Source organism: Vibrio sp. M260112, from assembly GCF_036533775.1.
Lineage (GTDB): Bacteria > Pseudomonadota > Gammaproteobacteria > Enterobacterales > Vibrionaceae > Vibrio.
The window spans coordinates 230,686-283,030 of sequence record NZ_JATABH010000001.1 but is presented as its reverse complement, the minus strand read 5'-3'; the positions used below and the strand labels follow the sequence as shown (position 1 = coordinate 283,030).

The 52,345-nt window shown below is 44.9% G+C and carries 48 protein-coding genes, 2 pseudogenes and 1 riboswitch (1 of these 51 cut by a window edge); of the genes and pseudogenes, 22 read left to right on the top strand and 28 right to left on the bottom strand.

Going from position 1 to position 52,345, the window contains the following annotated elements:
- Positions 1-182: 182 nt before the first annotated feature.
- The 4 genes from QTN95_RS01160 to QTN95_RS01145 all read right to left on the bottom strand — a co-directional run bounded on the left by QTN95_RS01160 (position 183) and on the right by QTN95_RS01145 (position 3,262).
- Positions 183-683 carry a YchJ family protein gene (locus tag QTN95_RS01160; protein WP_331416033.1) on the bottom strand — a complete coding sequence of 167 codons (501 nt, stop codon included), beginning with the start codon at positions 681-683 and terminating at the stop codon, positions 183-185.
- Positions 684-694: 11 nt separating this feature from the next.
- Entirely contained in the window at positions 695-1,912 is a 1,218-nt protein-coding gene (locus QTN95_RS01155) for an EAL and HDOD domain-containing protein (RefSeq protein WP_331416032.1), read from the bottom strand.
- Positions 1,913-1,995: 83 nt separating this feature from the next.
- Entirely contained in the window at positions 1,996-2,724 is a 729-nt protein-coding gene (gene lpxH, locus QTN95_RS01150) for a UDP-2,3-diacylglucosamine diphosphatase (protein WP_331416031.1), read from the bottom strand.
- A gap of 43 nt (positions 2,725-2,767) precedes the next feature.
- Positions 2,768-3,262, bottom strand: coding sequence for a peptidylprolyl isomerase (locus QTN95_RS01145; RefSeq protein WP_331416030.1), 495 nt, complete (start codon positions 3,260-3,262; stop codon positions 2,768-2,770).
- Between the two features lie 203 nt (positions 3,263-3,465).
- On the opposite strand from QTN95_RS01145, the gene cysS reads away from it, so the two are divergent.
- Together cysS and QTN95_RS01135 are read left to right on the top strand one after the other, a co-directional pair.
- Positions 3,466-4,848 carry a cysteine--tRNA ligase gene (gene cysS / locus QTN95_RS01140; RefSeq protein ID WP_331416029.1) on the top strand — a complete coding sequence of 461 codons (1,383 nt, stop codon included), beginning with the start codon at positions 3,466-3,468 and terminating at the stop codon, positions 4,846-4,848.
- 143 nt (positions 4,849-4,991) lie between these two features.
- Positions 4,992-5,570, top strand: a complete 579-nt coding sequence (locus tag QTN95_RS01135) for a thymidine kinase (protein WP_138972400.1) — start codon at positions 4,992-4,994, stop codon at positions 5,568-5,570.
- A 62-nt stretch (positions 5,571-5,632) separates the two neighbouring features.
- Here QTN95_RS01135 and infA read toward each other — a convergent pair whose 3' ends face one another.
- From infA to aat, 3 genes are all read right to left on the bottom strand, one after another.
- Positions 5,633-5,851 (bottom strand): translation initiation factor IF-1, encoded by a 219-nt coding sequence (infA, locus tag QTN95_RS01130; protein WP_001040192.1) that lies wholly within the window; start codon positions 5,849-5,851, stop codon positions 5,633-5,635.
- An 80-nt stretch (positions 5,852-5,931) separates the two neighbouring features.
- Positions 5,932-6,630 carry an arginyltransferase gene (locus tag QTN95_RS01125; protein ID WP_331416028.1) on the bottom strand — a complete coding sequence of 233 codons (699 nt, stop codon included), beginning with the start codon at positions 6,628-6,630 and terminating at the stop codon, positions 5,932-5,934.
- An 8-nt stretch (positions 6,631-6,638) separates the two neighbouring features.
- Positions 6,639-7,349 carry a leucyl/phenylalanyl-tRNA--protein transferase gene (gene aat / locus QTN95_RS01120; RefSeq protein ID WP_138972402.1) on the bottom strand — a complete coding sequence of 237 codons (711 nt, stop codon included), beginning with the start codon at positions 7,347-7,349 and terminating at the stop codon, positions 6,639-6,641.
- Between the two features lie 21 nt (positions 7,350-7,370).
- Between aat and QTN95_RS01115 the strand changes: the two are divergent.
- A pseudogene (locus QTN95_RS01115) lies at positions 7,371-7,698 on the top strand (glycine zipper 2TM domain-containing protein).
- Between the two features lie 157 nt (positions 7,699-7,855).
- Complete coding sequence (aroA, locus tag QTN95_RS01110; protein WP_331416027.1) at positions 7,856-9,136, top strand: 3-phosphoshikimate 1-carboxyvinyltransferase; 1,281 nt, start codon at positions 7,856-7,858, stop codon at positions 9,134-9,136.
- A gap of 239 nt (positions 9,137-9,375) precedes the next feature.
- Here the strand turns inward: aroA and QTN95_RS01105 are convergent, their stop codons facing one another.
- The gene (locus QTN95_RS01105; protein ID WP_138972405.1) at positions 9,376-9,624 is read right to left on the bottom strand and encodes a YciN family protein; all 249 of its coding nucleotides are present in this window, start codon (positions 9,622-9,624) and stop codon (positions 9,376-9,378) included.
- A 413-nt stretch (positions 9,625-10,037) separates the two neighbouring features.
- On the opposite strand from QTN95_RS01105, the gene topA reads away from it, so the two are divergent.
- The 5 genes from topA (at position 10,038) to QTN95_RS01080 (ending at position 18,540) form a co-directional block, all read left to right on the top strand.
- Positions 10,038-12,671: a type I DNA topoisomerase gene (gene topA, locus QTN95_RS01100; RefSeq protein WP_331416026.1), complete on the top strand. Its 2,634-nt coding sequence runs from the start codon at positions 10,038-10,040 to the stop codon at positions 12,669-12,671.
- Positions 12,672-12,863: 192 nt separating this feature from the next.
- Complete coding sequence (locus QTN95_RS01095; protein ID WP_331416025.1) at positions 12,864-14,552, top strand: GGDEF domain-containing protein; 1,689 nt, start codon at positions 12,864-12,866, stop codon at positions 14,550-14,552.
- A gap of 362 nt (positions 14,553-14,914) precedes the next feature.
- Positions 14,915-16,132 (top strand): glucose-1-phosphate adenylyltransferase, encoded by a 1,218-nt coding sequence (gene glgC / locus QTN95_RS01090; RefSeq protein WP_138972408.1) that lies wholly within the window; start codon positions 14,915-14,917, stop codon positions 16,130-16,132.
- On the top strand, positions 16,122-17,582 hold the full coding sequence (glgA, locus tag QTN95_RS01085; protein ID WP_331416024.1) for a glycogen synthase GlgA: 1,461 nt from the start codon (positions 16,122-16,124) through the stop codon (positions 17,580-17,582). Before glgC ends, glgA begins: the two co-directional genes overlap by 11 nt.
- Before the next feature lie 154 nt (positions 17,583-17,736).
- Positions 17,737-18,540 (top strand): alpha/beta fold hydrolase, encoded by an 804-nt coding sequence (locus tag QTN95_RS01080; RefSeq protein ID WP_331416023.1) that lies wholly within the window; start codon positions 17,737-17,739, stop codon positions 18,538-18,540.
- A gap of 2 nt (positions 18,541-18,542) precedes the next feature.
- Here the strand turns inward: QTN95_RS01080 and QTN95_RS01075 are convergent, their stop codons facing one another.
- The 5 genes from QTN95_RS01075 to torD form a co-directional block, all read right to left on the bottom strand.
- Positions 18,543-18,848 carry a putative signal transducing protein gene (locus QTN95_RS01075; RefSeq protein WP_331416022.1) on the bottom strand — a complete coding sequence of 102 codons (306 nt, stop codon included), beginning with the start codon at positions 18,846-18,848 and terminating at the stop codon, positions 18,543-18,545.
- Positions 18,848-19,540 (bottom strand): TVP38/TMEM64 family protein, encoded by a 693-nt coding sequence (locus tag QTN95_RS01070; RefSeq protein ID WP_331416021.1) that lies wholly within the window; start codon positions 19,538-19,540, stop codon positions 18,848-18,850. The genes QTN95_RS01075 and QTN95_RS01070 overlap by 1 nt, the downstream gene beginning before the upstream one ends.
- Before the next feature lie 138 nt (positions 19,541-19,678).
- Positions 19,679-20,275 carry a TfoX/Sxy family DNA transformation protein gene (locus QTN95_RS01065; RefSeq protein WP_331416020.1) on the bottom strand — a complete coding sequence of 199 codons (597 nt, stop codon included), beginning with the start codon at positions 20,273-20,275 and terminating at the stop codon, positions 19,679-19,681.
- 132 nt (positions 20,276-20,407) lie between these two features.
- A riboswitch (cyclic di-GMP riboswitch) is annotated at positions 20,408-20,493 on the bottom strand.
- Between the two features lie 142 nt (positions 20,494-20,635).
- Positions 20,636-21,643, bottom strand: a complete 1,008-nt coding sequence (gene purR / locus QTN95_RS01060) for an HTH-type transcriptional repressor PurR (protein WP_138972414.1) — start codon at positions 21,641-21,643, stop codon at positions 20,636-20,638.
- Between the two features lie 220 nt (positions 21,644-21,863).
- Entirely contained in the window at positions 21,864-22,511 is a 648-nt protein-coding gene (gene torD, locus QTN95_RS01055; RefSeq protein ID WP_331416019.1) for a molecular chaperone TorD, read from the bottom strand.
- 238 nt (positions 22,512-22,749) lie between these two features.
- On the opposite strand from torD, the gene torR reads away from it, so the two are divergent.
- Positions 22,750-23,463 carry a two-component system response regulator TorR gene (gene torR / locus QTN95_RS01050; RefSeq protein WP_138972416.1) on the top strand — a complete coding sequence of 238 codons (714 nt, stop codon included), beginning with the start codon at positions 22,750-22,752 and terminating at the stop codon, positions 23,461-23,463.
- Positions 23,464-23,534: 71 nt separating this feature from the next.
- Here torR and elyC read toward each other — a convergent pair whose 3' ends face one another.
- A complete protein-coding gene (gene elyC, locus QTN95_RS01045; protein WP_331416018.1) occupies positions 23,535-24,338 on the bottom strand; it encodes an envelope biogenesis factor ElyC in 804 nt (267 codons plus the stop codon).
- A gap of 95 nt (positions 24,339-24,433) precedes the next feature.
- Between elyC and cmoM the strand changes: the two genes are divergently transcribed.
- Genes cmoM through mukB form a run of 4 tightly spaced genes read left to right on the top strand, consistent with a single transcriptional unit; the run spans position 24,434 to position 31,749 of the window.
- Positions 24,434-25,243, top strand: a complete 810-nt coding sequence (gene cmoM / locus QTN95_RS01040) for a tRNA uridine 5-oxyacetic acid(34) methyltransferase CmoM (protein ID WP_331416017.1) — start codon at positions 24,434-24,436, stop codon at positions 25,241-25,243.
- A gap of 2 nt (positions 25,244-25,245) precedes the next feature.
- A complete protein-coding gene (mukF, locus tag QTN95_RS01035; RefSeq protein WP_331416016.1) occupies positions 25,246-26,583 on the top strand; it encodes a chromosome partition protein MukF in 1,338 nt (445 codons plus the stop codon).
- Positions 26,564-27,295, top strand: a complete 732-nt coding sequence (gene mukE, locus QTN95_RS01030) for a chromosome partition protein MukE (RefSeq protein ID WP_171052214.1) — start codon at positions 26,564-26,566, stop codon at positions 27,293-27,295. Before mukF ends, mukE begins: the two co-directional genes overlap by 20 nt.
- Positions 27,292-31,749 (top strand): chromosome partition protein MukB, encoded by a 4,458-nt coding sequence (gene mukB, locus QTN95_RS01025; protein WP_331416015.1) that lies wholly within the window; start codon positions 27,292-27,294, stop codon positions 31,747-31,749. The genes mukE and mukB overlap by 4 nt, the downstream gene beginning before the upstream one ends.
- A gap of 48 nt (positions 31,750-31,797) precedes the next feature.
- Here mukB and QTN95_RS01020 read toward each other — a convergent pair whose 3' ends face one another.
- From QTN95_RS01020 to QTN95_RS00995, 6 genes are all read right to left on the bottom strand, one after another.
- Positions 31,798-32,775, bottom strand: coding sequence for an alpha-L-glutamate ligase-like protein (locus tag QTN95_RS01020; RefSeq protein WP_138972421.1), 978 nt, complete (start codon positions 32,773-32,775; stop codon positions 31,798-31,800).
- A 3-nt stretch (positions 32,776-32,778) separates the two neighbouring features.
- Entirely contained in the window at positions 32,779-34,284 is a 1,506-nt protein-coding gene (locus tag QTN95_RS01015) for an inactive transglutaminase family protein (RefSeq protein ID WP_331416014.1), read from the bottom strand.
- 17 nt (positions 34,285-34,301) lie between these two features.
- On the bottom strand, positions 34,302-35,045 hold the full coding sequence (locus QTN95_RS01010) for an ATP-dependent zinc protease family protein (RefSeq protein ID WP_331416013.1): 744 nt from the start codon (positions 35,043-35,045) through the stop codon (positions 34,302-34,304).
- A gap of 219 nt (positions 35,046-35,264) precedes the next feature.
- A complete protein-coding gene (cmoB, locus tag QTN95_RS01005) occupies positions 35,265-36,236 on the bottom strand; it encodes a tRNA 5-methoxyuridine(34)/uridine 5-oxyacetic acid(34) synthase CmoB (protein ID WP_269377182.1) in 972 nt (323 codons plus the stop codon).
- A gap of 63 nt (positions 36,237-36,299) precedes the next feature.
- Positions 36,300-37,037, bottom strand: a complete 738-nt coding sequence (cmoA, locus tag QTN95_RS01000) for a carboxy-S-adenosyl-L-methionine synthase CmoA (protein WP_138972425.1) — start codon at positions 37,035-37,037, stop codon at positions 36,300-36,302.
- A gap of 111 nt (positions 37,038-37,148) precedes the next feature.
- Positions 37,149-38,030, bottom strand: a complete 882-nt coding sequence (locus tag QTN95_RS00995) for a DUF72 domain-containing protein (RefSeq protein WP_138972426.1) — start codon at positions 38,028-38,030, stop codon at positions 37,149-37,151.
- A gap of 274 nt (positions 38,031-38,304) precedes the next feature.
- Here QTN95_RS00995 and aspS point away from each other — a divergent pair, with 274 nt between their 5' ends.
- Together aspS and QTN95_RS00985 are read left to right on the top strand one after the other, a co-directional pair.
- Positions 38,305-40,083, top strand: coding sequence for an aspartate--tRNA ligase (aspS, locus tag QTN95_RS00990; RefSeq protein WP_138972427.1), 1,779 nt, complete (start codon positions 38,305-38,307; stop codon positions 40,081-40,083).
- Positions 40,084-40,207: 124 nt separating this feature from the next.
- Entirely contained in the window at positions 40,208-41,242 is a 1,035-nt protein-coding gene (locus QTN95_RS00985; protein WP_331416012.1) for a GGDEF domain-containing protein, read from the top strand.
- 19 nt (positions 41,243-41,261) lie between these two features.
- Here QTN95_RS00985 and QTN95_RS00980 read toward each other — a convergent pair whose 3' ends face one another.
- Positions 41,262-41,954, bottom strand: coding sequence for a pseudouridine synthase (locus tag QTN95_RS00980; RefSeq protein ID WP_331416011.1), 693 nt, complete (start codon positions 41,952-41,954; stop codon positions 41,262-41,264).
- A 291-nt stretch (positions 41,955-42,245) separates the two neighbouring features.
- Here QTN95_RS00980 and QTN95_RS00975 point away from each other — a divergent pair, with 291 nt between their 5' ends.
- A complete protein-coding gene (locus tag QTN95_RS00975; RefSeq protein ID WP_331416010.1) occupies positions 42,246-44,471 on the top strand; it encodes an NADP-dependent isocitrate dehydrogenase in 2,226 nt (741 codons plus the stop codon).
- A 74-nt stretch (positions 44,472-44,545) separates the two neighbouring features.
- Here the strand turns inward: QTN95_RS00975 and cspD are convergent, their stop codons facing one another.
- Positions 44,546-44,767 (bottom strand): cold shock domain-containing protein CspD, encoded by a 222-nt coding sequence (cspD, locus tag QTN95_RS00970; protein WP_331416009.1) that lies wholly within the window; start codon positions 44,765-44,767, stop codon positions 44,546-44,548.
- A 463-nt stretch (positions 44,768-45,230) separates the two neighbouring features.
- On the opposite strand from cspD, the gene clpS reads away from it, so the two are divergent.
- Both clpS and clpA read left to right on the top strand, forming a co-directional pair.
- Entirely contained in the window at positions 45,231-45,551 is a 321-nt protein-coding gene (clpS, locus tag QTN95_RS00965) for an ATP-dependent Clp protease adapter ClpS (RefSeq protein WP_331416008.1), read from the top strand.
- Positions 45,552-45,593: 42 nt separating this feature from the next.
- Positions 45,594-47,864: an ATP-dependent Clp protease ATP-binding subunit ClpA gene (gene clpA / locus QTN95_RS00960; protein WP_331416007.1), complete on the top strand. Its 2,271-nt coding sequence runs from the start codon at positions 45,594-45,596 to the stop codon at positions 47,862-47,864.
- Between the two features lie 67 nt (positions 47,865-47,931).
- Here clpA and QTN95_RS00955 read toward each other — a convergent pair whose 3' ends face one another.
- Genes QTN95_RS00955 through QTN95_RS00945 form a run of 3 tightly spaced genes read right to left on the bottom strand, consistent with a single transcriptional unit; the run spans position 47,932 to position 49,829 of the window.
- Positions 47,932-48,567: a YdcF family protein gene (locus QTN95_RS00955; protein ID WP_331416006.1), complete on the bottom strand. Its 636-nt coding sequence runs from the start codon at positions 48,565-48,567 to the stop codon at positions 47,932-47,934.
- Between the two features lie 15 nt (positions 48,568-48,582).
- Positions 48,583-49,404, bottom strand: coding sequence for an NAD(P)H-binding protein (locus tag QTN95_RS00950; RefSeq protein WP_331416005.1), 822 nt, complete (start codon positions 49,402-49,404; stop codon positions 48,583-48,585).
- Positions 49,404-49,829, bottom strand: a complete 426-nt coding sequence (locus QTN95_RS00945; RefSeq protein WP_443088841.1) for a LysR substrate-binding domain-containing protein — start codon at positions 49,827-49,829, stop codon at positions 49,404-49,406. Before QTN95_RS00945 ends, QTN95_RS00950 begins: the two co-directional genes overlap by 1 nt.
- Between QTN95_RS00945 and QTN95_RS00940 the strand changes: the two are divergent.
- Positions 49,796-50,014: pseudogene (locus tag QTN95_RS00940) on the top strand (chlorhexidine efflux transporter); the annotation flags it as partial. The gene QTN95_RS00945 and the pseudogene QTN95_RS00940 sit on opposite strands and share 34 nt — an antisense overlap.
- Positions 50,015-50,099: 85 nt before the next feature.
- A complete protein-coding gene (locus tag QTN95_RS00935; RefSeq protein ID WP_331416003.1) occupies positions 50,100-50,285 on the top strand; it encodes a hypothetical protein in 186 nt (61 codons plus the stop codon).
- Here the strand turns inward: QTN95_RS00935 and QTN95_RS00930 are convergent.
- Positions 50,278-50,511, bottom strand: coding sequence for a TIGR02647 family protein (locus QTN95_RS00930; RefSeq protein ID WP_331416002.1), 234 nt, complete (start codon positions 50,509-50,511; stop codon positions 50,278-50,280). The genes QTN95_RS00935 and QTN95_RS00930 overlap by 8 nt on opposite strands.
- A 545-nt stretch (positions 50,512-51,056) precedes the next feature.
- Between QTN95_RS00930 and focA the strand changes: the two genes are divergently transcribed.
- The gene (focA, locus tag QTN95_RS00925) at positions 51,057-51,899 is read left to right on the top strand and encodes a formate transporter FocA (protein WP_269377350.1); all 843 of its coding nucleotides are present in this window, start codon (positions 51,057-51,059) and stop codon (positions 51,897-51,899) included.
- 58 nt (positions 51,900-51,957) lie between these two features.
- On the opposite strand, the gene QTN95_RS00920 is transcribed toward focA, so the two are convergent.
- The gene (locus QTN95_RS00920) at positions 51,958-52,083 is read right to left on the bottom strand and encodes a hypothetical protein (protein ID WP_331416001.1); all 126 of its coding nucleotides are present in this window, start codon (positions 52,081-52,083) and stop codon (positions 51,958-51,960) included.
- Positions 52,084-52,303: 220 nt separating this feature from the next.
- A protein-coding gene (locus QTN95_RS00915; protein ID WP_331416000.1) for an ABC transporter permease crosses the window boundary here: on the bottom strand, positions 52,304-52,345 show its 3' end. 753 nt of this gene lie beyond the right edge of the window; 42 of the gene's 795 nt are visible here — the last part of the coding sequence; the start codon falls outside the window, past its right edge; its stop codon occupies positions 52,304-52,306.

The window sequence follows — 52,345 nt, the reverse complement described above, 5'->3', positions numbered from 1 at the left end:
CAGTATTGGGGGCATAACGATTGGCGAGTGTTAGGGCTGTAGTTAATTGCAAAATAAAAGGCTCAAAGTTATAGAAACTTAGAGCCTTTATAAGCTATCTGCAGGATCGTTCAACCGATCATTTATCTCTTAACTGATCGGCATTAGGCACGATGCCTGCTTTTTTATCGGTGGTTAAACCGTTAACCGCAGCACTTTTTGAATTTTTTGCCGCTACCACAAATACAGGGGTCGTTACGACCGATTTTCAACTGGCTAATGGTTTGGCTCAATCGAACATCGACAGGCTTTTGTTCTTCGGGGAACGTGCCGTCGATATAGAACCAAAGGCCGCCTTCTCGAACGAATCTTGAGCGTTCTTCTAAACAGTACTGCTGGCCATCATGATTGAAAAAGGCTTTGAATGTGACAAAACCTTCGTTGTCATCCTTGCCTGACTCCGTGCCGACAACGTCTAAGCCACACCAATCACTGTTAATTGACTCAGCTATCTCGTCACGCTGCTGCGAAGCGTTGCAACTCGGGTGATATGTGTTTACCACATAGTCTACTAAGCCTTTTACGTGTGCTGAGTAGCGCGAACGCATCAATTGTTCGGGGGTTTTGGCTAGTGCATGGTTGTTATGGATAGGTTCACAACAGACGGTGTAATCTTGTGAACTGCCACAAGGACACGAACTCATAAAGACTCCAATTAATTCGTTTTAACCGATAGAAGATCAGCCGTCCATTTCACCGATGAGTCGTAACACTCGCTTAGAATGTCATGATCTAAGCCAATGTTCTCACATCGCTGATGGACTTCGTCCCACTCAGCGTGTTCGTACGCTTTGGTCAGGGTGAGAATGTCGCCAAGTATGCCTTCGTTGGCAATAATTGCGAGTTTTATCGTTTGGTCGATTGAGATTTCTTCAAGAATTTGTGCCAGTGGGCGATCTAGTAAACTGTCCAATAGCGAAAACATGCCGGTTAAGAATGCATGTCCTGGTTCGAGTTTTGCGTCAAGATTAGAGGCCAGCAGCTCACAGTATCGCGCTCTTTGAATGGACAAGCCATACAAGTAATCTGGTTTGCTATTTTGCGTAGAGGCAAGCGCGACGAGAGAAATAAACTTACGCAGTTTCTCTTCCCCTAGATACACCAGCGCTTGCTTGAAAGATTGGATTTTTGAGCAAACGATAGAAGAGGAATTAACAAAGGCCAGTAACTTATAGGACAGCGTCAGATCTTTGGTGATGAGTGCTTCAATTGCCGTGTAATCCATATCCGGTTTAGACACTTCGGTCAGTAACTGAACCACTGTCATGAAGGACGGTTCAAGCGATTTACGGCTGATCATTTCGGGTTTGCTGAAAAAGTAACCCTGAAAATAGTCAAATCCAGCGGATTTAGCTTGTTCGAACTCTTCATAGGTTTCCACTTTTTCTGCGAGAAACTCAATATTGGAACCTGCAAGTCTGAGTATAAAAATACGAGCTTTTTCGATAGAAACTTGGCGGATATCGAATTTGATCAGGGAAATGTAAGGTAAAAATGGTTTCCATTCTCTGGTTGGCACAAAATCATCGAGTGCCATCTTATAGCCAAGGGCTGACATCTCTTTAACAGCCTGCAATAACTCTTTAGTGGGGGCACAGTTTTCTAAGATTTCAACGACGAGACTGTCTGATGGGAAAAGGGTCGGTACCTTATTAATCAGGCTTTGGTAGGGGAAATTGACAAAGCCTAACTTGTCTCCCAACGTTTCATAGTGGGTAGAAAGGAAGTGATCTGACAGCAGGCGGCTTGTCGCTTGCTCAGGATCAATATCTGGAAACGTGTTTTTGGGGCCATCCCTAAACAGGAGCTCATATCCAACCGTGTGTTTATCTTTATTGAGAATGGGTTGTCTTGCTATATACGAGTGTTTCAAGGTAGTTACCGCGCTTCTTGTCTAAATTTATTGGCTCAAAATCACCGGAAAGGGTGCGGCATATTGTGCACAGGTTCAGTCACTTAACCAGAAAAAGGTCTTTGTTGTAGGTCGAAATTATTTTTGTTGTAGACCAATACTGAACCGTGAGTGTACCAGTCGCCCAACACTATTCTAGTATAGACGCGATCACCTTGTTCAAAAGTGTGAACATTCGGCCGGTGTGTATGACCATGGATCATAAGTTCTACATTGTATTCGGTCATCACTTTCTCTACTTCGCCTTGTGTCACATCCATGATGTCTAGAGATTTGGTTTTCTTGTCATCTTTGATGTCAGACTGAACTTTAGACACAATCTTCTTTTTTATGAACATTGGAATGCGATTGAAAATCCATTGCAGCCAAGGTTGGTGTACTTTGGCACGAAATTCGAGGTATTTAACGTCATCGGTACACAGGGTATCACCGTGGAGTACGACGGCCTTGGTACCATAAAGGTCTATAACGGTTTCATCGCCAAGGAGCGTAACTCCCGTCTGCTTAGCAAATCGGCGACCAACGAGAAAATCGCGATTACCCTGAGTAAAAAAGCAAGCAACGCCGTGGTCAGTGAGTCTCTTAAATTCGTCCCGTATGCTTGAGGCAAACTCGGAGTGGTCATCATCACCAATCCAGAATTCAAATAAGTCACCCAGAACATAAAGTGCATCGGCGTGGATTGCTTCCTCGCGCATAAAACGGATAAAGCATGACGTCGTTTCAGGTGTCGTCGGGGATAGGTGTAGATCAGAAATAAGTAGTGTGGTCATAGTAGATTAAAGAAGAGAGCGCAGGGCGCTCTCTTGAATCAGATTATTCTTCGATTGTTGTGCTAGTGATGAACACTTCTTCAAGCGGCACGTCTTGGTGCATGCCCATAGAACCGGTACTTACACCTTTAATTTTGTCAACGATGTCCATGCCTTCAACCACTTCTCCGAATACACAGTAACCCCAGCCATCTAGGCTTTCGCTACGGAAATCTAGGAAAGTGTTGTTGTTAACGTTGATGAAGAACTGAGAGCTGGCTGAATGCGGTTCCATAGTACGTGCCATCGCAATGGTACCTACTTTGTTGCTCAGACCGTTATTTGCTTCGTTTTTGATTGGATCACGAGTCGGTTTTTCACGAAGACCAGACTCCATACCGCCACCTTGAATCATGAAACCATCGATAACACGGTGGAACAGTGTGTTGTCGTAAAAACCATCACGGCAGTACTGTAGGAAGTTTGCGCTAGTTTCTGGTGCTTTTTCTTCATTTAGTTGAATTTTGATGTCACCAAAATTTGTGTGAAGGGTGATCATGATTTTGTCCTTTACATATGTTTTTGACTTGAAGCAAAGATTCTAGCGTAACTTTTGCGACATTAATACGTGAAAAGCGCAGGTTGAGAGCTGAGTAGCATTGCTAATGATGGCTTTTTAACCGTTTGAGGGATTACCTATTAGTGCATGACTTGATATACTGGCTCACTATTTTGATTCACTGGAAATATTAGAAAGAGATCATGTTAAAGATATACAACACACTCACAAGACAGAAAGAGGAATTCAAACCAATCAATGCCGGTAAAATCGGCATGTATGTCTGTGGAGTAACCATCTATGATCTCTGTCATATTGGCCACGGTCGTACCTTTGTTTCTTTTGATGTTGTCTCTCGTTACCTGCGTTACCTAGGTTATGACCTAACGTTTGTTCGCAATATTACCGACATTGATGACAAAATTATCAAACGTGCCAACGAAAACGGTGAAAGCTGTGATTCATTAACGGAACGTCTGATTGGTGAAATGCACGCTGATTTTGATGCATTGAACATGAAGCGTCCTGATGTTGAGCCGCGTGCGACAGAATTTATTGCAGAAATCATTGAACTGGTTGAAAAACTTATCGAGCGTGGTTTTGCTTATGTAGCCAGCAACGGCGACGTTATGTTCGAAGTTAAGAAGTTCGATGAATACGGTAAGCTATCAAAGCAAGATCTTGACCAACTTCAAGCGGGCGCACGTGTTGATGTAGAAAGCGCAAAACGCAGTCCGCTTGACTTTGTGTTGTGGAAAATGTCGAAACCGGGTGAACCAACTTGGGAATCACCTTGGGGCCCTGGTCGTCCAGGTTGGCATATTGAATGTTCGGCGATGAACTCATCAATTTTGGGCAACCATTTTGATATTCACGGCGGCGGTTCTGATTTGCAGTTCCCTCACCACGAAAATGAAATTGCTCAATCATGCTGTGCTCATGGCACTCAGTACGTAAATACTTGGATGCATAGTGGTATGGTGATGGTAGACAAAGAGAAAATGTCTAAGTCGCTAGGAAACTTCTTCACCATCCGTGATGTCCTTGAACATTACGACGCTGAGACTGTTCGTTATTTCCTAATGTCAGGTCACTACCGTAGTCAACTGAACTACAGCGAAGAGAACCTCAATCAGGCTCGTGCATCTCTTGAGCGTTTATACACGGCTCTGCGTGGATTGGATCTGGCAACGCCAGCCGCTGGTGGAGAGGAGTATGTTACTCGCTTTGCAGAAGCAATGAATGACGACTTCAATACACCAGAAGCTTACTCAGTGCTGTTTGATATGGCGCGTGAGATCAACCGTCTTAAAACTGAAGACTTATCGGCGGCAAGTGCTTTAGGCTCATTGATGCGCGAACTCGCGGATGTGATTGGTATCTTACACCAAGATCCTGAAGCGTTCCTTAAGGGTGACGCTGGCAACGATGGTGAAGTGGCAGAGATTGAAGCGCTGATTAAGCTACGTAACGATAGCCGTGCTTCAAAAGATTGGGCGAATGCAGATATGGCTCGAGACAAGCTAAACGAGATGGGTATCGTGCTAGAAGATGGTCCAGAGGGCACCACTTGGCGTCGTAAGTGATAGATCTCGATGCGATTGATGCCTTGTTCAGTTTTAAACCTGTGGGTGAGCGTTAAGTTGATCGCATTGGTATAGCAATTTTCTAAGGGCTGTTTATTCAGCCCTTTTGTTTATTTTTTTGATTATTTTGATGGGTAAAAACAGTGGCTCAGATGTACTTCTACTACTCTGCAATGAATGCGGGTAAATCAACCACTCTTCTTCAATCTTCGTTTAACTACCAAGAGCGAGGAATGACACCAGTTATTTTTACCGCTGCGTTAGACAATCGTTACGGTGTCGGTAAAGTCAGTTCACGTATTGGTTTACAGTCGGATGCGCATCTGTACAACTCTGCGACCAATCTCTATCAGGAAATTTCTAGCCTTAATGAAGTCGAGAAGCGTCACTGCATCTTGGTCGATGAGTGTCAGTTCCTGAGCAAAGAGCAAGTTTACCAATTGACCGAAGTGGTTGATAAACTTCATATTCCAGTGTTGTGCTACGGATTGAGAACCGATTTCTTAGGTGAGCTGTTTGAGGGGAGCAAATACTTGCTGTCTTGGGCAGACAAGCTTGTAGAACTAAAAACGATTTGTCACTGTGGCCGCAAAGCTAACATGGTCATCCGTACGGATGAAAATGGTGTTGCGATTGCGGAAGGCGATCAGGTTGCGATTGGTGGCAATGATAAATATGTTTCTGTCTGTCGTCAGCACTATAAAGAAGCGCTAGGTAAGTAGCGTAGCAGATACAAAAAACGGAGCGCTAGCTCCGTTTTTTGTGTGTATTCGATAATCTGAGATTAACGAGCACGGAAGACGATGCGACCTTTAGATAGATCGTATGGAGTCATCTCTACAGTTACTTTGTCACCAGTAAGAATACGGATGTAGTTCTTACGCATTTTACCAGAGATGTGAGCAGTAACTACGTGGCCGTTTTCTAGCTCAACACGGAACATTGTGTTTGGAAGAGTATCAAGGACAGTGCCTTGCATCTCAATTACGTCTTCTTTAGCCATTTAATCCTCTTTTCAAAATGGACAATTCCAACCGGCGCACAATGCCGATCAAAATGAATTATGTAAAGTTGGGGCGTATTCTACCCTTGCCAACGCTGATTTACTAGCCTTTGATGACGCTGAAAACGGACTTTATAGTTCATCGCCGGACATTCATCAATTTGATAGCCCAAATAGAGCCACTGCTTACCTTGCTCAATACAGTATTCAGCTTGGAATAATACCGCTAAGGTACCTAAGGATAATGAGTGTTCAGGTTCAAAAAAGGTGTAAAACGCACTGGCGCTATTCGACAAGATATCTGTCACAGCGATAGCGACAAGTTGTTGCTCTTGGTAAATATGGAGAAACTGAGTGTTTAACCAATTGCATTTCGAAAACTGAGCAAACTCCTCTTTTTTAGGAGGGTACATTGAGCCACTTTTATGGCGAGACTCAATATAACGGGCATATAAATCAAACCAGTTATCGTCCATCCTCTCTTTCAATTGCCATTGATATTGAGCCGCTTTTTTTAATAGGCGCTTTTGATTGCGTGATGGTTCAAAATCTGGAATAGACAGGCGTAGCGCTTGGCAGGATTGGCACTGATCACAATGGGGTTTATAGATCGTATCACCACTACGTCTAAAGCCGTTAGCTAACAGTACCTCATAGCTAGAGCCGCAATGCATGGCAGGATCAAGTGCGACAGCAACGCGTTCCTGACGATCGGCTAAATAGCTGCAAGGATGACTGTCAGTCAATCCAATGCGGATTTGTTGCAGATCAGAACTCATTTATCTCCTCATATTTCACAAGTGAGCCACTGGTTGTTAAAACAACCTTCAATAACAGGTTGGTTCTTAAATGATAGCAGTCTTTGCATGAAATCTTCACGCTGCAACTCAATAGCGCCAAGTGATTTTAGGTGGGCATTCATGACTTGGCAGTCAATCAGTTCCCCTGCATGTTTTTGAAAGTGGTCGCATAAATACCATAAGGCAATCTTAGATGCGTTGGTTTTTAAACTAAACATCGACTCACCACAAAATAGTTTACCGATTGAAAGACCATAAAGTCCACCTATCAACTCTTCCTGATGCCAAACCTCGACGGAATGACAGTGACCCGATTTCGCCAGTTGTTTATAGGCATCCCGCATATCTTCATTAAGCCAAGTTTCATCCTCATGACGAGTCGAGGCACACAAGTCGATGACACGTTCTGTTGCTTGATTAATACTGACTTTATACTGATGCTTTCGCTGAAATTTTTTGAGACTTTTTGCTGGTTCAAATGTCTTAGGATTAAAGACTGCTCTTGGCGAAGGGCTCCACCAGAGAATCGGTTCTCCAGGGCCGTACCATGGGAAAATGCCATTTTGGTAGGCCAAAAGTAATCTGTCTGGTTGTAGATCGCCGCCAAAAGCGAGCAGGCCATTTGGATCGGCCAGTGCTTCCAAAGGCGAGGGGAACCAGAGTTCATCACAGTTAAGTTCAGTCAGATATATCGCCATGAATAAATAGAGGAAACAAGAATGAAGAAGTTGTTATGGATCATATTGGTTTTTCCCTTGATTGCCAATGCAGCTTACCAAAGAAATACCGCTCGGCCAGTCAACGAAGTGGTGTTTGGTCAAGTTGATACGGTGCGATATATCACCCAGCAAGAGATCGTCAAATCACAAGGTTCAGGATGGGAAACACTGCTTGGTGCCGTGGTTGGTGGAGTTGTTGATTGAAACCGAGCAGGGGAAGTTAATCGATGTAATTCAGGACATAGACAGCCGTATGCTGTTTGAAAAGGGCGATAAAGTTCGCATTCTATATTTTGATGATGGCGTTAGGGTCGATAAAGAGTATTGATGTTCATAATAGGCACCAAAGTCCCGACGACATATTTATTCAGTTTAATTGTGACTTTGCTCTGGTTTTACTAAGGCTTTTTAGATAGGCTGCAAGTACGAAGAATTTTTCATCATCTCGTTTAGGAAGACGGGCTGAGCAAGGAACATCAATTTAAATGGAAAGCCTTACGTTACAACCTATCAATAAAGTCAATGGTGAGGTCAACTTACCGGGTTCAAAAAGTGTTTCAAATCGTGCGTTACTTCTCGCAGCCTTAGCAAGTGGTACAACACGATTAACGAATTTGCTCGATAGCGACGATATTCGTCATATGCTGAATGCACTGAGCAAGTTAGGCGTGTCTTACCGTCTATCTGATGACAAAACTGTGTGTGAAGTCGAAGGTTTAGGTAAGCCTTTTCAAGCGACACAAGCACTAGAACTGTTTTTAGGCAACGCAGGTACAGCGATGCGTCCCCTTGCTGCCGCATTGTGTTTAGGTGAGGGAGAGTTCATCTTGACGGGTGAACCTCGTATGAAGGAGCGTCCTATTGGTCACTTGGTTGATGCATTGCGTCAAGCGGGGGCTAAAATTGAGTACCTAGAAAACGAAAACTACCCACCACTCAAAATCTTCGGCACGGGCCTGAAAGGCGAAATGGTCGAGATTGATGGCTCGATTTCAAGTCAGTTCTTAACTGCTTTCTTAATGTCGGCACCACTTGCTCAGGGTGATGTAACGATCAAAATCGTTGGTGAATTGGTATCAAAACCATACATCGATATCACGTTGCACATCATGGCTCAGTTTGGCGTTGAAGTAGAAAATAACGACTACCAAGAGTTTGTTATCCGTCATGGTCAACACTATGTTGCACCGGGGGATTTCTTAGTTGAAGGTGACGCGTCATCGGCATCTTACTTCCTAGCGGCGGCTGCGATCAAAGGCGGCGAGATTAAAGTGACAGGTATTGGTAAGACGAGTATTCAAGGTGATATTCAGTTTGCAGATGCTCTTGAAAAAATGGGTGCTGAGATTGAGTGGGGTGATGACTACGTTATCTCCCGCGTGGGTGAGCTTAAAGCGGTCGATATGGATTTCAACCATATTCCTGATGCGGCAATGACTATCGCAACCACTGCACTATTTGCCAAAGGTACCACCACGATTCGCAATGTGTATAACTGGCGCGTTAAGGAAACCGATCGTTTGGCCGCGATGGCGACTGAGTTACGTAAAGTCGGTGCTGAAGTGGAAGAGGGTGAAGATTACCTGATTGTGACACCTCCGGAACAACTTATCCACGCTGCGATCGATACCTACGATGATCACCGTATGGCAATGTGTTTCTCCCTTGTTGCACTCAGCGATACACCGGTAACCATTAACGATCCAAAGTGTACGTCAAAAACTTTCCCTGATTACTTTGACAAGTTGGAAGGGTTAAGTTCGTAGAGCGCTTTGCTTGTTGAGAGCTGGAACGGACTGCGTCCTTCGTGAATCTAGAACGCTTCGCTGCGAGTTCGGACTTCGTCCTTCGAGAGGTGCTTGTGGTGATTGAGTCGAAAGTTGTAGGCAGTACTGGCTGATATTAAAACTTAATTGTCTCGCTTCTCGCTTCTCGCTTCTCGCTTCTCGCTTCTCGCTTCTCGCTTCTCGCTTCTCGCTTCTCGCTTCTCGCTTCTCGCTTCTCGCTACTTCTCTAAAGTAAACTCTTTCGACAAGTGATGTGCTAAGTACTTAAACATATTAAAAACAGCCGTTGTCTTCGTTGTTGGTAATCCATTGTCATCAAGAAAATAATTTCCTTTGAACACTAAGACGTCGTCTTTTTCTTCAACGCTGTCGGCTCGCATGCCATCAATGTAATCATCGTGTTCTTGGATGATGTGATTAGCAATCATGAGAAGCTCAAGTTGTGAAACGACTTTTTTTTCGCTCATTGGGGGATACCTTTGTAGATGATTTCTTCTAATTGAAGAGGTTTGCTGAAAATTGTATGAATAATGACGATAAAATCAATTGCGATAGATCAATCGCACTGCGGACACTGAAGCGCTGAAGCTTGTGGATTTTGTGACTGGTGGCAAAAAACCTTATCTAAAGTTGGCATCGTAGATCTTATGCCGTTTAGTATGTGGCGTTTTCATAAGTTGCCCGAATCAATCGCGCATTATTTTGTCGTTTGGTAATGCTTACCATTTCTAAGACATCGCTGCATTGTCGAGCAGTCAATGTAGAAATTAAAAAAAGATATTGATCTTCTTGCAATCTCGCTCAATAGTAAAAAAGAAGCAAAGTATTAAGTATATCGTGCGATATGTATCGCACTTGATAAAGGACACTTGAGTCAATTATGGGTAAGTCACTGGTTATTGTGGAGTCGCCTGCTAAGGCGAAGACCATCAATAAGTATTTAGGTAAGGACTTTATTGTAAAGTCCAGTGTAGGTCACGTACGTGATCTACCGACTGCTGGTCAAAGCACGGGCCAAAAAGCTGCGGCCGTATCAACCACAGGCTTAAGTGCTGAAGAAAAAGCGCGCATCAAGAAAGAAAAAGATCGTAAGTCACTGATTAAAAAAATGGGCATTGACCCATACCATGGCTGGGAAGCGAACTATCAAATTCTGCCGGGCAAAGAAAAAGTCGTTGCAGAATTACAGAAGTTAGCCAAAGACGCAGATTGCGTTTACCTAGCAACCGATTTAGACCGCGAGGGAGAGGCTATCGCTTGGCACCTTCGTGAGATCATCGGTGGCGATGAAGAGCGATACAAACGCGTTGTATTCAACGAAATTACTAAAAATGCTATCCAACAAGCGTTCGAAAAACCGGGCGAATTGAGCATGGATGGCGTTAATGCGCAACAAGCACGTCGTTTCATGGACCGTGTGGTGGGCTTTATGGTCTCGCCACTACTGTGGAAGAAAGTCGCACGTGGTTTGTCTGCTGGCCGTGTTCAGTCCGTTGCAGTAAAGCTATTGGTTGAACGTGAGCGTGAAATCAAAGCGTTTATTCCAGAAGAGTTTTGGGATATCCATGCTGATACTAAAACGCAAGACAAAACAGACTTCCGCCTGCAAGTCGCGCAGAAAGATGGTGTTGCGTTTAAACCGGTTAACGAAGCCGAAACTAAAGCGGCTATTGCTGTGCTTGAAAAAGCGCGCTACGAAGTGTGTAAGCGTGAAGATCGACCTACATCAAGCAAACCATCCGCACCATTTATTACATCTACGCTGCAACAGGCTGCCAGTACGCGCCTAGGTTACGGTGTTAAGAAAACCATGATGCTCGCTCAGCGTCTTTACGAAGCGGGTTACATCACTTATATGCGTACCGACTCTACAAACCTGAGTGCGGAAGCGGTTGAGACTGTGCGTGGTTATATCGGTAATGAGTTTGGTGAGGCATACCTTCCTGCGAAGCCAAATGTCTATGGCAGTAAGCAAGGTGCTCAAGAAGCGCACGAGGCGATTCGTCCATCCGATGTCTCTGTGAAGTCAGAAGATCTTCAAGCAATGGAAGCCGATGCGCACAAGCTATATTCATTGATTTGGAACCAGTTTGTTGCCTGTCAAATGACCCCAGCTCAGTACGACTCCACCACGGTAAGTGTAAAAGCTGAGGAGTACACCCTCAAAGCTAAAGGTCGTATTCTTAAGTTTGATGGCTGGACTCGTGTTCAACGTCCACTTGGCAAGAACGAAGACCAGATCCTACCTGCGGTTCAAGTTGGCGACAGTATCGAATTGGTCAATCTTGATCCTAAGCGACACTTTACTAAGCCGCCAGCGCGTTTTACAGAAGCTGCTTTGGTAAAAGAGCTTGAGAAACGTGGTATTGGTCGTCCATCGACCTATGCATCAATCATCTCTACGATTCAGGATCGTGGTTACGTTAAGGTTGAACAACGTCGTTTCTATGCAGAGAAGATGGGTGAGATCGTTACAGACCGTCTAGATGGTAGTTTTGATGACCTGATGAACTATGAGTTCACGTCTCGTATGGAAGAGAAGCTTGACCAAATCGCTGAAGGTGAAGCGAATTGGAAAGGCGTACTTGACGACTTCTTTAATGACTTCACGAGCGATCTTGAAAAAGCTGAGCAGGATGAAGATCAAGGCGGCATGAAGCCTAACCACATCGTATACACAGATATCGAATGTCCGACATGTTCGCGTCCTATGGGTATTCGTACTGCATCTACCGGCGTGTTCCTTGGTTGTTCTGGCTATGCACTACCGCCTAAAGAGCGTTGTAAGACAACGATCAACTTGGGTGACGAAGACGGCATTATCAATGTTCTCGAAGAGGACGTTGAAACAGCGGCTCTACGAGCTAAGAAACGTTGTCCGATTTGCGAAACCGCGATGGATGCGTATCTGATTGACGATAAACGTAAAATGCACGTTTGTGGTAACAACCCAAATTGTGATGGTTACGTTGTTGAGCATGGTGAGTTCAAAGTGAAAGGGTACGATGGCCCTGTTGTCGAGTGTGACAAGTGTGGCAGTGATATGGTGCTCAAGAACGGTCGATTCGGCAAGTACATGGATTGTACGAGTGAAGAGTGTAAGAACACACGTAAGATCCTGAAAAACGGAGAAGTCGCGCCACCGAAAGAGGACCCTGTTCATTTGCCAGAACTGCCATGTGAGAACTCAGATGCTTACTTCGTACTTCGCGATGGTGCGTCAGGTTTGTTCCTAGCGGCGAGTACCTTCCCTAAATCACGTGAAACACGTGCACCTCTAGTGGAAGAACTGGTGCGTTTTAAAGATCGTCTTTCAGCCAAGTTCCATTACTTAACGGAAGCCCCAGAAAAAGATCCTGATGGTTTACCAATGGTGGTTCGTTTTAGTCGTAAGTCAAAAGAGAACTATGTCCGTACTGAAGTCGACGGTAAGCCTACCGGCTACACTGCACTTTATGTGGACGGTAAGTGGGAAATTACTGATAAGCGCAAGAAACCTGCAAAAAGCAAGTAGGGTATAGAATACGAAAGGCAGCCGATAATGGCTGCCTTTTCTTTTAGACGAACGCTTGTCTGTTTTCATATTTATGAGATCAATATACAATTATTCACCTATTGGTTGTTAATATATTGTGATTCTCAGTCTGTCTTTTGACATTATTATCTCTAGCTTCTATTGATTTAGAAGAATAACGGGAAGGGTACCATGAGACAGAGATTAAGGCTTCTAAGTATCATTATCGCAGGTAGCTTGGTTTTGGTTATAGCCGCTTTTAGTATCTCAAAACGAGTGCTAGATAGCGTGATTGAGGGATTGCTATGGGAGTTTGCTCAAGTCTCTGCCAAACATGACGCCGAAGTGTTAAAGCCTATAACGGCTCAGTCCGAGATCGTAAAACAGTTGGCTACTCACCCCAATATCACTTCATGGGCGCAAAACAGCGAAGATTCAGTCTACCTAGCCGTTGCAGAAGATACACTTGAACAATTTCGTTGGCGGCTGGCGTCCAAAAATTTCTTCGTCGCCTTAGATCAGAACCTGTCTTATCACTACAACGATGTAAATAGCATCCGCCAAGGAACTTTCTTTCGCCACTATCTGGATCCAGATGCGATTACCGATAAATGGTTTTTCGAGCAGAAGTCGAGCGGAATCGATCTCTCCGTCAATATCGCTCATGATGTACATCTGGGATTAACCAAGATCTGGATTAATCAGACCATAGAAAAGAACGGTCAGTTTTTAGGTATTCTCGGCACTGGTATCGATTTCACGGAACTGATCGAGCCGTTTCATAACTCACAACCCACAGGGATAGAAACCTACTTTATTGATGAACAGATGAGGATCCAACTGGTCCTAAGCGTCGATTCTGTTCAATACCCACTGCGTGATAGCCGTTCAAGGAAACCCCTGCTCAGCAGTGTAATTAGCAATGATAAAGATTATCAAGCGCTCGAAAAACTGATGAAGTTGCAGAAGGAAGGTCAAGAAGCACAAGTGCTGATGGTTAACCAAGGTGGTGGGCGAGCCGCTGTTGCGATTTATTACATCGAGTCTCTAGGGTGGTATGAAGTGACCTTTGTCAGTATTGATGCGATAGTGCCGACATGGGTGAATACCCAACTCTATTTCCCACTGCTTGCTGTAACCTTAATCGTCGCAATTCTTCTCTTTGGTTGGCTAGTCAAGCACTGGTTAGTCCCTCGAGAATATTGGAATCAGCGCATTTATCGACTTGTGCAAGACAACTCGACTGGCCAAGATGGCGCTTCACTTAATCTTGAACAGTGCTTTGATGTGCTTGAGCATGAGTTACAAAATAGTCGCAAGGGATTAGATAATATGGTTGCGTCTAGAACGGCGATACTGGATGAGCTGTCAACATTTGATGTTTTGACCCAGATACATAACCGTAGAGGTCTGGAAAAAGAACTCAGTGCTGAGTTAGCGCGCTCTTCTCGTGAACAGTATCAGTTTGGTTTGTTGTGGATTGACGCTGGAATTAAGGTGCAATCTGACTCCGAAGAAGAGAGTCATCAATACCAAAATGCTTTGCAGTTGGTGGCTCGAGGCTTGCAACGAGCGATTCGGGAGTACGATGTGGCGGCAAGATGGGCGGAAGATGAGTTTTTGGTGTTGGTTAGATGTGGTCAAACTAGGACGTTAGAATGCATCGCCGAGCGCATTAAGCAGTATGTCGATTCACATCAAGATAGTGACACCATTCATTCCCACCATTTGATCAGACTTTCTATTGGTGGAGCACTTATTCAACCTCAGATGAGTTTGCAACAGGCTCTCGCGTTGGCAGACAGTTCATTGTTTCTGGCACAGTCCAACCAATCGACGATTCACATTCATACGGTGTCAAGTGAAAGGCAAACGGCTTGATTTACGTGGGTTTCAACCCTAGGTAATACCCTGATTACATTCACCTAAGCTATTCGAGCGAAGTCACGTTAATGTAGTTAATTTGTTGTTTGTTTGTGAGCTTGTGGCGAGATAGTGTGAGCTATCGCAGAGCGCTGCAAAGCAACAATTGTGAGCTCCAAAGGACGGCATGTTTTAAATTGTAATCTTCCTGAAATACGATAACTTATAATAATCCTTTTACGCCAAGAACTAGGCTTAGAGTCTTGCGCGGCAGCGATTGTTATGCCCATTCCTACGAGGAACCGGAGTGGACTAAAGGAATTAGATGAGCCCCCCTAAATAAAGGCTCATTACACAATAAATAAAATGGAGAGAATTAAATGGCTGGTGTTTTGGGAATGATCCTTGCTGGTGGAGAAGGCTCGCGCCTGCGCCCACTGACGGAGTCTCGCAGTAAACCCTCGGTGCCTTTTGGCGGTAGCTACCGTCTTATCGACTTTGCACTAAATAACTTTGTTAATGCTGACCTAATGCGTATCTACGTGTTAACACAGTTCAAATCTCAATCTTTGTTTCACCACCTAAAGAAAGGTTGGAATATCAACGGTATTACCGACCGTTTTATTGACCCTATTCCAGCACAGATGCGTACCGGGAAGCGTTGGTACGAAGGTACGGCGGATGCTATCTACCAAAACCTTGGCTTTATGGAGTTGTCTGAACCGGATCAAGTTTGTATTTTTGGTTCAGACCACATCTACAAGATGGATATCAAGCAAATGCTTGATTACCACAAAGAAAAGCAAGCTTCGCTTACCGTTTCTGCTTTACGTATGCCTTTAAGTGAAGCGTCTCAATTTGGTGTCATTGAAGTCGATGCTGAAGGGCGAATGGTAGGTTTTGAAGAAAAACCAGCGTACCCGAAATCTATCCCTGGCGATCCAGAATACGCGTTAGTATCTATGGGTAACTATGTATTTGAAGCACAGACGCTTTTTGCTGAGCTGATTGAAGATGCAGATAACCCAGACTCAACTCATGACTTCGGCAAGGATATCATTCCAAAAATGTTCCCTCGCGGCGATGTGTTCGTGTATGACTTCAGCACCAACCGCATTACTGGCGAGAAAGAAGAAGTGTATTGGCGTGATGTCGGTACGATTGACGCATATTGGCAGGCTCATATGGATCTGCTCGCGAAGGACGCGCCTTTCTCGCTGTATAACCGTAAATGGCCTCTCCACACCTATTATCCACCGCTACCACCGGCAACGTTTACTGACTCTGACAATGGTCGAGTACAAATTATCGATAGTCTTGTGTGCAGCGGTAGCTATGTTCGCGGTTCGAGAATTGAAAAATCGGTACTCGGCTTCCGCAGCAACATCGCCTCTGCGTGTGACATTAGCGAAAGTATCCTACTGGGTGATGTTAAGGTCGGTGAGGGCTGTGTATTGCGCCGCGTGATCGTCGATAAGGATGCGGATATTGCACCGGGTACCCAAATTGGTGTAAACCTATCGGAAGATAAGAAACACTACCATGTATCGGAAGAGGGTATCGTTGTCATTCCAAAAGGAGCACGTATTGGCTACTAAGAATCTATCCATTCTATTTGTAGCATCGGAAGTTGAAGGGTTAATCAAAAGCGGTGGCTTGGCAGATGTTGCCAAGGCGCTGCCTGAAGCATTGCTCACATTACAGCAAGATGTTCGTATCACTCTACCCGCATACCAGAAAGTAGCGGGCATTGATCAAGCTCCAGTTCTACTGGACACACAGCTTGAATATTGGCCGCACACACCGTATCGAGTTAAACAACTCGAAATCGCGGGAATACCTGTCTACGCGATTGATTGCGAAGAGTACTTCAACCGCTCGGAAATGTACGCGGAGAACAACCAAGCGTATCAAGACAACGGTGAAAGGTTTGCTTTCTTTAGTGCCGCGTGCCTCGATATGCTACCGAAACTTGGCTTTCAACCAGATATCGTTCACGCCAATGACTGGCATACTGGGTTTGTTCCCTACTTACTGAAACACCGCTACGGAGCGGATACGTTTTTTTCATCGACGAAAAGTGTACTCTCGGTGCATAACGCCGTATTTAAAGGGGTGTTTAGCTATGATGAGTTACAGAATCTACCAGAGATGCACACACGCTACGCTGGTGATGCGGCTGTGAGTGACACCCATGTAACCATGCTAAAAGCGGGCGTTATGTGTGCGGATAAGATTAATGCCGTGAGTCCTACTTATGCACAGGAACTAAAAACTGAGTTGGGTAGCCATGGTATGGCGGCGGAATTTCAGCACAGAGCCGAGGATTTAGTCGGGATACTAAATGGTTGTGACTACTCGGCATGGAACCCTCAAACCGATCCTTCTTTGCCTGTGAACTACAAAGCAACGCGACAAAGCATGGTACGAGGGAAGAAAGCGTGTAAGAAAGAACTTCAGCAACGTGTTGGTTTAGAAGCGTGTGATGTAGCTGTATATGGCATGGTCTGTCGCCTAACGCACCAGAAAGGTATCCACTATCTAATCCCGGTTCTGGATGCTTTCTTGAAGCATCAAGTTCAGGTGGTCATCGTTGGTACTGGAGACCCTGTCTTGGCGGCGCAGCTAAAAGAGATTGAAGCGTTACACAGCGATAAATTCGTCTTTGTCGAGGCCTACGATAATGACCTTGCTCATTTGGTCGAGGCGGGCTCTGACTTCTTTATCATGCCTTCTGAATTTGAACCGTGTGGGTTGAATCAAATTTATAGTATGGCTTATGGCACGTTACCCATTGTCCGTGGCGTCGGGGGATTGCGTGATAGTGTCAATGATTACGACGAAGGACCCAATACGGCGACTGGTTTTGTTTTTCAACAACCTGAGCCGAGTGAGTTATTAAACGTTCTACAGCGTTCACTCTTACTATATGCCCAACAGCCGAATGAAGTTAAACGCGTTCAATTGTATGCGATGGAACAAAACTTCTGTTGGTCTAAAGCGGCTGAAGAGTATATCAACCTGTATCGGTCGGCCCTTCACGCTTAATCTTTCTAAAGGCGTCATTTCGACGCCTTTTTCAATGATATTTACATTTTTGACCAGAGAATGACGGATAAATGGAGTTGTTGGACTTAAATCCTTCTAGGATTATGGTAATCTCCTAAGCCAAGATTTTGAACCTAAGTGGCCCTTGTCTGATATGAGCGATACCCTGTTATTCCACAAAACGTTTGCCCACCCTACTAGCGACGAGTGGGTTGTCTTTGTGCATGGTGCTGGGGGAAGTTCATCGATTTGGTTTAAACAAATCAAAGCGTACAGGAAGCATTTCAATCTATTGTTGATTGATCTTCGCGGTCATGGCAAATCGAATCAGTTGCTCAAAGAGCTGATTGCAAACCGCTATACCTTCAAAGCCGTGACCATGGATATTCTCAAGGTACTTGATCACCTAAAGATTCGTTCAGCCCATTTTGTGGGTATGTCGTTGGGTACCATTATTGTCCGTAATATCGCAGAGTTATCGATGGACAGAGTGAATTCAATGGTGCTGGGAGGCGCTGTAACGCGTCTTAATACACGCTCTCAAGTGTTGGTCAAACTAGGTAACCTTTGTAAGCACATTGTTCCTTACATGTGGTTATACAGCCTTTTTGCCTATATCGTGATGCCTCAACGTATGCAAAAAGAATCACGTCACTTATTTATCCGTGAAGCCAAAAAGTTATGCCAAAAAGAGTTCAAGCGTTGGTTTATTCTTACCGCTGAAGTTAATCCGTTGATGCGATACTTCAAGGATCGTGAGTTACCCATCCCAACGCTATACTTGATGGGCGAGCGTGACTACATGTTCATTCAACCGGTCAAAGAGATGGTTGCCGCTCACCGCAAAAGCCAATTACTTGAAATCGCTGGTTGTGGTCACGTCTGTAATGTTGAAAGGCCTGATGAATTTAACCAACACTCGATAGCCTTTATTCAGCAACAAATCGAAGCCAAATAGAGTTAGGGCGCACAGGCGCCGCACTTCCAGCACAAACCGAATTGAGCTTCGTTTTGTTCACTACACTCACTACACCGCCAGCTTACTCCTCTTTCAGCACGCTTAAAATCGGCAATGATTGCTTGTGCTTGAGCGAGTTGTTGCTCATCGAATAGCCAAATATACGGTTCACTGTTCTCACCAAAAGGGATCTCTCCCTGTAAACCGAATAAACCTTCGCCCCGCACCTCACAAAGGATTTGCTGTGATTTCAATAACTCACAAACGATATGTGCCTCAGGTGGTGTTGTCGCTGAGTAGAGGCGCATTACACGTTCCCGTTTGATGCTGAAGGCGTCGATTTGAGTTTGGCCATTATCCACTTAGCGACAACAGGGAAAAGACCTAATAAGGCAAAGGAAGCCAACACACTTGGAGAAACGATACCGGATAAGTGATCAATCTGCGCCAACTGGGTACCCGCGTTGAGGTATACCGCTGTGCCTGGCAACATACCTAACTGGCTCACCAAGTAGAATCGTAAAGTCGTAATCGGTGTTAGCCCCATCAATAGGTTGATCAAAAAGAACGGAAAAACAGGAATTAGACGTAACGAGAATAGATAAAATGATCCGTCACGTTCAACGCCTTGGTTGATTGCTGACAACTTGTCACCAAACTTCGTTTGAACCCAGTCTCTAAGAAGATAGCGGCTGCTTAAAAAAGCCAGAGTTGCGCCAATGGTACTGGCAAAAGAGACAAGGACTAAGCTTGTCCAAAAACCGAATAGGGCAGCTCCCAATAGTGTGACCACAGCAGCACCCGGAACAGAAAAGGCGGTGATGGTGACATAGGCCAAGAAATAGCTAGCGGCCGCGACAACGAAGTTATCTGCGATAAATAGAGCGAGCTCGGCTTGCTGAGCTTTAGCGTTTTCCAGAGTGAGATACTGTCCAAAATTAAGGGCTAGCAATACAACAACAAGGATGAACACAACGCCCAAAATCAGTTTTTTACTCATACAACATCTCCATCAAACATCAAAGCTAGCGAAATTAAAGTGTTAATAGACTAGAAAGGGAAAGCAAGCAGTAAATTTCACAAATAAGAAAAAAGTCAGCACTAAGGCTGACTCTTTATTGATTCGATAACTTATCTGTTAGTGATGGCTAAGCTCGTTGAGCAGCTCTTGGCGTCGATTTTGAGGAATGACGGACCAGTGAGTGCCATTGATCGCACCTTCTAATGCCCAAAGTAGCTCGATGTTAACGTCAGAAGAGTGAGTAGACTGAATCGCTTTGAATGCGTTAACTGAGCCGGTTTCTTCAAGGTTTTCGACACTTTCGATACCTGCTTTTTTGAGCATACGCTCAGTAGCTAATCGTAAGTTCGGTAAATCTTTGAGGCGACTTGGTTTCGTTTGCGATTGAGTTTTCTTCTCTTTATTTGCCGCATCAAGTGCAAGCTTGGCGAGTTCTAAGGTTTTATTGGTATCTGAACTCAAGTCATGACACAAGGCGTAGTATTTCGTTACAACGGGAAATCCGCGTTTTTTATAAACGTAAGGTTCGAGTCCTTGAGATTTAAATTGTTTAGTCAGTTCTGCGTCTGCACGAACGTGAAGTTTATCGTTGACCACGAGTGCGAACATCGTGTCATCAGCAAAAATGCCAAAGCCACCAAACATTGAACGAGACTTGATGTAGCCAAGTTGCTCAAATAATCGCATTGAGTCTTTTAGTATTGGTTTATCCATGCTGTTTATTCTCGGTGTATAGTTATACGCCACCAGTTCAGGTCCGAGAGATTAGCAAAATAATGCAGGTACTTTGTAAGTAAGGCGTCATACAACCGTTAGCAATTCGTGTATGACAAGTGCATATTTACCATCGGCAACCCCGCTACCAGACATATCATGTTTAAGGCCGGAGGCTTTGCGTCCCACCCTTTCGGAGTGGTTTGCCCTGTTCGTGGCATTGTTCGAACATTTAGAGCATAAATAAAATATGCGCAGGACATCACGCCGAAATGGAATAAGTGTGATCTTGGTTCAGTAAAAAGAGGTGAATTATCCGCTTAGCCAATAATGTGCTACCGGCTAAGCGAACGATTTGAACTATTTGTTCAAATCAAGGACGGTATTTCGTTCAACAATCTCAGGGTGCATTTCAAAAATACGCTTCTCATGCTCTTTATCTTTGATCCGCTCAAGCAAGATTTCGAATGCGTTTTTACCAACACGACGTTTTGGTTGGTGGACAGTCGTTAGTGGTGGAGAGAAGTACTCAGCCAGCTCAATATTGTCATAGCCGATGACTGACATATCTTCAGGAATTCGAATGCCTTTTTGCTGTAGACGGCTCATCAACCCCAATGCCATTGTGTCATTGAAACAAAACACAGCACTTGGCTTGTTATCCATCGCTGCAATTTTGTCTGCGGCGAGTACGGCGGTATCACACTCGAAGTTGCCTTCAAGAATCCAATCTTCATTCACCGAAAGTTCTGCTTCACTCATCGCGCGTTTGAAACCGCGAATACGCTCCTGACAGGCGGCTTTTTCAAAGTGACCACTTAGACAGGCAATATCTTTATGACCACGTTCGATCAGATATTTTGTTGCTAGGTAGCCGCCTTCTTCTGAGTTATCAATGATCTTGTCCGCTTGCGAGCTTTCAGGACCCCAGTCCATAACGACTTTAGGGATATCTTTATGGCGATCGAGCATTTCGCTCAGCTCTTCAGTAAGGTCTGAACACATGACTAAGATGCCGTCTACGCGCTTCTCTGCCAACATGCGGATGTAGTCGCGTTGTTTCTCGTAGATGCCACCAGTATTACACAAGATAAGCGTGTAGCCCTGACGGTAGCAGTAGCTTTCTACGCCATCAATCACTTCTGAAAAGAATAGGTTTGTTGATTGGGTGACCAACATACCGATTGTACGAGTCGTGTTACATTTCAAGCTACGCGCTACAGCACTTGGCGCATAGTTTAACTCGTTCACCGCTTCCATTACTTTTTCTTGAGTAGCTTCAGCAACAAAGCGTGTTTTATTAATTACGTGAGACACAGTGGTTGTTGAAACACCGGCTAGGCGAGCAACATCTTTAATAGTGGCCATAAGGTTTTGTCCTGTCGATGACTGCCAAGCAAATATATTCAAGTGTAGAATAAAATAGTCTGGCAGAAAGTATCAGAAACACAAAAACCGCCCTTATTTAGCGGTTTGTATTTGAATCGTTCATTTTTATCGTTTGCGGTCACGATTTTAGACCGCAAACTCTCAGAGAGCAAACAAAAAACGTCAAAGTTGTAGGTTTGAGCTCACAATGTGCGTTTTTTTACTCGCCTGCAAGATAGCTGCAATCTAGCTCTAAGAAAGCGCTAGTAAGGCTGGCGATTGAAGAGTAAAAACCGAAGTCATCGAGTGTCTGACACTTGGCTGAAAATTTCGGAACCCAGCTCAATAGGTGTTGCTGAATAAACGCTTCTTGCTCTTTTAACGCGTCTTCTAAATGACGTTCTTGTTCCAACTCATTTGAGCGAATAATAAGATTGCCAAGAAAGTCGAGTTCGATTGCAAGATGATCGGCTGGCTCGTTTAGATCTTTTTCAACTGCAACCCCATGTTTCGCCATGAGCTCTTCCATCTCTTTAGCTGGTGTATCGTTGAGTAATCCCGATTGACCAATGTACATAGAGGCATAAGGAAGGGCAGAGTCTCTATCTGACTTTAAAAATAGATCACAGAAATCTGCGGCGAGTTCCAATTGAGCATCTTCACGATCCATCAAGCGATTGAGCGCATCAGTGACACGGTCAATTGCAGGTTTTAAAGCGGCATTTTCACCCAAACCAGTCAAAAACGCGCGGATTTCAGCGGAATGATACTGCGCGATATTTTCCTCAGTAAGCTCATTGGCAAACAGGCTTGATAGCCACCAGTAAATCTCGGCACGTTTCTCATTAAATGCTTTAATTTCTTGCATTAGGTTCAACTCCTAAAATAACTATCTACTAGTTTAACCAATAAAAATGAATAGGGATAACGGCTTGTGTGATAAGTTACCATCAATTATGAATGAATGTTAATGAGTGGGTGACTTTTGTCTTGAATCAAGAAAAAATCATCTTTCTTAGTTTTAAAGTGATAATTACTAGAAATGTTACTATTTATGAATAGAATACAATTTTAGAGCAATTCCCAATGTAAATTAAGTGGTGTAGATGAGCTATCATGTACTAGTTGTAGAAGATGATGCAGTCACGCGTAGCAAACTCGTTGGTTACTTTAAGAACGAAGGTTATAACGTGAGTGAGGCTGAAAGCGGTGAGCAGATGCGTCATACGCTACAAAACAATGCGATTGATTTGGTGATGTTAGATATTAATCTTCCTGGTGAAGATGGATTAATGCTAACGCGCGAACTTCGCAGTCAATCTGACATTGGAATTATCCTGGTAACAGGACGCACGGATAGCATCGATAAAATTGTTGGCCTAGAAATGGGCGCAGATGATTACGTCACCAAACCGTTTGAGTTACGCGAACTTTTGGTTCGAGTTAAAAACTTATTGTGGCGTATCTCTTCTGCCCGCAACGCATCTGCAACACTAGACGCAGCGCAGCAAGACGACAATGTAGTACGTTTTGGTGAATGGACATTTGATGTTCAACGACGTGCATTAAGTCGCAATGGAGAGCCAGTAAAACTCACTAAAGCTGAGTATGAATTGCTGGTTGCACTCTCTTCATACCCTAATCAGGTATTGAGCCGTGAGCGTATTCTCAACATGATTAGCCACCGTGTCGACGCACCGAACGATCGTACCATTGATGTGCTGATAAGACGTATGCGAGCGAAAATGGAATTCGATCCAAAGAACCCTCAGATCTTTGTGACGGTTCATGGCGAAGGTTATATGTTTGCAGGCGACTAGTCGCTCTAGATGAATTAAAAAAACCGAGGCATTTGCCTCGGTTTTTACTTTACAGTGATGACAGCAAGTTGCTAAACGTTGCTCTCTGAAGCCTGCAAAGCTTTCTCTTCATAGTCTGACGCCCAGTCTCGAAGCGTCTGCCAAATACGACCCAATGTCTCGTGCCAATAACGTTCAGTTTGCTCGAGGTAGACCGCTTTTGGCGCATATTTCGCCCAGAATTCGGTTACATTCTCATGCGCTAAGTAGTTAGTTGGAGCGGCATAAGGTTTTAAACCTGCTGAGTGGAACTCATTCAGTGCACGCGTCATATGGCTTGCTGAAGTCACCACAACCAGCTTTTTGTTTGTCACAAAAGCTGCTGCTTGTCGCGCTTCTTCCCACGTATCTTTTGCTGTTTCAAGCAAAATGATGTCGGACTTAGACACACCAAGTGCGAGCGCGACTTTGGCCATCATTCGTGCATTACTCACTTCTGAACCTGCGGTGTAACCAGATAAGATAAGCTTGGCGCCTGGGTAGATGCGTAAAATTCGAATACCTTCTGTGAGGCGCATCAAACCAGAACGGCTTAACTCAGATGTTGGTGGTATTTTATCGTCGACAACGTGGCCGCTGCCCAAAACCATAACATAATCGATGGGCTCATCGACTGGGAAAAACGCCGAATATTGGCGCTCTAGTGGCATCAATAGACGAGATGAAACGGGTTGGAAGGCGATCAGGAAAATGCCAATAAAAGAGAATAGAACAACAAAGCAACCTGTCTTCTGCTTTCGAGTAAACATGATCAACATTAGCCCGAATAGGCCAATGATGAGCAGGGCCGGCAAGGGCATTAGCAAAGAAGACACAACTTTTTTCAGCTCAAACATACGAAATAGTCCGAAAAAACATCAATTGATTATATTTTAAGAGAAAGCCTCTTTATTCCTGCTTTTCTTGTGACAGAATAGCAGCACGATTAGACATGATAACTCAAGCTGCTGTGACTGAAGACCGCAATTTCGACGATATTGCCCACAAATTTGCAAAAAATATTTACGGTTCTGACAAAGGCGAGATTCGTCAAGTCATTGTTTGGGAAGATCTTCAACAGATACTTCATGCCGTAGATGGGGCGAAACAACCACTGAATGTGCTGGATGCCGGGGGCGGCTTGGCACAAATGTCACAAAAGCTTGCTAAACTCGGACATCACGTCACGTTATGTGATCTATCTTCTGAAATGCTGCAATTAGCAGAGCATGATATTGCAAATAATGAACTGCTTGCGCAGTATCGCTTCATTCATTCGCCAGTCCAATCGATTGATCAACATCTCGACACTCAAGTAGATATCGTTTTGTTTCATGCAGTCATGGAGTGGTTGGCAGACCCGAAACCGGCATTAGAAAAAGTGCTTGAGCAGGTGAGAACGGGTGGTATGGCTTCCATCATGTTTTATAACCACCATGGGCTGGTCTACAAGAATGTTGTATGTGGCAATATTCCCCATGTTCTTGATGGGATGCCGCATCGTAAGCGTTTTAAATTACAACCGCAAAAAGGCTTAAAACCCGAAGAGGTATATCAGTGGATAGAAGACGCTGGTTTTTCAATTTGCGGTAAATCTGGTATTCGTTGTTTTAGTGACTATATAGGCAATATGGAGTATATGGGCGACTACCAGTATGAAGATGTGTTGGCACTAGAAAGACAATTGTGCAGACAAGAGCCATACCTCTCGTTAGGCCGATACATACATGTATCGGCGAAAAAGAAAGATAAGCAGGACTAACAATGAGTGAGATGACTCTAAATGCTGCAGAGCAGCCGATCGACGAGTTGGTCGGCTGGGTAAAACAGCACGATTTCTCATTGAATCTGACCACAGAGCGCTTGGCATTTTTGATCGCTATTGCTGTGCTCAGTAACGAAAGGTTCGATGAAGAGTTAGGTGAAGGTGAACTGCATGATGCGTTTACCATAGTGACTCGATTATTCGAAGAAACAGGGGATGCATCTGCGTTCCGTGCAAACAACGCCATTAATGAAATGGTGAAACAGAGACTAATCAGCCGCTTTACCAGTGAAATTAACGACGGAGCAAGTATTTACCGTTTATCGCCTCTCGCGATCGGTATTACTGACTATTACGTTCGCCACAGAGAATTTTCTAAGCTTAAATTATCTATCCAATTATCTATGGTTGCAGATGAAATGGCGAAAGCGATTGAGTCTGCACGTCAGGGTGGCACACCTGAGCATTGGCGCAAGAATGTTTACGGAGTCTTAAAATACTCGGTGGGAGAGATTTTTGACCAAATCGACTTGAACCAACGTGTGATGGATGAGCAGCAACAGTCGGTCAAACTTCAAATTGCGGAGCTACTGAACAAAGATTGGCGAGATGCGATAAACAACTGTGAGTCGCTGCTGTCTGAAACGTCCAACACGCTTAGAGAGTTGCAAGATACGCTCCAAGCGGCGGGTGATGAACTGCAAACTCAGATTCTTGATATTCAAGAGCTGGTGTACGGTGATGATGAACTCGAATTTATTGCCGAAACACTGTTCGCACTGCAAATGAAACTTGACCGCATCACAAGCTGGGGTCAACAAGCGATTGACCTTTGGATTGGCTATGACCGCCACGTCCACAAGTTTATCCGTACCGCGATTGATATGGATAAGAACCGAGCGTTTAGTTCGCGTTTACGTCAATCGATAAAAGATTATTTCGATATGCCTTGGTATCTGACTTATGCAGATGCTGAGCGTCTAACTGACCTTCGTGATGAAGCTCTAGTACTTCGCGATGATGAAGTCACAGGCCAAGTGCCGCTAGAGGTAGAATACGAAGAGTTCCAACAGGTCAATGATGAATTGGCAGAACGCATTGGCAATATGCTCCGAGTTCATAAAGAACAGGGGACCGCCATTGATCTTGGTATCGTGCTACGCGATTACCTAGCTCAGCATCCGCAGACTCATCATTTTGATTTAGCACGAATTGTTATCGACCAAGCAGTACGCCTTGGCTATTCCGAGTCAGATTATCAGGCAATTCAGCCAGACTGGCAGGCGATCAACGATTTTGGTGCAAAGGTACAAGCAAATGTCATCGACCGATACTAATGAATACATGCCAGATAATCTGGTAAAAGCAATTTCGAACCCTCTGTTCCCAGCGCTTGATAGCATGCTGCGAGCAGGCCGTCACATTTCCAGTGAAGATCTCGATAACCACGCACTGTTGTCAGACTTCGAAGTTGAGCTGAGCTCTTTTTATCAGCGTTACAACACAGAGCTAGTTAAAGCACCTGAAGGCTTTTTCTACCTTCGTCCACGTTCAACCTCTTTGATTGGCCGCAGTGTTCTTTCCGAACTGGATATGCTGGTGGGCAAGGTGTTGTGTTTCTTATATCTAAGCCCTGAGCGCTTAGCTCATGAAGGTATCTTTACCAACCAAGAGTTGTATGAAGAGCTGCTTGCTCTTGCTGATGAATCTAAGCTAATGAAGCTTGTGACCAACCGAGCGACAGGTTCAGACTTAGACAAAGAGAAACTGTTCGAAAAAGTACGTACGTCTCTACGTCGACTACGCCGTTTAGGCATGATCATCAATATTGGTGAAACGGGCAAATTCAGTATCAGTGAATCGGTATTCCGCTTCGGGGCAGATGTACGCATCGGCGACGATATGCGTGAGGCACAACTGCGTCTTATCCGCGATGGTGAAGCGGTTGTCCATACCAAAGAACCAAGTCAGGGTAGCCTCCTTGAGCGAAATAATGATGACAATGATGATCAAGCCGAAGAGCAAATGTTAGAAGAGGGTGAAGCATGATTGAACGCGGTAAATATCAATCGCTAACCATGGTCAACTGGAACGGCTTTTTTGCGCGTACATTTGATATCGATGGTCTAGTAACAACGCTTTCTGGCGGTAACGGTGCAGGTAAGTCTACGACCATGGCGGCCTTCATCACGGCACTGATCCCAGACCAAACCTTACTTCACTTTCGTAATACCACAGAGGCGGGTAGCAATCAGTCATCTCGTGATAAAGGTCTTTACGGTAAGCTGCAAGCGGGTGCCTGTTACGCTGCGCTTGACGTGGTTAACTCACGAAATCAACGCTTACTGTTTGCCGTCAAGCTACAGCAAGTGGCAGGCCGTGATAAGAAAGTCGACATCAAGCCATTTGTTGTACAGGGTTTACCAAGCCATGTTAAACCTACCGATATTTTAATTGAGAACGTGTCGGCAACTCAGGCACGTGTTCGTCAGATTAACGAAGTAAAGGAAGCGGTCGGACAATTCGAGGGTGTGCAGTTTAAAGCGTTCCCTTCCATCGTTGACTACCACTCGCAAATGTTCGAGTTTGGCGTTATTCCGAAGAAACTACGTAACTCCAGTGATCGCTCTAAGTTCTACCGCTTAATCGAAGCGTCACTGTACGGCGGTATTTCAAGTGCGATTACTCGCTCACTGCGAGACTACTTGCTACCGCAAAATGGCGGCGTGAAGAAAGCGTTCCAAGATATGGAATCAGCGTTGCGTGAAAACCGTATGACGCTTGAAGCGATCAAAACCACTCAAGCCGATCGTGACCTGTTCAAACACCTTATCACTGAGTCAACCAACTACGTGGCAGCAGACTACATGCGCCATGCAAATGACCGACGCAACAAACTAGAGCAGACTCTATCTTTACGTAGTGAGTTGTTTGGTTCACGTGCAACGCTAATCGAGCACAACAATCTACTTAACAGAGTGCAAGAAGAGCTTGAGCTGCTGGTTGAGTCTGAATCTGCTTTAGAGCAAGACTACCAAGCGGCGTCTGACCATCTGCAATTAGTGCAAAATGCTTTGCGTCAGCAAGAAAAGATTGAGCGTTACCAAGAAGATCTCGAAGAGCTCAACGAGCGTCTTGAAGAGCAGTTGATGGTGGTTGAAGAAGCGCAAGAGCGTGTCGCGATGGCCGAAGAGCAAGCGTCTGTTTCTGAAGAAGAAGTGGATAGCTTGAAGAGTCAGTTAGCCGACTACCAGCAAGCGCTGGACATTCAGCAAACCCGTGCGCTGCAATATCAGCAAGCGGTTGAGGCGCTAGATAAAGCAAAACAACTATTGGGTAACGAAGGCTTAACTGCTGAATCGGCGCAAGTGCTTGTTTCTGAGTTGAAAGCGCAAGAAGCCCAAAGTACGACAGAGTTGCTCGCAACTAAGCATAAATTGGATATCTCATCAGCTGCTGCTGAACAGTTTGAATCCGCTCTCAAGCTGGTTGCAAGTATTGTCGGACATGTAGAGCGTAAAGAGGCTTCAACAGCCGCGAAAGACGCGATTGAACAGAGTCGTGAAGCACAGCGCATCGCTCAAAATGAACAGCAATGGCGAGCACAGCATCGTGATGTGGAACGTCGTTTACATAAGCAACGTCAAACTCAGGAATTGGTCGCTGAATATCAAAAACAGCATCAAGTGGAACTGACCGATGAAGCGACGTTTGAGATCGAGCGTGAACGTCACGTTCAACAGATCGAATCTCTAGAGATATCTCAAGAAGAGTTGCGTGAGCAACGCAGTGAGCAGCGCCGTCTAGAACAAGATGCATCCGCTGAAATCAACAGGCATGAAGCCATTGCTCCAACTTGGATTGCTGCGAATGATGCCCTCGAATCACTTCAAGAGCAAAGCGGTGTAAAACTGTATGACAGTCAGGCTGTCATGAGCCATATGCAAGTCGTTCTAGAGCAAGAAAAACAACAGTCTATCACCAAAGATAAACTGGCTGAACGTCGTAGCAAGCTTGAAGATGAAATTGAACGACTCGCGTCTCCTGGTGGTTCTAACGATCCGCGCCTGAAAGGCTTAGCCGATACCCTAGGTGGGGTTCTGCTGTCCGAGATTTATGACGATATCACCATTGACGATGCGCCGTATTTCAGTGCGATGTACGGCCCAGCTCGCCATGCGATTGTCGTATCAGACTTGTCTGGTATCGAAGAGAAGCTGGTTGAATTAGATGACTGCCCTGAAGACCTCTATATCATTGAAGGTGACATCGATGCATTTGATGACAGCTCATTTGATGCAGAAGAGCTTGAAGGTGCGGTATGCGTGAGAATGAACAATCGTCAGATGCGTTATTCGCGTTTGCCAGAAATTCCTTTGTTCGGTCGTGCCGCTCGTGAGCAACGTTTGGAACTGCTGCGCAATGAGCGCGAAGAGGTCGTAGAACAGCATGCTAAAGCGGCATTTGATTCGCAAAAACTCCAACGTCTGTACCAAGCATTCAACAACTTTGTGGCTAAACACATTCAGGTTGCGTTTGAACCAGACCCAGAGCAAGCATTGATCGTAGTACGTGAAAAACGCGGCCAATTAACACGAGCTTTGGCAGATCTAGATGCCAAAGAGCAGCAGCAACGTAGTCAGTTATTGGCAAGCAAGCAAGCGATATCCGCTCTGGATAAGATTGCGCCAAATATGGCTCTTATTGAGGATCAGGCACTACTTGCTCAGTTTGAAGAACTGGAGCAAAACATTGCCCAACTGACAGACGCCAAAGCGTATATTGCTCGTCATGGTAAGGCGATTGCTGAGTTAGAAAAAATTGCTTCAGCGCTGGAAGCTGACCCTGAGCAGTTTGATGCTTTGGAAGCGGAATACCACGCGGCTGACCAAAAACTTCAACAGCTGAAAACCCAGATTTTTGCTGTGGCAGATTTGGTTGAGCGTCGTCATTACTTCGCTTACTCAGACTCAGTCGATTTGTTGAATCAAAGTAGCGAATTGAGCGAGCAGCTCAAATCGAAACTGGTCGAAGCGGAACGTATGCGCACGCGTTCACGCGAGGAGTTTAAACAGGCTCAAGGCCAGATGAACCAATACAACCAGGTGCTAGCCTCACTCAAGAGTTCGCATCAGGCGAAGCTTGAGACGGTTCAAGAGTTCAAACAAGAGTTACAAGAATACGGTGTCACGGCTGACGAAGGTGCTGCTGAACGCGCTATGCGTCGTCGCGATGAACTGCAAGAGCGTTTGCATACTTCACGTTCTCGTAAGAGTGAATACGAGCGCACTATCACTGCGACAGAACTTGAAATGAAAGCGCTGGCAAAACGTCTCAAGAAAGTGCAGAAAGATTACGTTGATCTGCGTACATTTGTCGTTGCAGCGAAAGCAGGTTGGTGTTCAGTACTTCGCCTAGCACGTGAGAATGATGTGGAACGTCGCCTTCACAAGCGTGAACTGGCTTACATGTCCGCAGATGAACTGCGTTCTATGTCGGATAAATCGTTGGGCGCATTGCGTCTTGCGGTCGCCGACAATGATGATCTGCGTGATGCGCTGCGTCTTTCTGAAGACAATGCACGTCCAGAACGCAAAGTCTTGTTTTATATTGCCGTATACCAGCATCTTCGTGAGCGTATTCGTCAGGACATTATTCATACTGATGATCCTGTTGAAGCTATCGAAGAGATGGAAGTGGAACTTGCGCGTCTAACCGAAGAACTGACACAACGTGAAAACCGTTTGGCAATCAGCTCGGATTCTGTTGCGAGCATCATTAAGAAGACGATTCAGCGTGAGCAAAACCGTATTCGTATGCTTAACCAAGGTCTGTCCAACATATCATTTGGTCAGGTCAAGGGCGTTCGACTCAACGTTAAGATCCGTGAAAGCCATGAAATATTGCTTAATGGCTTGTCTACAGGACAAGAACAGCACAAAGATCTCTTCGAATCCACGCGTTACACGTTCTCTGAAGCGATGGCGAAGTTGTTCCAACGTGTTAATCCACATATCGACATGGGACAGCGTTCTCCTCAGGTTCTGGGTGAAGAGTTACTGGACTACCGTAACTATCTGGAATTAAGTGTGGAAGTTAACCGTGGTGCAGATGGCTGGCTTCAAGCGGAGTCAGGGGCGCTATCGACAGGTGAAGCCATTGGTACCGGTCAATCGATTCTATTGATGGTTGTACAGAGTTGGGAAGAAGAGTCTCGACGTCTACGTAGCAAGGACATTGTACCTTGTCGTCTATTGTTCCTTGATGAAGCAGCACGTCTTGATGCTAAGTCTATCTCAACTCTGTTCGAGTTGTGTGACCGTCTCGGCATGCAGTTACTTATCGCTGCACCAGAGAATATCAGCCCAGAGAAAGGGACAACGTATAAACTGGTGCGTAAGGTGTTCAAAGATCATGAACACGTGCATGTCGTAGGATTAAGGGGGTTTGGACAAACCAAGAAAGCCAAGAGTGAAGTCCAGCAACTGGTCGAAGAGTTATAAGAGACAAGAAAGCCCGCGAAAGCGGGCTTTCTTGTCGTTAAAACAGAGCTATCTAGGAATCTCTTTGGCGAAGATACCGAACTGACGCGCGGCATAAGCGACGCGTTCGGCTGGCTTCGGATACTCAGCGGGTGAACCAAGACTCTCGATATGATGAAGGCGAGGCAATAAGCCAGCGCCGTTAGCGATTTGAATAGCAAGTCCAGGACGAGCATTCAGTTCTAGCACCATTGGACCTTCCTCTTTATCAAGCACCATGTCGGTACCCATATAGCCGAGCCCAGTCATTTCCCACGCACTTGAAGCAAGGATCAGTAGCCGTTCCCAATGAGGTACTTGAAGGGTCGCTAACTCCATACCGGTGTCTGGATGGTGGGTAACAGGTTGGTCAAACTGTACAGCTCGGACAGCACGGCCTGTCGCGATATCAATGCCCACACCAACGGCACCTTGGTGCAAGTTTGCTTTACCGTCAGAGGCGGCAGTAGAGCAGCGCATCATCGCCATTACCGGATAACCTTTGAAGACGATGATGCGCACATCAGGTACGCCTTCGTAGCTGAAACCTTCGAAACAGTCATCAAACTTAATCAAATTCTCCACAACAGCAACATCGTTTTTGCCGCCTAAGGAGAAGAGCCCCGCCAATGCGTTACTGATATGACGCTCTACATCTTCTTGATTAATGGTGGAACCCGAAGGTTTGGTGTAAACGCCATCTTTATGTGACGTGATAACCAAAATACCTTTACCACCACTACCTTGGGCTGGTTTGATCACAAAGCCAGGCCAGTTCTTGACCATTTCATGAATGGTTTTAACTTCAGCCTGATTGCGAATCACACCAATCAGTTTTGGTACCGTAGCGCCGGCCGCTTCAGCAATGATTTTGGTTTTGAGCTTGTCGTCAACCAGCGGATACTTTGAACGGTCATTGTATCGGCCAATGTAGCTGTGGTTGCGCTTGTTCATGCCCATAATGCCTTTGTGGCGGAGCTTGAACGGCGATGTATATTTCGAAAACATTACTTACTCCTCCGCTAGCGGTTTAAAGCGACGGAGTTCAGTTAAGCGGTAACCTGTGTAAGTACCTAGCAGCAAGATAGCCGCTAACACGATCAACTGTAGACCGATAAAGTTAAAGGTCAGGTGCTGAATGAATGGGTTCGTCATCGCGAGATAAACCAGCACAGCAGTGAGCAGTGAGCCACCGCCTTGCAGCACGACTTCCTTCGCGCCTTCTTCTTCCCAGAGAATGGACATACGTTCAATCGTCCAAGAAAGAATAATCATAGGGAAGAAAGTAATCGATAAGCCTTCGGTTAAACCAATCTTAAACGCGACAACGGTAAACACAGAGATGATCATAATTACCGTGATGATCACCGCCGATATCCTCGCGACTAACAGTAAGTTGAGCTTCGATAGATAACTTCGAATGATAAGGCCCGTACCGACGATCAGCAAGAAGCCAACAATACCCGTAACGAGTTGAGTCTGAACAAAGGCTACGGCAATCAACACCGGCATAAATGTACCTGAGGTTTTCAGACCGATAATCACACGCAAGAACACAACGATCAGAGCGCCAATCGGGATCAGCATGATGGTTTTAAACATCGCTTGTTCTTCGAGAGGCAAGCTGTGAATCGAGAAGTTTAATAGACCATCTGCGAGTACTTTATCTTTGGTTGCTTGTGATGGCGTAATATCCTGCGCGATCATAGAGAAGTGAACCTGACTGTTTTGACCGCCCACTAAATCAAGTAGTGACACATTAGATTCATCCCAGACCAGAATGTTGTCAGAAATGGCAGGGTTAGCGTTGTTTGGATTAAACAGAACCCACTGTTTACCGTTCCATACCTGATTCATGTGCTGGATAGTTTGTCGACGACGGCCATCTTCTAGCTCGATAACGCCAACGACTTTACTTGGTACTTTGGCGTAAGCAAGGATTTTTGCCACTGCGTCTACTTTGCTCATGCGGTTCAGCAGTAGTGAAGCATTTTGGCTCTCTGAATCGTTGATTGATTTGATCAACTCGCGAGTGAAGGTAATGTCGTCAGCAGAGCGTTGATTCGCACGTTCAATCAACGCAAGAACGGCAGCTTCTGCGGGGCCATCAAAGGTTGGTTGAGTCATTTCGTTAGTGGGTGGCGTTGATTCGACCTTAGCTTGAGGGTCAACCAAGAACTGAGCTTTATAGTAGATGGTTTGTGGTCCTGTGGCCTGACGTACTGACCACTCGGCGCGGCGTCCTGATTCAGTTTCTACGTATGAAAGACCGTAACCAGGAGAAGAAGATGATTCATCAATTAAGGTGAAGCCTGTCTGAGTATGAGGTGCAGCTAATGAGGCTTTGACAGGCTTGGATTGACCACTAAATTCAATGCGAGCCTCAATGTCCCAGACCTGACGTGCTTCGCCTGGTGTCCAAGGAACACCATAATTCTGGTGGCGGAAGATGCTCAATGCAATACCAGCAATAATTAATAGGGCAACTGATATATAAAAAGGGATTTTTGAAGTCATAAGCTTACGCTACCTTGTTATTTTTCTTGGTTTTCCGTATGGATGTATTTTTTACTTACATCAACGACAGCTATATCACGGATGAATTCGCGTCCTAGTAGTACAGGATGACTCATCTGAGAACGATCCGCCAAAGTAAATTGCGCTTTTTCATGGATTTTTCCAAGTTTAACCCACAATTCAATCACCGCTCGTCTTTCGATTTCTTCATTGGTTGATTGGCGAATTTTTACGAAACGAAGAATAGGCGCTTCGATCCAGTTAGATTCATCAAGTGTTTTCTCTCCATCTGAAAGATGGAAGCGCACCCAATTCTTACCATTGCGCTCGAACTCTTCAATATCGATAGCGTTGAGTGATGATGTCGCAGCTCCGGTATCAACACGCGCGTCAAAAGATTGCTTGATTGAATCAATGGTGACTTTTTCTACTTCGCCGAGCACGATGCCATGAGTCGGAGTTGGTTGGGCTGGAGCAGGGGTAGTGAGGACGACTGGCGCCGCAGTTTTACGGACTTCATTCATCGCTTCAGTTCTGAAATCGGACAACTGCTGTTCAAGTAAGTTGACCTGATCCTCAAGACTCTCGATGTAATCAGACTGGTTGCTCAATTGCAAAGCTAGGTTTTCGTATTGAGTGGTGAGATTTGTTTCTGAAGCCTGAATGGCTGCAAGTGTTTCTTGGTGGAGCTGTTCGCTGTTTGTCAGCGTACAACCAGAGACTAGCATTATGGCCATTAAAGGGGTCAATCTTGTCAACATTGAGAAACCTGAACGTAAATAGAATTATTAATTAAATAAGAAGTTTAGCGTATATATTTTATCGCAAACAAGCAGCAATTGGATTGATGCTCTCAAAATTTGAGGAAGGGATGATCATACGCAAAAAATAAGGATGCTGAGCATCCTTATTATTGTATTGGCTATTGGATACGAGAGAAACGTTTTCAAGTCGAACTTGGGTTAACTCTCTGTCAATATTTATGGTTTTTTAGCAACCAGAATCGCGCGTCTTGGTGCTGGGTGACCTTCGACGGTTTTCGATGGGTCATTCGGGTCTAAGTAATCAGGCAAAGAGTTGTGAGTCATCCACTCAGTAGTACGTTGCTCTCCAACGCTTGTGACATTTTCATCGACAATACGCACATCGACAAAGCCCACTTGTTCCAACCAAACCTTGAGTGCTTTTGCTGACGGGAAGAAATAGACGTTACGCATCTGAGCGTAGCGATCAACAGGAACAAGTACAGAAGTCTCATCACCCTCGATAACCAATGTCTCTAACACCAGTTCTCCACCAGAAACCAGTTGGTCTTTCAATTGGATAAGATGATCCAGTGGAGAGCGGCGATGATAGAGCACACCCATGCTAAACACAGTGTCGAACGCTTCCAGTTTAGGAAGTTGTTCTATACCTAGAGGTAGCAGATGCGCACGCTGATCGTCACCCATCAGTTTACGTATCGCTTCAAACTGAATCAGAAACAGGTGAGAAGGGTCGATACCGACAGTGAGCCGAGCGCCTTCACCCAGCATGCGCCACATGTGGTAACCGTTACCACAACCGACATCAAGCACACTTCTGTTTTTCAGTGGTGAAATGTGTGGCAGTACGCGATCCCATTTCCAGTCACTGCGCCACTCGGTGTCAATATGAATGCCGTGAACATGGTACGGGCCTTTACGCCACGGATGGAATGTGCGCAACAGGCTTTCAAGCTTGTTCAACTCGCCTTGATGAAAAGGCGTGTCATTGGCAAGAGTGACAGAGTTTTTTAGATCGACTTGGTCAGGCGAGCCTTGTGGGATCTTGTTCAATGCCTTGACCCAGCGACCAAAGTCACCATGTTCCGCATTTTGCCAGTCGGTTAGCTGCTGAGGGAGTACGTTTAACCAAGGTTGAAGGCGAGTATCTTGAGCAATCAACTGGTAGAAATTAGCAAAATTAAACATAGTCTTATCACTGATATTAAATTAAAAATTTGACACAAAATGAGTGAGTCGAAAAATTTCTCGCTATTTAATCGCGAACATAGAGCCAAAGTTAAAGCATTGGAACCAGACATCGTAGCTAGTGAAGCCAATCGCTTTAAAACGCGCTTTGTGCTCTTGCTTTGAGTCAGGACGCATTACGTTTTCGATGGCACTTCTCTTTTGGCTGATCTCAAGTTCGCTGTAGCCATTGGCTCGTTTAAAATCATGGTGGAGATCAATCAGAAGCTCATTGGACACTTGGTCTTCAAACACGTACTTCTCAGACAGAATTAAAATCCCACCTGGACGTAAACCAGCGTAGATCTTTTCAAGTAAGGCATATCTGTCTTCAGGAGACAAAAATTGCAGGGTAAAGTTAAGTACCACAACAGAGGCATTTTCAATCTCAATATTGCGGATGTCCGCTTCAACGACTTCCACTGGCGTGTCACTTCGATACGCGTTTACGTGTAGCTTACAGCGTTCTACCATGGCAGATGAGTTATCTACGGCGATGATTTTACAGCCTTCTTGATTGATGTGACGGCGCATCGAGAGCGTTGCAGCACCGAGTGAACAACCTAGGTCGTAGATGGTTGAATGCGGCTTGACGAAGCGTTCCGCCAGCATACCAATCGCTGAGATGATATTGCTGTAGCCAGGTACTGAGCGTTGAATCATGTCTGGGAACACTTCTGCGACACGTTCATCAAAGGTGAAATCCCCAATTTTATCGATTGGAGCCGAAAAAATAGTATCTGGATTGCTCTTAGGGTTCATACTCGGTTCTCACTAGATGTCGGCTTGGTCGCCAACATGGTCTACAGCTATTAAAAAGGCGCGTATTTTATGAGAAATAAACGCCTGTGTCATGTTTTGTGGTGATTCTCTTTAGAACATCTGAAGCTGTGATACGCCATCGTCTGCTGGAAATGGTGATAAGTCAGGCAAAAGGGTCTGTTGCTGCAAACTCTTATACAAGGTTGCAGCCAGCTCCGGAGCGATAAGGTTATCCGACGTGTGAATAAACAAATATGGCTGTTTTCCCTGCGCTATCCACTGAGGCAGTTTAGCTAACCATGGCTGGAAAAAGGCGAGATTCTTCTCTTCTTGTGGGTGGCCAATAAAACGCACCATCGGCTGACTTGCCGTGGCGATAGCATGGACAGGTACTTTGGGTTTTTTCTGTTGGGCGTCAAGCAAGGACTCGTAGTGGGGGTGTGTTGGCTCAAGTGGTTCAGAGAACACAGGGCGGCTGTCCATGATTATGCGATCGTAATTGCTTTCGATCAGCCACTGATTCAAGGCAATTTCCGCTTCGCCTTTAGCAAAAAAAGCCGGATGGCGCACTTCAACACCGATAGGAAAGTTGGGTGGAAATAGGGCACAAAATTTCTTCAATATATCGAGATGCTCGGGTGAAAACGCAGCGGGAAGCTGGATCGTCCATTGACCAATCCGATCATGCAGCGGTTGCATGATGTGCATGAACTCTTTCAACTGACTTTGGCTGCCTCGCAGCATTTGTTGATGAGTAATAGCTTGGGGTAGCTTGAAGGTGAAACGAAACTCGTCGTGAGTGGCTGCTTTCCAATTATTGACAGTGCTTAATGTCGGGGTTGCATAGAAGGTGGTATTCCCCTCCACGGTATGAAAGACGCGCGCATATTTTTCTAGCCTTTCAGAGGGTTTAGTCCCTTTTCCGTAAAAGCTTTGCTGCCAATTGTTGTGAGACCACATGGTCAGCCCGAGTCTGACGGGTAAACGGTCCATATTTTGTACTTAACACCCATGATTTGATTAGAAGAATAGAGCTTTGCCGAACCACCCATTATGGGGCTATAATCAGCGCCAATTATCTTACATTGATGCTGTTTTACGCCTTTATTGCTTTAAAAAGCATCAATAGATGATAAATCGCAATAAATTGTATGCTGGGTAGTCGATCTCTACCAACTTTCAGCGTATAAATGGAACTTTGCTCTATCGGTAAAGTTAACACCGATAGATAGTAATCAACAAATTTAAAGAGATTGGGAAATTCATTATGCGTACCCATTACTGTGGTCACCTGAACAAGTCCCTTGCAGGACAAACTGTAGAACTTTGCGGCTGGGTTAACCGTCGTCGTGATCTAGGCGGTCTTATTTTCATTGATATGCGAGATCGTGAAGGCGTAGTTCAGGTTGTTGTCGATCCAGATATGGCAGACGCGTATGAAATCGCAAACACTCTACGTAATGAGTTCTGTATCAAACTAACTGGTGAAGTACGAGTACGTCCTGAAAGCCAAGTGAACAAAGACATGGCTACGGGTGAAGTGGAAATTATCGCCAAAGGTCTAGAAATCATTAACCGCAGTGATGTTCTACCACTGGACTTCAATCAGAAGAACTCTGAAGAGCAACGCTTAAAATACCGTTACCTGGATCTTCGCCGTCCAGAAATGAGTGACCGCATCAAACTACGCGCAAAAGCGTCAAGCTTTGTCCGTCGTTTCCTAGATGACAACGGTTTCTTAGATATCGAAACGCCAGTTCTGACGAAAGCGACCCCTGAAGGCGCTCGTGACTACTTGGTACCAAGCCGCGTTCATAAAGGTAGCTTCTACGCGTTACCACAGTCTCCACAGCTATTTAAACAGCTGCTAATGATGTCGGGCTTTGACCGTTACTACCAAATCGTTAAGTGTTTCCGTGATGAAGACTTGCGTGCAGACCGTCAGCCTGAATTCACTCAGATCGATATTGAAACGTCATTTATGTCGGCTGATGAAGTTCGCGCGACAACTGAGAAAATGATCCGTGAAATGTGGCAAGAGCTGCTTAACGTTGATCTCGGTGAATTCCCAGTAATGCCGTTTAGCGAAGCTATCCGTCGTTTTGGTTCTGATAAGCCAGATCTACGTAACCCACTAGAGCTTGTAGACATCGCTGACCTAGTGAAAGACGTTGAGTTCAAAGTATTCTCAGCGCCTGCTAACGACGAAAAAGGCCGCGTTGCTGTTATTCGTGTACCAGGTGGCGCGTCACTAACACGTAAGCAAATTGATGCTTACGGCGAGTTCGTTGGTATCTACGGTGCGAAAGGTCTAGCTTGGATGAAGGTTAACGACCGTGCAGCAGGCATTGAGGGTATTCAGTCTCCAGTTGCTAAGTTCCTAAGCGAAGAGGTGATCAACGGCATTCTAGATCGTACGCAAGCTGAAACTGGCGATATCATCCTGTTTGGCGCAGACAAAGCAAACATCGTTGCTGAAGCAATGGGTGCTCTACGTCTGAAACTAGGTAAAGATCTAGAGCTAACCAATGAATCTGCATGGGCGCCGCTATGGGTTGTTGATTTCCCAATGTTTGAAGAAGACGACGAAGGCAACTTGCATGCAATGCACCACCCATTCACATCACCTCTAGGTGTTAACGCGGAAGAGCTAAAAGCGAACCCAGCAGCTGCGAACTCTAACGCATACGACATGGTGCTAAATGGCTATGAAGTGGGTGGTGGTTCAGTACGTATCCACAACGCAGAAATGCAAGCAGCAGTATTTGACATTCTAGGTATCGATGCACAAGAGCAGCAGCTTAAGTTTGGCTTCCTATTAGACGCACTTAAGTTCGGTACGCCTCCACACGCAGGTTTAGCATTCGGTCTTGACCGTCTAGTTATGCTGCTATGCGGTACTGAGAACATCCGTGATGTTATTGCGTTTCCGAAAACAACAGCGGCTTCATGTCTACTGACCGATGCTCCAAGCCTAGCGAATCCGGCGGCGCTTGAAGAGTTGGCTATCGCTGTCACAGCAGCAAAAGAAAAAGACGCGGAATAATTTTCGAGTCACATCAATCTATTTGCAGCCGCTTGGAAACAAGCGGCTTTTTTACATTCAAAGCATGAATATTATGCGTCATTGTGTTAAAAATACGTAACACTTTTGGGTAATAGATACAGATATGAACGATCACCTGATTCAATGCGACGCAACCTACCAACTTAGGCGCAAAGTCTTAGTTGGTATGTGTGTTGTTTTAGGCGGGACATCATTGTTATTCGGCTTAACCAATGTTTTCTATTTTGGAAAAAACGCGACGTTGTTGGGTATTATAGAGCTTGTTTATTTTGTCGTCTCTTTTACCATGCTTCAGCATGTAAGAAAATCGACTCAGCCGAATTGGTTTCTTGGATTCCATTGTGTTGTTCTAACTTTTTTAATCAGTTATGGAACATACGTTAGCCGAACAGAGAGCACGGTTTATTTGTGGGCGGTGGTGTTGCCAACCGTATTCTATCTCGCCTTAGGGATCAGGATTGGATTTATTTGGAGTCTTATTTTTCTCTGCTTAGAGGTCACAGTTCTTTATTATTCGCTCGGTGAGCAGTTGATGACTTATTTTGCGACATATTTGAATCTCGCCATGGCATACATATTTGTCTGGGCGATTTCTCACGTCTATGAAGATAGTCGCGTGCGAGGGGTTGAACAACTTAATTCTTTGGCACATCAAGATGCGCTAACGGGTGCACAAAACCGTTTAGCTTTAGTCACGACGTTCAAACAAAACCCACTATCGCTCAATGGCTGTTATCTGTTTGCATTAGATTTGGATGATTTCAAGGCGATCAATGACAACTATGGTCATGCTGGTGGAGATGAGGTGTTAAAAGAGGTCGTCAGGCGTTTAGATAAAGTCGTCACTCGCCAACAAATTTATCGAATGGGAGGCGAGGAGTTTGTCGTCCTTCTCGAACCCAAACGAGTGGCCGACGTTGGATTGCCTCAATTGATTGAGCAGTTACAAAGCAGTGTCATGGAAAGTCCAATAATTTTCGACTCACGGAACATTCATGTCACTTTCAGCGCGGGAGTTGAGCAATTCACCCTTAATGAAGGTCTAGACAAGACGTTGTCTAAAGCAGACAACGGCCTGTACTTAGCCAAAAAAGCAGGGAAGAAGTGCTCCTTTTTTCAAGGAAAAGCGGTCGCTTAACTCGATTGCTGCTGTGCAATTAGAGCGTTATTTCTTTCCATTCCCCAGGTTGTAAATCACCCAGCGTGATCTCTCCGATGGAGTGACGGATTAATCGTAAAGTTGGAAAACCTATGTTGGCTGTCATGCGACGAACTTGACGATTGCGGCCTTCAACAATGGTGATTGCTAGCCAAGTTGTTGGAATATTTGCGCGGAAGCGAACGGGTGGGGTGCGTGGCCACACGTTCGGTTCAGGCATAATCTCAACGCCAGCAGGCAGTGTCATTCCATCTTTCAGTTCAACCCCTTTACGCAGCTTGTCCAAATCATCTTCGGAAGGTGCGCCATCGACTTGTACCCAATAGGTCTTAGGTGATTTAGAGCTAGGCTGCGTAAGTTTGGCTTGTAGAATGCCATCATTCGTCAATAGCAGTAAACCTTCGCTGTCTCGATCGAGTCTGCCTGCGGCATAAACACCTTTCACGGGAATAAAGTCTGCCAAAGTCTTTCGTCCATCACCATCCGTAAACTGGCTTAAAGTGTCAAACGGTTTATTAAACACGATGACCTTGCGATCTTGCAGCGAGATTTTGGGCTTATTTGACGGAGAGGCTTTACGAGCATTGGAAGAAGGTTTATTGGTTCCACCATTTGATTTTTTGTGTTTAAAACCAGAGCGTTGCTTTCTCGATGTCGCAGAAGATGAGTCACGGCGAGTGCGTGATGACATGTTAACTACCTTGCAAAAATGTAAATAAAGTGTGTTGTAAAGTTTCTTCAGCGGCTTAGATGAGCTATCATTTGCGCGCCCGAAAACAGGATTGTTGAACAAGATAATAGACTATTATCATGTTTTTGTTTAATTATAACTAACCGCGCTCAAGTCACTCGCTGTGAAGCGACCAAAACAAAAAGAGACGGACAAAACGCGACAAGTGAGGGGATGAATAATCAACTTGTTGCCGGCCATTTACACAAAGCTACTCATCCGATGGCTTTGCTAGAACAATAGGGAAATTTCATGCCTACAGAAAAACCTACAATTATTTACACCATTACTGATGAAGCACCTGCGCTAGCGACATATTCACTTCTTCCAATTATTCAGTCGTTTACTGCTTCTTCAGGTATCAACGTTGATACACGTGATATCTCTCTAGCTGGGCGTATTATTGCTAACTTCCCAGAGCACCTAACAGAAGAACAACGCATTGGTGATGCACTGACTGAACTTGGTGAGTTGGCTAAAACACCAGAAGCAAACATCATTAAACTACCTAATATCTCAGCTTCTATCCCTCAGTTGAAAGCCGCGATTAAAGAGCTTCAAGAAAAAGGTTACAACCTACCTAACTACCCTGAAGAACCAAGTACGTACGAAGAAGAAGCTATCAAAGCAACGTACGACAAAATTAAAGGTAGTGCGGTAAACCCAGTTTTGCGCGAAGGTAACTCTGACCGTCGTGCTCCTCTATCTGTAAAGAACTATGCGAAGAAGAACCCACATTCAATGGGTGCATGGTCTAAAGATTCGAAGTCACACGTTTCTAGCATGGCAGACAACGACTTTTTCGGTAGTGAAAAATCTCATACCGTTTCAGGTGAGACAAAAGTTGCCATTGAGTTTGTTGATGCAGCGGGTTCAGTAAAACAGCTTAAAGCACCTTTTGCACTGCAAGATAAAGAGATTATCGATTGCTCAGTAATGAACAAGAAAGCCCTAGTGGAGTTCTTTGAAGCGCAAATCGAAGAAGCAAAACAGCAAGACGTATTATTGTCTCTGCACATGAAAGCGACAATGATGAAAGTCTCTGATCCAGTAATTTTTGGTCATGCTGTTAAAGTGTACTACAAAGACGTATTTGCGAAATACGGCGACCTATTCGATAAGCTTGGCGTTGACGTAAACAACGGTCTGGGTGATGTGTACGCTAAGATTCAAACGCTTCCTGCGGCACAGAAAGAAGAGATTGAAGCGGCTCTACAGGCTGTTTACGAAACTCAACCGCCTTTGGCGATGGTTGACTCAGATCGCGGCATCACAAACCTACATGTTCCAAGTGACATCATTGTCGATGCTTCTATGCCAGCAATGTTGCGTTCGTCGGGTCAAATGTGGGGACCGGACGGCAAGCAGAAAGACACTAAAGCGATGATCCCAGATCGTTGCTATGCAGGAATCTATCAGGCTGTGATTGATTTCTGTAAAGAGAACGGTGCATTCGATCCAACGACAATGGGCAGCGTACCAAACGTTGGTCTAATGGCTCAGAAAGCCGAAGAGTACGGTTCTCATGATAAGACCTTTATCCTAGATGCAGCGGGCACAGTGCGTATCGTTGATGCATCCGGTGCAGTGCTACTGGAGCAATCAGTAGAAGAAGGCGATATCTTCCGTATGTGTCAGGTTAAAGACGCACCAATCCAAGATTGGGTCAAGCTTGCAGTCACTCGTGCACGTGCAACGGGTGCGCCAGCGGTCTTCTGGTTAGATGAAAACCGCGCTCATGACGCTCAGCTGATTGAGAAAGTAAACCAGTACTTGCCTCAACACGATATCGAAGGTCTAGAGATCAAGATCCTTGCTCCACTAGAAGCTTGTCAGTTCTCTTTAGAGCGTATCAAGCAAGGCCTAGATACGATCTCAGTAACGGGTAACGTTCTTCGTGACTACCTAACTGACTTGTTCCCGATTCTTGAGCTTGGTACGTCAGCGAAGATGCTATCCATCGTTCCTCTAATGAACGGTGGCGGTCTATTTGAAACGGGTGCGGGTGGTTCTGCTCCTAAGCACGTTCAGCAGGTAGAGAAAGAAAACCACTTACGTTGGGATTCACTAGGCGAGTTCCTCGCTCTTGCCGCTTCTCTTGAGCACCTAAGTACAGTAACAGGCAATGCTAAGGCGCAAGTACTGGCAGACGCTCTGGACAAAGCAACAGGTGACTTCCTAGATAACAACAAGTCTCCTTCGCGTCGAGTAGGCGAGTTAGACAACCGTGGTAGCCATTACTACCTAGCAACATACTGGGCACAGGCACTCGCGTCACAATCTGACGATGCTGAGCTTGCTGCTGAATTTGCGCCAATCGCTCAAGCACTTGCGGCGCAAGAAGAGAAGATTGTTGCAGAATTGAATGATGCACAAGGTGTCGCTGGTGACCTAGGTGGCTACTATGTACCTGTGTTTGAAAAAGCGTCAGCTTTGATGCGCCCAAGCGAAACACTTAACGCAATCATCAACGGCTAAGTCAGACATTAGATACAATAAACCCGCTGAAAAGCGGGTTTTTTATGTTTAAAACGATTAAGTTGGCAGCGATTTTATTTTGCTGGTTGAGCTTCAACCGGAACTACGTAGCTTGCGTGATAGCCTTTAGGTCCTTCTTCCACTTCAAAATTCACTTGTTGGCCAGCTTTCAGAGTACGATAACCATCCATTTTAATGGTTGAATAATGTGCAAACACATCTCCATCCTCTCCCTCTGGACAGATAAAACCAAATCCTTTGGCGTTGTTAAACCATTTTACTGTACCTGTAGCCATGCTATACATCCCTCATGCATTTTGTTACTGATGTTGTTTGAATGTTTACATTGATTCCTTGTAAACAGAAAGTGAATTTCCATTCAGCCGCTGCCAAATTTTCAGTCACTATTTGACCAATGTAGCCAATGATTGAGCACAGTCAATAGGAAAAAGGTATTACAGTCTACATATTTACAAACAAATCACTTTTGAGATTTACATTTTTGCAACGATTTGGCTTGATAAATATCGATAATCTATAAGTGGCTGTTATTGTTTTTGGTTTCTTTTTAATCAATTAGATACATCTCTTCCGCCGATAGAAATCTTTTATTTGCAGCGACGCAATTGCTGCATTAGTCTCTAAGTAAGAACAAAATTTAATTGCAGCGTTTTGTTCGGAATAGTAAGAACTAAATTCAAAACTTCTGCTCTGTGAAGTGGTAAAATTAAAAGAGTCAAACATCAACGTCTAATAGTCATGAGCAAACATTTTGAATGGGTTACTCCAGATTCAGATCTGCTGGAGTTAGAGAAAACAAAAGTTAAGCCACCGTCCATGTATAACGTTGTCCTAAACAACGATGACTACACACCAATGGACTTTGTGATTGAGATCCTAGAGCGCTTTTTCTCTATGGATATCGACAAAGCAACGCAGGTGATGCTCCAGGTGCATTATGAGGGAAAAGCAATTTGTGGCACGTATACTGCAGAAGTTGCTGAGACCAAAGTAGCGCAAGTTACAATGTATTCTAAGGAAAACGATCACCCTTTGCTTTGTACAATGGAACAAGCCTAACGCTTGTTCGAGCAACCTAAGTTGTTCTTATAGGAGGTACTTATGCTGAATAAAGAATTAGAGTCGAGTCTAAACAGCGCATTCGCTCGCGCTAGAGACAAACGACATGAGTTTATGACTGTCGAGCACCTCCTGTTAGCATTGTTAGAAAACGATGCAGCGAGAGAGGCTTTGCAGGCATGTCAGGCAGATGTAGATTCGCTTCGTAGTGAACTGGATGTTTTCATTGATCAAACTACCCCTCTCATTCCAGAAAACGACGAAACTCGCGAAACGCAACCCACTTTGAGTTTTCAACGCGTTTTGCAACGCGCAGTATTCCATGTTCAATCTTCTGGCCGCAGTGAAGTAACAGGGGCAAACGTCCTTGTGGCGATTTTTAGTGAACAAGAGTCTCATGCGGCTTATCTACTCAAGAAAAACGACATTAGCCGCCTAGATATTGTTAACTTTATTTCTCACGGTATTACCAAAGCGTCGAGTTCGAGTGATGACTCTCATTCCTCTGACTCTTTCAGCGACAACGTCGAGGATACTGGTTCAGAGGAGCGCCTAGAGAGCTTTGCAACGAATCTTAACCATATTGCAAAACAAGGGCAGATAGACCCACTGATTGGTCGCGAGAAAGAACTAGAACGAACGATTCAGGTATTGTGCCGTCGTCGTAAAAACAACCCATTACTGGTCGGTGAGGCAGGGGTTGGTAAAACGGCGATCGCTGAAGGTCTTGCATGGCGAATTGTGGAAGGCCAAGTGCCTGAGATTATCGCTGACAGTGTGATCTACTCGTTGGATATTGGCTCGCTACTTGCGGGTACTAAGTACCGTGGTGACTTTGAGAAACGTTTTAAAGCGATTCTTAAACAGCTAGAAAAAGAAGACGATGCCATCCTGTTTATCGATGAGATTCACACAATTATCGGTGCAGGTGCCGCCTCTGGTGGTCAAGTTGACGCGGCAAACCTAATCAAGCCATTACTAAGCAGCGGCAAACTGCGTTGTATCGGTTCGACAACTTATCAAGAGTACAGCAACATCTTTGAAAAAGAGCGTGCGCTATCGCGTCGCTTCCAAAAAATCGATGTGGTTGAACCGTCTCTTGATGACACCACTAAGATACTTATGGGCTTGAAACCTAAGTATGAAGCACACCATGAAGTGCGTTACACCAATAAAGCACTTCGTGCGGCGGTTGAGCTATCGGCTAAATACATTAATGAGCGTCATTTGCCAGATAAAGCGATTGACGTTATTGATGAAGCAGGTGCTCGCAGTCGTTTGGCTCCAGCGAGTCGTCGTAAGAAAACCGTAGGTGTTGCAGACATTGAAGCTATGGTTGCTAAAATGGCACGTATACCTGAAAAATCTGTCTCATCTTCAGATAAAGAGATACTGCAAAAGCTCGATGAGAAGATGAAGATGCTGGTGTTTGGTCAAGATGATGCCATCGATGTACTTAGCGAAGCGATCAAGTTGACTCGCGCGGGTCTTGGTGCAGACCATAAACCAGTGGGTTCATTCTTGTTTGCAGGCCCGACGGGGGTAGGTAAGACTGAAGTCACGGTTCAATTATCGAAATTACTTGGTATCGAGCTACTTCGCTTTGATATGTCTGAATACGGTGAACGTCATTCGGTGAGCCGTTTGATTGGTGCGCCTCCGGGTTACGTCGGATATGATCAGGGTGGTTTGCTGACGGACGCCGTCATCAAACATCCTCACTCAGTCGTTCTGCTCGACGAAATCGAGAAAGCGCATCCAGACATCTTTAACCTGCTACTGCAAGTTATGGATAATGGTACCTTGACGGACAACAATGGCCGTAAAGCTGACTTCCGTAACGTTATTTTGGTGATGACCACCAATGCTGGTGTTCAGGAGACCGTAAAGAAATCTATCGGTTTGATCCAACAAGATCATAGTCATGATGCGATGTCGGAGATCAAGAAGGTCTTTACGCCAGAATTCCGTAACCGTTTGGATAACATCATTTGGTTTAACAGCTTAGATGAACATGTGATCCATCAGGTTGTCGACAAATTCATTGTTGAGCTACAAGCGCAGCTTGATGCTCGTGGTGTATCGCTCGAAGTTTCGGATGATGCTCGCCATTGGCTTGCAGTTAAAGGTTATGACAAAGCCATGGGTGCTCGTCCTATGGGGCGTGTTATCCAAGAGCAACTGAAGAAACCACTCGCGAATGAACTGCTATTTGGTTCTTTAGTGGATGGCGGTACAGTGAAAGTTGATCTCAATGATGATGAGCTAAAGTTCGAGTATCACAGTGAGAAAGAAGCGGCCATTCATCCTTAAGACACGGAAATGTAAACAAAGCCAGAGCATTGCTCTGGCTTTTTGTTTATCGGCTTAAAGCTGGTCGTTAACCAAAAACAGATTTCACCGCCTGATAAGCACTTTCTACGCTCGTTGGAATGGATTGTTCAACTTGGAAACCGAGCTTGGGGTAGTCTTTAATTCGCTCGAAATCTCCCAGCATTGCTGTCACTGTCGTTGTCAGGTCAATGTCCTCGTTGAAGTAATCACAGAAAGTGGTTTTGGATGACGTGACACAAATGTGCTGACAAGGAGCAGGCCATTGCTTAACGAAAGTCGCGTAGGTACGTCGCTCCATGTACGGTTTTTGAACCAAGATAAACGACTCAAAATTTAGCCCTAGATTTTGCAATAACTGGTAGGTGAAACGAACATTTTCACCAGTGTTGGTCGCTTTATCTTCAACAATAATGTCAGCCGTTGGTACACCAAGATCTTTCGCGTAATCGGCAAAAGTCTGGGCTTCACTTGAAGTAAAAACACCTTCAGTTAATCGGCCAGTGCCCCCCGAAAAGATGATTTTAGACGCCCATCCTGCAAGATAGAGATGAGCCGCATACTCCGCAACGCGGATATCGTTACTTCCAAGCACAAAGATGCAATCAGACCGCTGTAAGGTGTCTGAAAGCTGCATGTACTGCCATAAATGTTCAATCTGCTGGTAGAGTTTTAATTGACTCATAAGAGGTTGACCTTTCTAGAGTGCATCTAAGGTGTGTTGAAAATGAAAGCGATAACCTAACGAAATAAGTTTATCAGCGATGATGCGTTTGTCTGGGACATGCACGAGAGTGGGTAACTTGTTATCGCTTGCGACACTGTCTAACGCCGCCTGATAGTATTCTGCCTTATTCACCGTGTTCGGGGTGGTGGCGTTGACGGTGGCATCTATGCTGTTCAAGGCCATAAAACTTACGACCCCTACAGCATCGTGCAAATGAAGCATGTTAGCAGGAGCTTGGTCGCTAACTTGTTTTAACATCGCCGCAAATCGAGAGGGATGTCGGTTGGGGCCAACCAATCCACTGCAACGAACAATTGCGTAGCTGAGTCTAGAATCAATTAGGTGCTGCTCAGCCTGCAACATGATCTTGGCATTGTCACTAAACTCAGGATTATCGATACTTTTATCGAGAGTCGCATCCTCCTCGACCATCTCTTGAGCTAGGTTAGGGTACACAGTGGTAGAACTAACCATAACAACCCGTTGAACCCCATTGTTTTGCGCAGATGCAATCAGCGTTTGCCAGTTCCCAACGTAGTCTTGACCACTCTGTTTGCGAAACCCCGGAGGAAAACAGCCAATCACGATGTCAGTTGGAGTTGAACTAAGCTGTTGGTCGAGATCGTTACTGCCATTCGCTAGGTTCGCGACGAAACTATTGATACCGAGTTGTTCAAGTTCCTTAATGCCTTCTGGTGTCGTTTTACTGACATGGACACTGTGTCCAATAGAGGTCAAGTACTGGCCAAGTGGTTTACCTAACCACCCTCCACCTACGATAGTTATCTTTTTCATTATTTCGTCCCTGATAGGAGCGTACGAAGCTCTGTACGAAGAAGCTTGTGTACTGGTTTATTTGCGAACCCTTGGTGCTGAACCACATCGACATTGGCTTGCCATTGTAGCCGCTCAAACTCGATCGGAATTCGCTTAATCTGATTTTCTTCACAAGCATTGGCGGCGATATTAGTGGGTAAAAATCCCCAGCCAAAGCCTTGAGCGATTAAGCCTAATAATACGTGGTAGCTATCTGCGTACCAAATATCGGGGCTGTATGCCTGCTGAAATCCGCTGACTTTGTTATTTCTAGAGCGTAACAACAATTGGCGGTGAAGCAACAGTTGATCGACATTAGCAGATGTTTGCATTGCAAGTGGATGTTTCTGACTCACCGCAGACTGCACTTCAACGAACGTTACGAGTGCGCTTGCTGCATACATGCGGTTTTGAAGGAGGGCTGATTTTTATTACGGTGCCGAGCATTGCGTGGTTTTTAGCCATAGGAGTTCTAGAAGCGATAATGTTGGAAGCAGGATTTCTCGTGTTCTTCTTTTTCTACGCGACTGGATTTAACTGGTGTTATGACCGAGTGCAACCTTATAGATGGTTAACAGCAAGAGTTTAGCGCAATGCGGAGAGCGTCCTATTATTTAATCCGTATCGACCCGCGTGAGAAGATGCTGTCGAAGATGATTAGGATGAACAGTAGGATGTTGGAGAGTAAGTTACTCTATCTTGCATTCAAAAACACGCCAGAAGGGAACAACTGGCGTGCTATCTTCAATCAAGGTCTAGAGAAGATCGATGTTGAGGCAATCATAGAACAACATAACCAGACCCAACTACTTGGGGTCACATTGCCTGCCTCAGAGCAAGGGATGCAAGAAACTAACTAGAAAGTACGCGCAGAGCTTTGTCTGCGTGTTCAGCCATTTCAATACCTTCGTCAGTTAAGTAGCCACCATCAGGAAGTGTGCACAACCCTTTCTCATATAGGCGCTGTACAGCCGCCTGCATCTCTTCAGAAGCGTCATGGTGAACTTTAATACCGGTTGCAGTACTACTGATATCAAACTGAAGCAAGAGATTAAGTTCAGCCATATGGTCAGGCGTAAATTTCATAATTAATTCCTTATCGAACGTACTGGATTCAAGGTAATCAGGATGATGTGAATCGGCAACTCAATGAGTTGAGAAATGTTATCCAAGCCTTACTTTAACAACAGGATAGAACGAAATTGGTTATCTGCTGTGCAATCGAAGAGAGACTAGATCAGAATCAAAGAATTATCTGCTAAGCGGAATATTGGCTTGTCATTATTAGGGGTAATCTTCCTAATGTTAGGGATTTAAGTTATGGCGAAATGGGTCAGTATACTAATGTCTAATAGCCAACAAGCATAATAAAGTTTGTTATTATGAATATTCAAACTAAAACAATAATCAGCTCTCTACTTTAGTAGTAATTGATGTTTAAGTTTTTGATTTTAAATGCCATTTGCAATTGATTTAGTGAGCAATTATCTAAATTTATCTTTGTATTAGCCTTAGTTTTCATGAGGTGAAAAAGATTTTATCTACTTGAATGATTTAACGCTTGAATTTGATCACAATTCACGTAATTATCCGCGCCCACTAACCCATATGTTGCAAAATGTTTCCCGATGATAAATCTCAATCAGTTTGATTCATTATTACCTCCTCAAATGGCTGAGCGTGCGGCAGAAATTGGCGTAGGCAAAGCAACCAAAGATCCTGTTAAATCATTCCTATTGGCGATCTCCGCAGGTATCCATATTGGTATCGCATTTGTGTTCTATACCATAGTAACGACAGGTGCAGGTGACCTGCCTTGGGGTATCACACGCCTGCTGGGTGGTCTTGCCTTCAGCTTAGGTCTGATCCTTGTGGTAGTGACGGGTGGGGAGCTGTTTACCAGTTCTGTTTTGACCTTAGTGGCGCGTGCCAGTGGCAAGATTACGTGGAAAATGCTGTTTAAGAACTGGCTGGTTGTCTACGGTGGAAATCTTATTGGTGCCTTGTTGCTTGTTGTTTGTATGTTGATGACCAAACAGTACATGTTTGACCATGGGCAGGTTGGCCTTAACGCAATGGCGATTTCCCAGCATAAGCTACATCACACGTTTTTATCCGCTGTTGCTTTGGGGGTAATGTGTAACGTACTAGTCTGTGTCGCTGTATGGATGACCTTTAGTGGACGTACACTTACCGACAAGATTGCAGTGATGATTTTACCTGTCGCGATGTTCGTATCTGCTGGATTTGAACACTGTATTGCGAACATGTTCCAAGTGCCAATGGCTATCGGCATCAAGTATTTTGCGCCAGCTGAGTTTTGGCAGATGACGGGTGCGAATATTGCTGATTATGCCGACCTGAACATGATCGATTTTATTACTAACAACCTAATTCCAGTGACACTAGGTAACATTATTGGCGGCGGAGTGTTTGTCGGAATGTGGTACTGGTTGATCTATCTAAGAGACTAACCGCATATCTCTTGATATAAGGCTCACATTTGTGAGCTTTTTTTAGTAGCAAAACCGCTTATCGATATTCGATACCCAGCCATTCATCTAACGCCTGAATCTCTCTTGGCTCATCTTTTAGCCAGTCACGAAAATCACTATTCTCGCTATCAGTATTGGTAGCGTCACTGCCATCGAAATACATTACTTTATCCCTCTAGTAAGTCCTGAGTGACAACCTAAGTGGGTCAGATGACAAGATTATTACGTTGCGTGAATTAAATTTTATGCGCATGAATGCAAAGAAATTTTTTTATTGACCTCTCTGTAAGCTCTGGATAGACCAGTTGTAATGGATGTATCACCACGGTTATCCACAGAATCTGTGGATAAGATCCAAAATCCCATTGAGACAACTTACGAGATCATTTGGTAGATGGGATGTGAACCAGTATACGTCCTTCCTT

Excerpts from the sequence above, each read along its gene's own strand:
- mukB (WP_331416015.1), top strand. The coding sequence starts at position 27,292 with ATGATTGAACGCGGTAAATATCAATCGCTAACCATGGTCAACTGGAAC.
- torR (WP_138972416.1), top strand. The coding sequence starts at position 22,750 with ATGAGCTATCATGTACTAGTTGTAGAAGATGATGCAGTCACGCGTAGC.
- QTN95_RS00950 (WP_331416005.1), bottom strand. The coding sequence starts at position 49,404 with ATGAAAAAGATAACTATCGTAGGTGGAGGGTGGTTAGGTAAACCACTT.
- mukE (WP_171052214.1), top strand. The coding sequence starts at position 26,564 with ATGTCATCGACCGATACTAATGAATACATGCCAGATAATCTGGTAAAA.
- mukF (WP_331416016.1), top strand. The coding sequence starts at position 25,246 with ATGAGTGAGATGACTCTAAATGCTGCAGAGCAGCCGATCGACGAGTTG.
- elyC (WP_331416018.1), bottom strand. The coding sequence starts at position 24,338 with ATGTTTGAGCTGAAAAAAGTTGTGTCTTCTTTGCTAATGCCCTTGCCG.
- clpS (WP_331416008.1), top strand. The coding sequence starts at position 45,231 with ATGAGCAAACATTTTGAATGGGTTACTCCAGATTCAGATCTGCTGGAG.
- QTN95_RS01160 (WP_331416033.1), bottom strand. The coding sequence starts at position 683 with ATGAGTTCGTGTCCTTGTGGCAGTTCACAAGATTACACCGTCTGTTGT.
- QTN95_RS01075 (WP_331416022.1), bottom strand. The coding sequence starts at position 18,848 with ATGCGCCTCTACTCAGCGACAACACCACCTGAGGCACATATCGTTTGT.
- QTN95_RS01095 (WP_331416025.1), top strand. The coding sequence starts at position 12,864 with ATGAGACAGAGATTAAGGCTTCTAAGTATCATTATCGCAGGTAGCTTG.
- aspS (WP_138972427.1), top strand. The coding sequence starts at position 38,305 with ATGCGTACCCATTACTGTGGTCACCTGAACAAGTCCCTTGCAGGACAA.
- aat (WP_138972402.1), bottom strand. The coding sequence starts at position 7,349 with ATGGCGATATATCTGACTGAACTTAACTGTGATGAACTCTGGTTCCCC.
- QTN95_RS00935 (WP_331416003.1), top strand. The coding sequence starts at position 50,100 with ATGTTGGAGAGTAAGTTACTCTATCTTGCATTCAAAAACACGCCAGAA.
- QTN95_RS01020 (WP_138972421.1), bottom strand. The coding sequence starts at position 32,775 with ATGTTTTCGAAATATACATCGCCGTTCAAGCTCCGCCACAAAGGCATT.
- cmoM (WP_331416017.1), top strand. The coding sequence starts at position 24,434 with ATGATAACTCAAGCTGCTGTGACTGAAGACCGCAATTTCGACGATATT.
- QTN95_RS00995 (WP_138972426.1), bottom strand. The coding sequence starts at position 38,030 with ATGGACCGTTTACCCGTCAGACTCGGGCTGACCATGTGGTCTCACAAC.
- QTN95_RS00930 (WP_331416002.1), bottom strand. The coding sequence starts at position 50,511 with ATGAAATTTACGCCTGACCATATGGCTGAACTTAATCTCTTGCTTCAG.
- QTN95_RS01125 (WP_331416028.1), bottom strand. The coding sequence starts at position 6,630 with ATGAGTTCTGATCTGCAACAAATCCGCATTGGATTGACTGACAGTCAT.
- cmoA (WP_138972425.1), bottom strand. The coding sequence starts at position 37,037 with ATGAACCCTAAGAGCAATCCAGATACTATTTTTTCGGCTCCAATCGAT.
- cspD (WP_331416009.1), bottom strand. The coding sequence starts at position 44,767 with ATGGCTACAGGTACAGTAAAATGGTTTAACAACGCCAAAGGATTTGGT.
- cmoB (WP_269377182.1), bottom strand. The coding sequence starts at position 36,236 with ATGTTTAATTTTGCTAATTTCTACCAGTTGATTGCTCAAGATACTCGC.
- QTN95_RS01010 (WP_331416013.1), bottom strand. The coding sequence starts at position 35,045 with ATGTTGACAAGATTGACCCCTTTAATGGCCATAATGCTAGTCTCTGGT.
- QTN95_RS00955 (WP_331416006.1), bottom strand. The coding sequence starts at position 48,567 with ATGAGTCAATTAAAACTCTACCAGCAGATTGAACATTTATGGCAGTAC.
- topA (WP_331416026.1), top strand. The coding sequence starts at position 10,038 with ATGGGTAAGTCACTGGTTATTGTGGAGTCGCCTGCTAAGGCGAAGACC.
- glgC (WP_138972408.1), top strand. The coding sequence starts at position 14,915 with ATGGCTGGTGTTTTGGGAATGATCCTTGCTGGTGGAGAAGGCTCGCGC.
- lpxH (WP_331416031.1), bottom strand. The coding sequence starts at position 2,724 with ATGACCACACTACTTATTTCTGATCTACACCTATCCCCGACGACACCT.
- QTN95_RS01145 (WP_331416030.1), bottom strand. The coding sequence starts at position 3,262 with ATGATCACCCTTCACACAAATTTTGGTGACATCAAAATTCAACTAAAT.
- aroA (WP_331416027.1), top strand. The coding sequence starts at position 7,856 with ATGGAAAGCCTTACGTTACAACCTATCAATAAAGTCAATGGTGAGGTC.
- QTN95_RS01065 (WP_331416020.1), bottom strand. The coding sequence starts at position 20,275 with ATGGATAAACCAATACTAAAAGACTCAATGCGATTATTTGAGCAACTT.
- QTN95_RS01015 (WP_331416014.1), bottom strand. The coding sequence starts at position 34,284 with ATGACTTCAAAAATCCCTTTTTATATATCAGTTGCCCTATTAATTATT.
- torD (WP_331416019.1), bottom strand. The coding sequence starts at position 22,511 with ATGCAAGAAATTAAAGCATTTAATGAGAAACGTGCCGAGATTTACTGG.
- QTN95_RS00945 (WP_443088841.1), bottom strand. The coding sequence starts at position 49,829 with ATGTATGCAGCAAGCGCACTCGTAACGTTCGTTGAAGTGCAGTCTGCG.
- QTN95_RS00985 (WP_331416012.1), top strand. The coding sequence starts at position 40,208 with ATGAACGATCACCTGATTCAATGCGACGCAACCTACCAACTTAGGCGC.
- QTN95_RS00920 (WP_331416001.1), bottom strand. The coding sequence starts at position 52,083 with ATGTATTTCGATGGCAGTGACGCTACCAATACTGATAGCGAGAATAGT.
- infA (WP_001040192.1), bottom strand. The coding sequence starts at position 5,851 with ATGGCTAAAGAAGACGTAATTGAGATGCAAGGCACTGTCCTTGATACT.
- purR (WP_138972414.1), bottom strand. The coding sequence starts at position 21,643 with ATGGCCACTATTAAAGATGTTGCTCGCCTAGCCGGTGTTTCAACAACC.
- clpA (WP_331416007.1), top strand. The coding sequence starts at position 45,594 with ATGCTGAATAAAGAATTAGAGTCGAGTCTAAACAGCGCATTCGCTCGC.
- cysS (WP_331416029.1), top strand. The coding sequence starts at position 3,466 with ATGTTAAAGATATACAACACACTCACAAGACAGAAAGAGGAATTCAAA.
- QTN95_RS00980 (WP_331416011.1), bottom strand. The coding sequence starts at position 41,954 with ATGTCATCACGCACTCGCCGTGACTCATCTTCTGCGACATCGAGAAAG.
- QTN95_RS01080 (WP_331416023.1), top strand. The coding sequence starts at position 17,737 with ATGAGCGATACCCTGTTATTCCACAAAACGTTTGCCCACCCTACTAGC.
- QTN95_RS01105 (WP_138972405.1), bottom strand. The coding sequence starts at position 9,624 with ATGAGCGAAAAAAAAGTCGTTTCACAACTTGAGCTTCTCATGATTGCT.
- QTN95_RS00975 (WP_331416010.1), top strand. The coding sequence starts at position 42,246 with ATGCCTACAGAAAAACCTACAATTATTTACACCATTACTGATGAAGCA.
- QTN95_RS01070 (WP_331416021.1), bottom strand. The coding sequence starts at position 19,540 with ATGAGTAAAAAACTGATTTTGGGCGTTGTGTTCATCCTTGTTGTTGTA.